The 55,791-nt window shown below is 68.7% G+C and carries 52 protein-coding genes (2 of these 52 running past the window's edge); 31 read left to right on the forward strand and 21 right to left on the reverse strand.

Annotated elements, in window-relative coordinates; translation table 11 throughout:
- A protein-coding gene (locus AC1RRR_RS25130) for a surface-adhesin E family protein (RefSeq protein WP_492817267.1) crosses the window boundary here: on the forward strand, window positions 1-49 show its 3' end. 455 nt of this gene lie to the left of the window's left edge; the window shows 49 of its 504 coding nt (coding positions 456-504); the start codon falls outside the window, past its left edge; its stop codon occupies window positions 47-49.
- Here AC1RRR_RS25130 and AC1RRR_RS25135 read toward each other — a convergent pair.
- Window positions 46-537, reverse strand: coding sequence for a hypothetical protein (locus AC1RRR_RS25135; RefSeq protein WP_492817269.1), 492 nt, complete (start codon window positions 535-537; stop codon window positions 46-48). The two genes, AC1RRR_RS25130 and AC1RRR_RS25135, sit on opposite strands and share 4 nt — an antisense overlap.
- A 34-nt stretch (window positions 538-571) precedes the next feature.
- Window positions 572-1,558, reverse strand: a complete 987-nt coding sequence (locus AC1RRR_RS25140) for a glycosyltransferase family 2 protein (RefSeq protein WP_492817271.1) — start codon at window positions 1,556-1,558, stop codon at window positions 572-574.
- 156 nt (window positions 1,559-1,714) lie between these two features.
- On the opposite strand from AC1RRR_RS25140, the gene AC1RRR_RS25145 reads away from it, so the two are divergent.
- Both AC1RRR_RS25145 and AC1RRR_RS25150 read left to right on the forward strand, forming a co-directional pair.
- Window positions 1,715-2,059 carry a helix-turn-helix domain-containing protein gene (locus AC1RRR_RS25145; protein ID WP_492817273.1) on the forward strand — a complete coding sequence of 115 codons (345 nt, stop codon included), beginning with the start codon at window positions 1,715-1,717 and terminating at the stop codon, window positions 2,057-2,059.
- A gap of 11 nt (window positions 2,060-2,070) precedes the next feature.
- Window positions 2,071-3,492 carry a calcium-binding protein gene (locus AC1RRR_RS25150; protein WP_492817275.1) on the forward strand — a complete coding sequence of 474 codons (1,422 nt, stop codon included), beginning with the start codon at window positions 2,071-2,073 and terminating at the stop codon, window positions 3,490-3,492.
- A 14-nt stretch (window positions 3,493-3,506) separates the two neighbouring features.
- Here AC1RRR_RS25150 and AC1RRR_RS25155 read toward each other — a convergent pair whose 3' ends face one another.
- From AC1RRR_RS25155 to AC1RRR_RS25165, 3 genes are all read right to left on the reverse strand, one after another.
- Window positions 3,507-4,685: a vWA domain-containing protein gene (locus AC1RRR_RS25155; protein ID WP_454715076.1), complete on the reverse strand. Its 1,179-nt coding sequence runs from the start codon at window positions 4,683-4,685 to the stop codon at window positions 3,507-3,509.
- Between the two features lie 84 nt (window positions 4,686-4,769).
- On the reverse strand, window positions 4,770-5,276 hold the full coding sequence (locus AC1RRR_RS25160; RefSeq protein WP_492817277.1) for a GNAT family N-acetyltransferase: 507 nt from the start codon (window positions 5,274-5,276) through the stop codon (window positions 4,770-4,772).
- 35 nt (window positions 5,277-5,311) lie between these two features.
- The gene (locus tag AC1RRR_RS25165) at window positions 5,312-6,319 is read right to left on the reverse strand and encodes a zinc-binding alcohol dehydrogenase family protein (protein WP_492817279.1); all 1,008 of its coding nucleotides are present in this window, start codon (window positions 6,317-6,319) and stop codon (window positions 5,312-5,314) included.
- A 120-nt stretch (window positions 6,320-6,439) separates the two neighbouring features.
- On the opposite strand from AC1RRR_RS25165, the gene AC1RRR_RS25170 reads away from it, so the two are divergent.
- From AC1RRR_RS25170 to dxs, 6 genes are all read left to right on the forward strand, one after another.
- On the forward strand, window positions 6,440-6,781 hold the full coding sequence (locus AC1RRR_RS25170) for a winged helix-turn-helix transcriptional regulator (RefSeq protein ID WP_492817281.1): 342 nt from the start codon (window positions 6,440-6,442) through the stop codon (window positions 6,779-6,781).
- A 3-nt stretch (window positions 6,782-6,784) separates the two neighbouring features.
- Window positions 6,785-7,705 carry a histone deacetylase family protein gene (locus tag AC1RRR_RS25175; RefSeq protein ID WP_492817283.1) on the forward strand — a complete coding sequence of 307 codons (921 nt, stop codon included), beginning with the start codon at window positions 6,785-6,787 and terminating at the stop codon, window positions 7,703-7,705.
- Entirely contained in the window at window positions 7,680-8,360 is a 681-nt protein-coding gene (locus AC1RRR_RS25180) for a histidine phosphatase family protein (RefSeq protein WP_492817285.1), read from the forward strand. Before AC1RRR_RS25175 ends, AC1RRR_RS25180 begins: the two co-directional genes overlap by 26 nt.
- Before the next feature lie 97 nt (window positions 8,361-8,457).
- On the forward strand, window positions 8,458-8,712 hold the full coding sequence (locus AC1RRR_RS25185) for an exodeoxyribonuclease VII small subunit (protein WP_291870285.1): 255 nt from the start codon (window positions 8,458-8,460) through the stop codon (window positions 8,710-8,712).
- Window positions 8,712-9,614 carry a polyprenyl synthetase family protein gene (locus AC1RRR_RS25190; protein WP_492817287.1) on the forward strand — a complete coding sequence of 301 codons (903 nt, stop codon included), beginning with the start codon at window positions 8,712-8,714 and terminating at the stop codon, window positions 9,612-9,614. The genes AC1RRR_RS25185 and AC1RRR_RS25190 overlap by 1 nt, the downstream gene beginning before the upstream one ends.
- A 17-nt stretch (window positions 9,615-9,631) precedes the next feature.
- On the forward strand, window positions 9,632-11,554 hold the full coding sequence (gene dxs / locus AC1RRR_RS25195) for a 1-deoxy-D-xylulose-5-phosphate synthase (protein WP_492817289.1): 1,923 nt from the start codon (window positions 9,632-9,634) through the stop codon (window positions 11,552-11,554).
- On the opposite strand, the gene AC1RRR_RS25200 is transcribed toward dxs, so the two are convergent.
- The 5 genes from AC1RRR_RS25200 to flgF all read right to left on the reverse strand — a co-directional run bounded on the left by AC1RRR_RS25200 (window position 11,551) and on the right by flgF (window position 15,209).
- A complete protein-coding gene (locus tag AC1RRR_RS25200) occupies window positions 11,551-12,018 on the reverse strand; it encodes a hypothetical protein (RefSeq protein WP_492817291.1) in 468 nt (155 codons plus the stop codon). The two genes, dxs and AC1RRR_RS25200, sit on opposite strands and share 4 nt — an antisense overlap.
- Window positions 12,019-12,133: 115 nt before the next feature.
- Entirely contained in the window at window positions 12,134-12,868 is a 735-nt protein-coding gene (flgH, locus tag AC1RRR_RS25205; RefSeq protein WP_492817293.1) for a flagellar basal body L-ring protein FlgH, read from the reverse strand.
- Window positions 12,869-12,882: 14 nt separating this feature from the next.
- Window positions 12,883-13,665, reverse strand: a complete 783-nt coding sequence (gene flgA / locus AC1RRR_RS25210) for a flagellar basal body P-ring formation chaperone FlgA (RefSeq protein WP_492817295.1) — start codon at window positions 13,663-13,665, stop codon at window positions 12,883-12,885.
- Between the two features lie 4 nt (window positions 13,666-13,669).
- Window positions 13,670-14,458 (reverse strand): flagellar basal-body rod protein FlgG, encoded by a 789-nt coding sequence (flgG, locus tag AC1RRR_RS25215; protein ID WP_492817297.1) that lies wholly within the window; start codon window positions 14,456-14,458, stop codon window positions 13,670-13,672.
- A gap of 13 nt (window positions 14,459-14,471) precedes the next feature.
- The gene (gene flgF, locus AC1RRR_RS25220) at window positions 14,472-15,209 is read right to left on the reverse strand and encodes a flagellar basal-body rod protein FlgF (protein ID WP_492817299.1); all 738 of its coding nucleotides are present in this window, start codon (window positions 15,207-15,209) and stop codon (window positions 14,472-14,474) included.
- Between the two features lie 226 nt (window positions 15,210-15,435).
- Between flgF and fliL the strand changes: the two genes are divergently transcribed.
- The 9 genes from fliL (at window position 15,436) to glk (ending at window position 26,727) form a co-directional block, all read left to right on the forward strand.
- Entirely contained in the window at window positions 15,436-16,062 is a 627-nt protein-coding gene (fliL, locus tag AC1RRR_RS25225; RefSeq protein WP_492817301.1) for a flagellar basal body-associated protein FliL, read from the forward strand.
- Between the two features lie 27 nt (window positions 16,063-16,089).
- Complete coding sequence (fliM, locus tag AC1RRR_RS25230) at window positions 16,090-17,235, forward strand: flagellar motor switch protein FliM (protein WP_492817303.1); 1,146 nt, start codon at window positions 16,090-16,092, stop codon at window positions 17,233-17,235.
- A complete protein-coding gene (locus AC1RRR_RS25235) occupies window positions 17,232-17,831 on the forward strand; it encodes a DUF6468 domain-containing protein (protein ID WP_492817305.1) in 600 nt (199 codons plus the stop codon). Before fliM ends, AC1RRR_RS25235 begins: the two co-directional genes overlap by 4 nt.
- The gene (locus tag AC1RRR_RS25240; protein ID WP_492817307.1) at window positions 17,831-18,649 is read left to right on the forward strand and encodes a MotE family protein; all 819 of its coding nucleotides are present in this window, start codon (window positions 17,831-17,833) and stop codon (window positions 18,647-18,649) included. Before AC1RRR_RS25235 ends, AC1RRR_RS25240 begins: the two co-directional genes overlap by 1 nt.
- 9 nt (window positions 18,650-18,658) lie before the next feature.
- A complete protein-coding gene (locus AC1RRR_RS25245; RefSeq protein ID WP_492817309.1) occupies window positions 18,659-21,520 on the forward strand; it encodes a tetratricopeptide repeat protein in 2,862 nt (953 codons plus the stop codon).
- Window positions 21,521-21,754: 234 nt separating this feature from the next.
- Window positions 21,755-23,218 (forward strand): glucose-6-phosphate dehydrogenase, encoded by a 1,464-nt coding sequence (zwf, locus tag AC1RRR_RS25250; protein ID WP_492817311.1) that lies wholly within the window; start codon window positions 21,755-21,757, stop codon window positions 23,216-23,218.
- 4 nt (window positions 23,219-23,222) lie between these two features.
- Window positions 23,223-23,909 (forward strand): 6-phosphogluconolactonase, encoded by a 687-nt coding sequence (gene pgl / locus AC1RRR_RS25255; RefSeq protein ID WP_492817313.1) that lies wholly within the window; start codon window positions 23,223-23,225, stop codon window positions 23,907-23,909.
- A gap of 5 nt (window positions 23,910-23,914) precedes the next feature.
- The gene (gene edd, locus AC1RRR_RS25260) at window positions 23,915-25,717 is read left to right on the forward strand and encodes a phosphogluconate dehydratase (protein ID WP_492817315.1); all 1,803 of its coding nucleotides are present in this window, start codon (window positions 23,915-23,917) and stop codon (window positions 25,715-25,717) included.
- Window positions 25,718-25,731: 14 nt separating this feature from the next.
- On the forward strand, window positions 25,732-26,727 hold the full coding sequence (gene glk / locus AC1RRR_RS25265; RefSeq protein WP_492817317.1) for a glucokinase: 996 nt from the start codon (window positions 25,732-25,734) through the stop codon (window positions 26,725-26,727).
- On the opposite strand, the gene AC1RRR_RS25270 is transcribed toward glk, so the two are convergent.
- Complete coding sequence (locus AC1RRR_RS25270; RefSeq protein WP_492817319.1) at window positions 26,724-27,500, reverse strand: hypothetical protein; 777 nt, start codon at window positions 27,498-27,500, stop codon at window positions 26,724-26,726. The two genes, glk and AC1RRR_RS25270, sit on opposite strands and share 4 nt — an antisense overlap.
- Before the next feature lie 158 nt (window positions 27,501-27,658).
- Between AC1RRR_RS25270 and AC1RRR_RS25275 the strand changes: the two genes are divergently transcribed.
- From AC1RRR_RS25275 to pyk, 3 genes are all read left to right on the forward strand, one after another.
- On the forward strand, window positions 27,659-28,675 hold the full coding sequence (locus tag AC1RRR_RS25275) for a LacI family DNA-binding transcriptional regulator (RefSeq protein ID WP_492817321.1): 1,017 nt from the start codon (window positions 27,659-27,661) through the stop codon (window positions 28,673-28,675).
- 321 nt (window positions 28,676-28,996) lie between these two features.
- Window positions 28,997-31,480 (forward strand): glycoside hydrolase family 3 protein, encoded by a 2,484-nt coding sequence (locus AC1RRR_RS25280; protein ID WP_492817323.1) that lies wholly within the window; start codon window positions 28,997-28,999, stop codon window positions 31,478-31,480.
- Window positions 31,481-31,502: 22 nt separating this feature from the next.
- Complete coding sequence (pyk, locus tag AC1RRR_RS25285) at window positions 31,503-32,933, forward strand: pyruvate kinase (protein ID WP_492817325.1); 1,431 nt, start codon at window positions 31,503-31,505, stop codon at window positions 32,931-32,933.
- Window positions 32,934-32,976: 43 nt separating this feature from the next.
- On the opposite strand, the gene AC1RRR_RS25290 is transcribed toward pyk, so the two are convergent.
- From AC1RRR_RS25290 to AC1RRR_RS25310, 5 genes are all read right to left on the reverse strand, one after another.
- Window positions 32,977-33,696: a Crp/Fnr family transcriptional regulator gene (locus tag AC1RRR_RS25290; RefSeq protein WP_492817327.1), complete on the reverse strand. Its 720-nt coding sequence runs from the start codon at window positions 33,694-33,696 to the stop codon at window positions 32,977-32,979.
- 278 nt (window positions 33,697-33,974) lie between these two features.
- Window positions 33,975-34,631, reverse strand: coding sequence for an SH3 domain-containing protein (locus AC1RRR_RS25295; RefSeq protein WP_492817329.1), 657 nt, complete (start codon window positions 34,629-34,631; stop codon window positions 33,975-33,977).
- Between the two features lie 122 nt (window positions 34,632-34,753).
- Window positions 34,754-35,881 (reverse strand): acyl-CoA dehydrogenase family protein, encoded by a 1,128-nt coding sequence (locus AC1RRR_RS25300; protein ID WP_492817331.1) that lies wholly within the window; start codon window positions 35,879-35,881, stop codon window positions 34,754-34,756.
- A complete protein-coding gene (locus AC1RRR_RS25305) occupies window positions 35,881-36,492 on the reverse strand; it encodes a 2-hydroxychromene-2-carboxylate isomerase (protein WP_492817333.1) in 612 nt (203 codons plus the stop codon). The genes AC1RRR_RS25300 and AC1RRR_RS25305 overlap by 1 nt, the downstream gene beginning before the upstream one ends.
- 4 nt (window positions 36,493-36,496) lie before the next feature.
- Window positions 36,497-37,702, reverse strand: coding sequence for an acyl-CoA dehydrogenase family protein (locus AC1RRR_RS25310; protein ID WP_492817570.1), 1,206 nt, complete (start codon window positions 37,700-37,702; stop codon window positions 36,497-36,499).
- A 176-nt stretch (window positions 37,703-37,878) separates the two neighbouring features.
- Between AC1RRR_RS25310 and AC1RRR_RS25315 the strand changes: the two genes are divergently transcribed.
- Entirely contained in the window at window positions 37,879-39,546 is a 1,668-nt protein-coding gene (locus AC1RRR_RS25315) for a phosphatidylglycerol lysyltransferase domain-containing protein (protein WP_492817335.1), read from the forward strand.
- Here AC1RRR_RS25315 and AC1RRR_RS25320 read toward each other — a convergent pair.
- Window positions 39,543-39,758: a hypothetical protein gene (locus AC1RRR_RS25320; protein WP_492817337.1), complete on the reverse strand. Its 216-nt coding sequence runs from the start codon at window positions 39,756-39,758 to the stop codon at window positions 39,543-39,545. The two genes, AC1RRR_RS25315 and AC1RRR_RS25320, sit on opposite strands and share 4 nt — an antisense overlap.
- Window positions 39,759-39,967: 209 nt before the next feature.
- Between AC1RRR_RS25320 and AC1RRR_RS25325 the strand changes: the two genes are divergently transcribed.
- The 4 genes from AC1RRR_RS25325 (at window position 39,968) to AC1RRR_RS25340 (ending at window position 45,143) form a co-directional block, all read left to right on the forward strand.
- Entirely contained in the window at window positions 39,968-42,922 is a 2,955-nt protein-coding gene (locus AC1RRR_RS25325; RefSeq protein ID WP_492817339.1) for a peptidoglycan-binding protein, read from the forward strand.
- A 74-nt stretch (window positions 42,923-42,996) separates the two neighbouring features.
- Window positions 42,997-43,920, forward strand: a complete 924-nt coding sequence (locus AC1RRR_RS25330; RefSeq protein WP_492817341.1) for a sulfite exporter TauE/SafE family protein — start codon at window positions 42,997-42,999, stop codon at window positions 43,918-43,920.
- Entirely contained in the window at window positions 43,917-44,678 is a 762-nt protein-coding gene (locus AC1RRR_RS25335) for a TIGR02186 family protein (RefSeq protein ID WP_492817343.1), read from the forward strand. The genes AC1RRR_RS25330 and AC1RRR_RS25335 overlap by 4 nt, the downstream gene beginning before the upstream one ends.
- Before the next feature lie 3 nt (window positions 44,679-44,681).
- Entirely contained in the window at window positions 44,682-45,143 is a 462-nt protein-coding gene (locus AC1RRR_RS25340) for a DUF3429 domain-containing protein (protein WP_291870349.1), read from the forward strand.
- 12 nt (window positions 45,144-45,155) lie between these two features.
- On the opposite strand, the gene pdeM is transcribed toward AC1RRR_RS25340, so the two are convergent.
- The 3 genes from pdeM to AC1RRR_RS25355 are packed head-to-tail and all read right to left on the reverse strand — an operon-like array spanning window position 45,156 to window position 49,108.
- Complete coding sequence (pdeM, locus tag AC1RRR_RS25345) at window positions 45,156-45,863, reverse strand: ligase-associated DNA damage response endonuclease PdeM (RefSeq protein ID WP_492817346.1); 708 nt, start codon at window positions 45,861-45,863, stop codon at window positions 45,156-45,158.
- Window positions 45,860-48,304, reverse strand: a complete 2,445-nt coding sequence (locus AC1RRR_RS25350) for a ligase-associated DNA damage response DEXH box helicase (protein ID WP_492817348.1) — start codon at window positions 48,302-48,304, stop codon at window positions 45,860-45,862. The genes pdeM and AC1RRR_RS25350 overlap by 4 nt, the downstream gene beginning before the upstream one ends.
- A 42-nt stretch (window positions 48,305-48,346) precedes the next feature.
- Window positions 48,347-49,108 (reverse strand): SIMPL domain-containing protein, encoded by a 762-nt coding sequence (locus AC1RRR_RS25355; protein ID WP_492817350.1) that lies wholly within the window; start codon window positions 49,106-49,108, stop codon window positions 48,347-48,349.
- 206 nt (window positions 49,109-49,314) lie between these two features.
- Between AC1RRR_RS25355 and AC1RRR_RS25360 the strand changes: the two genes are divergently transcribed.
- The 5 genes from AC1RRR_RS25360 to AC1RRR_RS25380 all read left to right on the forward strand — a co-directional run bounded on the left by AC1RRR_RS25360 (window position 49,315) and on the right by AC1RRR_RS25380 (window position 54,603).
- Entirely contained in the window at window positions 49,315-50,274 is a 960-nt protein-coding gene (locus AC1RRR_RS25360; protein ID WP_492817352.1) for an SEL1-like repeat protein, read from the forward strand.
- 52 nt (window positions 50,275-50,326) lie between these two features.
- Window positions 50,327-53,152, forward strand: coding sequence for an ATP-dependent DNA helicase (locus tag AC1RRR_RS25365; protein WP_492817354.1), 2,826 nt, complete (start codon window positions 50,327-50,329; stop codon window positions 53,150-53,152).
- A gap of 56 nt (window positions 53,153-53,208) precedes the next feature.
- Window positions 53,209-53,637, forward strand: coding sequence for a hypothetical protein (locus tag AC1RRR_RS25370; RefSeq protein WP_492817356.1), 429 nt, complete (start codon window positions 53,209-53,211; stop codon window positions 53,635-53,637).
- A gap of 80 nt (window positions 53,638-53,717) precedes the next feature.
- Window positions 53,718-53,969 carry a helix-turn-helix domain-containing protein gene (locus AC1RRR_RS25375; RefSeq protein ID WP_492817358.1) on the forward strand — a complete coding sequence of 84 codons (252 nt, stop codon included), beginning with the start codon at window positions 53,718-53,720 and terminating at the stop codon, window positions 53,967-53,969.
- 58 nt (window positions 53,970-54,027) lie between these two features.
- Window positions 54,028-54,603: an SRPBCC family protein gene (locus AC1RRR_RS25380; RefSeq protein WP_492817360.1), complete on the forward strand. Its 576-nt coding sequence runs from the start codon at window positions 54,028-54,030 to the stop codon at window positions 54,601-54,603.
- A 6-nt stretch (window positions 54,604-54,609) separates the two neighbouring features.
- Here the strand turns inward: AC1RRR_RS25380 and AC1RRR_RS25385 are convergent, their stop codons facing one another.
- On the reverse strand, window positions 54,610-55,791 hold the 3' portion of the coding sequence (locus tag AC1RRR_RS25385) for a pectate lyase (protein ID WP_492817362.1). The gene runs 459 nt beyond the window's last position; the window shows 1,182 of its 1,641 coding nt (coding positions 460-1,641); the start codon falls outside the window, past its right edge — the gene reads right to left on this strand; the stop codon is at window positions 54,610-54,612.

Raw genomic sequence — 55,791 nt, forward strand, 5'->3', positions numbered from 1 at the left:
CGATGAGAGCGTGGTCGATGCGGCCTGCATGCAGCCGCTGGCCGGCTAGCGGCGCTGGTGCTGCTGGACCTGCGGGTCCACGGCCAGGTTCCACAGATAGACCTGGCGACCCTTCGAGCCTGGCGACAGGCCCCTGAGTTCCTTGACCTGCTCCTTGGTCAGGCGGAAGCGGCGATAGCCGCGCTCGCCCAGGCACTTGGCCAGCGGTTCTCGAAGCTGGCTGGAGATCTGGCGGAAGGGGCGGCTCATGCGGCCGCTGCCCGGATCCGCCGCCTCGATCATCTGGCTGATGGAGATCGCGTCGGAGCCGGCGGGGGTCCCTGGCATGTTGTTCGGAAAGATCAGGTCGACCTCGGCATATTCGACCGGGGCCTCCTGGCCAACCTTGTAGGCGCACTCGACCGCGTCGGTGCGGTACTGCAGGTACGAGATTCCGGTCTTGCCCCAGCTCTCGTCGCCGCGCTGGCGTTGGGCGTGTGCGGTCGAGGCGACCAGCAGGCCGCAGGTCAGGGCAGCTAGGGCAAGATGTCGGCGCATGACTGGATCAACCTTCGGGTGATCCAGTGAGGCTTCAGACGGCCGGCTTCGTCAAGGGTGGCTTGGTTAGGGGCGCCAGGCGCTCGACCGGACGGCCCATGCGGCCGCGCAGCAGCTGGCGCAGCAGCGGACGGGCGACGGCGGTGCCCAGGATCAGCGGCGCCAGGACCAGGGCCAGCAGCTTGCGCTGCGGGCTGTCGGCGCGCTTGAGGAAGTAGCGCACCAGGCCCTTGCCCTTGTGCCACTCGACGACCAGCGGGTTTTCCTTGCTGGTCGAGCCGACGTGGATGATGCGGGCGTTGGGCTGGAACAGCACGCTGCCGCCCTGCTGGCGAGCGCGCCAACACAGGTCGATGTCCTCGACGTGCAGGAAGAAACCTTCGTCGAAGCCGCGCAGGACGCGGAAGTCGGACGCCGACATATAGAAGCAGGCGCCCGAGATCGTAGGGGTGTCCACCGGGTGCGAAGGGGGGGCCTCGCTCTCCCGGTGGATCTCGAAGCGGCGCAGCGGGGGCAGGGTGGCGCTAAGCTTCGAGAGGGTAAGCAGGGTCGTGACCGGCGTGATCTCGCCGCGTCGCGCGCCCCGCTGTTCTGTGCCGTCGGTGTTGAAGACCCGGGCCCCGATCACGCAGGGCGAGGGGCGGTCGCGGGCGGCGTCCACGAGGGCCGCCACCGCGCCGGGGGTCAGGAACGCGTCCGGATTGAGGAAGACGAGCGCGTCGCCCTTCGCCGCGGCCGCGCCCAGATTGGCGGCGCGCGCGAAGCCGATATTGCCCAGGCCCTGCAGCAGCTGCACGCGCGGTTCGCGGCGGGCCAGCTCGCGCAGCCACGCCGCGTCGGCCAGCGAGGAGCCGTTGTCGACGAGGATGAACTCCTCGACCAGCGGCTCGTCCAGGACATGACGCACGCTCTCCATCAGCGCCGGACCGGTCATATAAACGACCATGATCAGCGACAGACGAGGCTGGACGCTGCTCAGGGCGGCGGCGCGGGAGTGGGCGGGGTCGATCGAGACAAACATGTGTTTGTTGCGCTCAAAATAGTTGCATAAAAACTGTATGTGCGGAATTCATGTTCCGCAAGGCCTCTCGATGAGGTCGCAACAGATTGTTGCGTTTTTACGCAATGTGTAACAACTAGGGGAGCGCCCGCAGTTGGGCGCGAAAGCGGCTTAGCGATGTCCAGAACGGCGATGAACCCCGCCAAGGCGGCGTTGACGAAGACCCTCCGGCGTGAAGCGGGGCGGTGGCTTAAGGCCGCACGCGAGTCGGTCGGCTTGACTCAGGCCGAGTTGGCCGAGAAGACGGGCCTGCGTTATTATACCTTCGTGTCCCAGGTGGAGAACGGTCTGGGTCGCGTGCCGATCGAGGCCCAGGCCGTCTGGGCCGAGAGCCTGGGGCTTGAACCCGGTCAATTCGCCCGCACATTGCTGCGGTACTACGAACCTGAGCTGTATCGCCTGTTGTTCGACGGGACGGCCGAAGAGGCCGAGCCTGTCGCCGACAGAGCGGCGCAAGCCTGACGAGCCGCTTGATGGGTGAGATCCTAGCCTTCAGCCCCCGGCCTCCGGCCACCGACTGGTCCGCCAACGAGCGGGGCCTGCTGATGCTGCTCACCCAGCAGCTTGAGTCGACCTATGGCGACATCGACGTCGTGTTCGGTCAGACCGATTCCGGCGATCCCTGGTTCGTCGTCACCGACGCCAACCAGGACGTGCTGGTCCATATCGCCCGCATCGACGGCCAGTTCGTGGTCCACGACGCGGCGATCGACATGTTCCACCAGGTCGGCAGCCTGTGGGGCGCCCTGCGCCAGGTGCTGTCCTCGAACGTCGAGAGCCAGACCGGCGTCGTGGTCGCGTTCAATCCGGCCAGTCGCGAGGCTCAGTCCTTCCTGTCGCTGGTTATCGCCGTTGGTCTCTATCTGGAGCTGCGCGGCGTCGACCTGGGCGAGGCGGGCCGCCTGAACTTCGAGAACCTGCCGCGCATCGACGATCCGGCGATCGAGGGCGTGGCGTCCAAGCTGATCGCGGCGCTGAACCTCGAGGCCGACCGCGGGCACGCCCATACGCCGCCGCAGGCCGCTTCGGCCGACCAGGCCGCCGGCGCCGCGCCGGCGAAGGCCGTGACGGCGCAAGGCATTGCGATCGAGACCGCCGCCCAGGGCCACGACGGCCTGCCGCAGGTCGACGCCTCGCATCTGAACCACGCTTCGTCGTCGTCCACGTCCTCGGCGCCGCTCCCAGAGGCGGCGAGCGGCGAGCGTGAAGGTCTGTACGAGCTGTCGCTGCACAATGCCGACGTCCGTGAGCTGGCCTTCGCCGGCGCCAAGGCGGCCGTGGTTGGCACCAATGGCGACGACGTCCTGCACGGCACGGCCGAAGGCGAAGTGATCGCCGCCGGCGCGGGCAACGACTACATCGACGGCGGCGGCGCGGGCAAAGGCCAGATCGACCGCATCGACGGCGGCGCGGGCGACGACCGCATCGTCATGAATGCTCGTGTCGTGGCCTCGGGCAGCGCCGGCGCCGACACCTTCCTGGTCTCGGCCCAGCAACCGACCGACAAGACCGACGCCCTGCTGGGCGTCGTGCTGGACTACCAGGCCAACAAGGGCGACCACCTGGCCGTGATGGGCAAGGGCGAGATGACCGTGGTCACCACGGCCGCCGTCAACGACGTGCTGGCCGTGCAGGGCGCGACCCTGAACGAGGCGGTCGCCGCCCAGGTGACCGACGTGACCCGGGCCGTGTCGGGCGTTCGCGTGGGCTTCGACCTGGACGGCGACGGGCGCGAGGACGTGTTCATCCTGCTGGGCGGCGCAACGACCGCCACCTTCAAGCTGGGCACGACGATCGCCAACGATCACTTCGACGACGCGAAGGTGGGTCTGGTCGGTCAGTCGACCACCAGCGACATCGCCGGCCATCCGAGCGACTCTTCGCCGACCCGCTAAAGGGGTAGGGGCTTTTAGCCCCTGACCAGCTCCCGCATCGCCTTGTCCAGGCCTTCCAGGGTCAGCGGATACATGCGGTCCGACAGGATCTGCTTCATCACGCCGATCGACTGGGTGTAGTCCCAGTGCCGCTCGGGCGTCGGGTTCAGCCAGATGCAGCTCTGATAGATGTCGGTGACCCGCTGCATCCAGATCGCGCCGGGCTCCTCGTTCCAGTGCTCGACGCTGCCGCCCGGGTAGGTGATCTCGTACGGGCTCATGGTCGCGTCGCCGACGAAGATGATCTTGTAGTCGGCCGGGAACTTGTGGAGGACGTCGAAGGTCGGGATCTTCTCGGTGTGGCGGCGCTTGTTGTCCTTCCAGACCGTCTCGTACAGGCAGTTGTGGAAGTAGTAGAATTCCAGGTTCTTGAACTCGGTCTTGGCGGCCGAAAACAGCTCCTCGCAGAGCTTGATGTGGCCGTCCATCGAGCCGCCGATGTCGAAAAAGATCAGCACCTTGATGGCGTTGCGGCGCTCGGCGCGCATCTGGATGTCCAGATAGCCCTTCTCGGCCGTGCCCTTGATCGTGCCGTTCAAATCCAGCTCGTCGGCCGCGCCGGTGCGGGCGAACTTCCTCAGGCGGCGTAGGGCGACCTTGATGTTGCGGGTGCCCAGTTCGACGCTGTCGTCGAGGTTCTTGTACTCACGCTTGTCCCAGACCTTCACCGCGCGGCCGTGGCGGCTCTTGTCCTGGCCGATGCGCACGCCTTCGGGATTGTAGCCGTTGTTGCCGAACGGCGACGTGCCGCCCGAGCCGATCATCTTGTTGCCGCCCTCGTGGCGCTTGTTCTGCTCGCGCAGGCGCTCTTGCAGGGTTTCCATCAGCTTTTCGAAGCCGCCCAGCGCCTCGATCTGCGCCTTTTCCTCGTCGGTGAGGAACTTCTCGGTCAGGGCTTTGAGCCACTCTTCCGGGATGTCGGCGGCGAGGCCTTCGTTGACGGTCTCCAGCCCCTTGAAGACGTGGCCGAACACGCGGTCGAACTTGTCGAGGTTCTTCTCGTCCTTCACCAGGCTGGCGCGCGACAGGAAGTAGAAGTCCTCGATCCTGCGGTCGATGACGTCCTTGTCCAGGGCCTCCATCAAGAGGAGGTACTCGCGCAGGCTGACGGGAACCTTGGCCTGGCGGAGCTCGGAGAAGAAACGGAGGAACATCGGCGCGGCTTTCGAACGGATGTTCGGATTGTGGAGGTGATCGCGAGCCGGCGCAATCCAGATCCTCCCCCTAGCGGGGGAGGATCACCCCCGCCGCAAAATGAACTCCAGGTCGTTCGTCTCACCAACCTTGAAGAAATACTCCCCGACCTTCTCGAACCCCATGCGCCCATAGAGCTTCTGAGCCCCGAAGTTCTCCGACCACACCCCGATCCAGATCCGGCGCGGCCCCAACCACTCCAGCGCGGTATTCAGCAGCCGCGACCCACGCCCGCCGCCCTGGTGGCTCTTGAGCACATAGATCCGCTTCAGCTCCCCATCACCCGGCGCGGCCTCGTCGTGCGGCAGGTCGCACGGCCCGGCCAGGGCGTAGCCGATGGCCTCGCCGTCCTCGTCCTCGAGCAACCAGGTCGCCTTGTCGGGATGGGCCAGGTCGTTGCGGGTCCGCTCCAGGCCGTAGGCATAGGCCAGGAAGGTCTCCAGGTCCTCGGGCGGATAGAGGTGGGCAAAGGTTTCCGTGAAGGTCCGCGCGCCCAGGCTGGACACGGTGTCGGCGTCTTCAACGGTGGCGCGGCGGAGAGTGTCGGTCATGGCGACTTGGTAGCCGCCATGACCGGACCCTTCAATCAGAAGCCTTCCAGCGCCACCTTGCCGATGGTGCGGGCGCTCTCGACGATGCGATGGGCTTCCAAGAGGTCGGCCGCGCGGATCTTGCCGACTACCTGGGTGAGGGTGGTGCGCAACACGCCCTGGTCGACCAGGTCCGCGACCTCGGTGAGCAGCCTGTGCTGCTCGATCATGTCCGGCGTGCCTTGCGGCCGGGCGAACATATATTCCCAGTGGATCGAGGCGGCCTTCAGCTGCAGCGGCCGGATGTTGAGGTCGCCGTCGGCCTCGATGACGCCGATCTTGCCCTGCAGGGCTATGGCTTCGACGACCTGCGGGAAGTGCTCGGCGCTGTGGGTCAGTACGGCGATATAGGCCGGGGCCTCCAGGCCCAGGCGCGCCAGTTCGTCGGCCAGCGGCTTGGTGTGGTCGAACACCTGGTGCGCGCCCAAGCCCTCGACCCACTGGCGGGTCTCGTCACGCGAGGCGCTGGCCACGACGTTCAGCTTGGTCAGCTTGCGGGCCAGTTGGATCAAGGCCGAGCCGACGCCGCCGGCCCCGCCGATGATCACCAGGCTCTGGCCTTCGCCGCCGTCGCGGGCCACGCCCAGGCGGTCGAACAGCAGCTCCCAGGCGGTGATGAAGGTCAGCGGCATGGCGGCGGCCTGGGCAAAGTCCAGGGTCTTGGGCTTCTTGCCGACGATGCGCTCGTCGACCAGATGCAGTTCGGCGTTCGAGCCTGGGCGGTGGATGGCGCCGGCGTAGAACACCTCATCGCCGGGCGAAAACAGGGTGACGGCCTCGCCGACCGCCTCGACCACGCCGGCGGCGTCGTAGCCCAGGATGCGGACTTCACCGTCGGCGGGCTGGGCGCGGCTGCGGACCTTGGTGTCGACAGGGTTCACCGAGACGGCCTTCACTCGCACCAGGATGTCGTGGCCGGTCGCCACGGGATCGGGCGCTTCCAGGTCGAGCAGGGCGGTGGGATCGGTGGCGGGCTTGAGCTCGCGGAAGCCGACGATCTTCATGATGGTCTCCAGAAAGATGGGCGGTTTCGAACCGCTGCAGGGAGATCGCTCCACGATACGATCTTCGCAAGTACGGTCATTTTCTGTATGTAGTACCCGTTTGTATACCGTGAGGCGGCTATGGACGATCCCAAGGAGTGCGGCGTCGAGGCGGCGCTGGGCCTGATCGACGGCAAGTGGAAGGGCGTGATCCTGTTCCACCTGATGAGCGGCCGCATGCGCTTCAACGCCCTGGCGCGGAAGCTGGGCGCGGTGACCCAGCGCATGCTGACCAAGCAGCTACGCGAGCTGGAGGCCGACGGCCTGATCATCCGCACCGTCTATGCCGAGGTGCCGCCGCGCGTGGAGTATTCGCTGTCGACCAAGGGCAAGAGCCTGGAGCCGGTGATCTGCGCGCTGAAGGCCTGGGGCGACGCCAATGTGCTAGGCTTGGCGACCGAGCCCGAGCGAGAGGCCTGCTGACCGATGACCCTGGCGCTCTACACCCACCTCGACATGCTGGACCACCAGCCGGGCGACGGCCACGTGGAGAGCCCCCAGCGCCTGCGGGCGGTGATCGACGCCCTGAACGATGATCCGAACCTGGAGCAGGAACCGCAGGACGCGCCGCTGGTCGATGTCGAGGACCTGCTGCGGGTGCACCCCAAAGCCTTCGTCGAGGCCGTCTTCGCCGCCGCGCCCAGCAGCGGCCGCCGGGCGCTGGATCCCGACACGGTGATGTCGACCGGCAGCCTGCTGGCCGCGCGCCGGGCGGCCGGGGCCTGCGCGGCGGCCGTGCGCGCCGTGGCCACGGGCGAGACCGAGCGCGCTTTCTGCGCCGTCCGCCCGCCAGGCCACCACGCGGAACCCGGCACGGCCATGGGCTTTTGCATGTTCTCCAACGTCGCCGTGGCGGCCCGCGCGGCCCAGGCGGCCGGGTTGAAGCGAGTGGCGATCGTCGATTTCGACGTCCACCACGGCAACGGCACGCAAGCGGTGTTCGAGAACGACCCGACGGTGTTCTTCGCTTCGATCCACCAGTCGCCGCTGTATCCCGGCACCGGCGATCCGTCGGAGCGGGGCGTGGGCAACATCGCCAACGCCATCGTGGCCCCGCATGCGCCGCGCGAGACCTGGCGGTCGCGATTCGAGGGGCTGATGGACAAGGTCGACGCCTTCGCGCCCGAGTTGGTCATCGTCTCGGCCGGCTTCGACGCCCACGTCCGCGATCCGCTGTCGGCCCAGAGCCTGGAGGAGGACGATTTTGCCTGGGCGACCCGGGCGATCGTCTCGGTGGCCAACGCGCGGGCCAAGGGGCGGGTTGTGTCCTCGCTCGAGGGCGGTTACGACCTCCAGGCGCTGGGGCGATCCGCCGCCGCGCATGTGCGCGCTCTTCAGGAGGGGTGAGAAGACGGAACGGCCACTCGCCGATCGACTTCTCTACAATATGGCCGACGTGACCACCGCCGACCAAGCGTCCCTGCCCGTAAAGTCGGGGACCATCACCCTGGCCCGCCACGGCGAACCCGCCCTGTCGCGCAAGGTCAAGCTCAACGCGCCTGAATATGGTGACTGGTGGGCGCGCTACGAAGTGGGCGGCCTCAAAGAGGGCCAGACCCCGCCGGACCAGCTGATCCAGATCGCCCGCGACGCCGACGTTCTGATCGCCTCGACCCGCCGCCGCGCCATCGAGACGGCCCAGGCGGTGACCGGCGGCCGGGCCTTCGCCACCGACCCGACCTTTATCGAGGCCCCGCTGCCGCCGCCGCCCTGGCCTCTGTGGCTGAAGATGTCGCCCAAGCGCTTGGGGTTCTTCGCCCGCTTCTGGTGGTGGTTCTTCAACAACCACGGCGGCCAGGAGACTCGCGCCGAGGCCGAAGTCCGGGCCGGCAAGGCCGCCGACCTGCTGGTCGAGCTGTCGGACCAGGGCCAGGATGTGCTGGTGGTGGCCCACGGCTTCTTCAACTGGATGATCGCCGACGCGCTGAAGCAGCGCGGCCTGACGAAATTGGTCGACGAAGGCCACGCCTACTGGAGCATCAAGCGCTTCCGTCGCGCCTGATCTCAAAACCCTCTTCCCTTAACCACGCCTTGGCTCTAGGCCGTTGCTCGCATCGGCCAGGGACACTAGGCTGACGCCTGTTCACCTGAGAGTTGAAATGACCGACGCCGTTAACGCCCCCGCAGACATCTCCGCCCTGAGCTTCGAGGAAGCCCTGGCGCAGCTGGAGCGGATCGTGGCCGAACTGGAGTCGGGCCAGGCGCCGCTGGAGCGTTCGATCGACATCTACGAACGCGGCGCGGCCCTGAAGGCCCACTGCGAGAAGAAGCTGGAGGCCGCGCGCCTCAAGGTCGAGAAGATCGTCCTGGGTCAGGGCGGCGCCGTTTCGGCCGAAGCGGCTGAGTTCAACTGATGGCGGCCCCGCGTCCGGAAAACGATCTGGCCAGGCGGATCGTCCAGGCGGCCGACATCGTCACCGTGGCGCTGGACGAACTGCTGCCGCGCGCCGAAGGCCCTGAGACCCGCCTGACCGAGGCCATGCGCTACGCGGCGCTGGGGCCGGGCAAGCGCCTGCGCCCGTTCTTCGCGCTCGAGACCGGCAAGATGTTCGATCTGCCCGAGCGGCCGGTGCTGCGCGCGGCCTGCGCGCTGGAGTGCATCCACGCCTACAGCCTGGTCCACGACGACCTGCCGGCCATGGACGACGACGACGTCCGCCGCGGCCGTCCGACCGTGCACAAGCAGTATGACGAGGCCACCGCCATCCTCGCGGGCGACGCCCTGCAGACGGCGGCCTTCGAGATCATGGCCCACCCCGACACCCACGACGACGGCCATGTCCGCTCGGAGCTGGTGCGCAAGCTGGCCATCGCCTCGGGCGCGCGCGGCATGGCCGGCGGCCAGATGATCGACATTCTTGGGGTCCGCGACGACCTGGGCGCGGTGGCGCGCATGCAGCGCCTGAAGACCGGCGCTCTGATCGCCTTCGCCTTCGAGATCCCGCTGATCATCGCCCGCGCCAAGGACGCCGAGCGCGCCGCCCTGATGGCCTTCGCCCAGGATCTGGGCCTGGCCTACCAGATCGTCGACGACATCCTGGACGCCGAGGGTGATCCCGAGACCATGGGCAAGGCCACGGGCGGCAAGGACGCCGCCATGGGCAAGGCCAACTACGTCACCCTGCTGGGGCTGGACGCGGCGAAAGAGCGCGTGGCGCTTCTTGCCGACCAGACCCGTTCCCATCTCGAAATCTTTGGCGAACGAGCCGAACATCTGCGCGAAAGCGTTGATTTCGTGCTGGACCGCCGCAACTGACCGCGCTTTTGTCAAACATGTCTTCCAAAACGCCACTGCTCGACTCGATTGCTTCGCCGGCCGACACGCGCGGGCTCTCCGTACCCGAGCTGAAACAGCTCGCGGCCGAGGTCCGGGCCGAGATGATCGACGCGGTGTCGGTGACGGGCGGACACCTGGGCGCGGGCCTGGGCGTGGTCGAGATGACCGTGGCCCTGCATCACGTGTTCGAGACGCCCAAGGACATCGTCATCTGGGACGTCGGCCACCAGGCCTATCCGCACAAGATCCTCACCGGCCGCCGTGATCGCATCAAGACGCTGCGCCAGGGCGGTGGTCTGTCGGGCTTCACCAAGCGGGCCGAGAGCGAATACGACCCGTTCGGCGCGGCCCACGCCTCGACCTCGATCTCGGCCGCGCTGGGCTTCTGCGCCGCGCGCGACGCCAAGGGTGAAGACAACAGCGTCATCGCCGTGATCGGCGACGGCTCGCTGGGCGCGGGCATGGCCTATGAGGCGATGAACGCGGCCACCGACACCACCAAGCGCCTGATCGTCATCCTCAACGACAACGACATGTCGATCGCCCCGCCGGTGGGCGGCATGAGCGCCTATCTCGCCAACCTGGTCTCGGGCGGCGCCTACCGCTCGGTGCGCAAGCTGGGCAAGACCGTCGTCGAAAAGCTGCCGACCCCGATGCGCGAAGCCGCTCGCAAGGCGGAAGAATATGCCCGGGGCATGGTCACCGGCGGCACCTTCTTCGAGGAGCTGGGCTTCCACTATGTCGGCCCGATCGACGGCCACGACATGGACGCCCTGGTCAGCGTGCTCAAGAACGTCAAGGCCTTCGGCGACAAGCCGGTGCTGGTCCACTGCGTCACGCAAAAAGGGAAGGGCTACGCCCCGGCCGAGGGCGCGGCCGACAAGCTGCACGCCGTGGCCAAGTTCGACGTGGTCACCGGCCAGCAGCAGAAGGCGGCCGCCGGCCCGCCCAGCTACACCAAGGTTTTCGCCCAGGAACTGATCAAGCAGGCGGAGAAGGACGACAAGATCGTCGCCATCACCGCCGCCATGCCGTCCGGCACGGGCCTGGACCTGTTCGGCAAGGCGTTCCCGCAGCGCACCTTCGACGTCGGCATCGCCGAGCAGCATGCGGTGACCTTCGCCGCCGGCCTCGCCGCCGACGGCATGAAGCCGTTCACGGCCATCTATTCGACCTTCCTGCAGCGCGGCTATGACCAGGTGGTGCACGACGTGGCCATCCAGGGCCTGCCGGTGCGCTTCGCCATGGACCGCGCCGGTCTGGTCGGCGCCGACGGCCCGACTCACGCCGGCAGCTTCGACATCGGCTTCATGGGCGCTCTGCCCGGCATGGTGCTGATGGCCGCCGCCGACGAGGTCGAGCTGGCCCGCATGGTCGCCACCGCCGCCGCCATCGACGACCGCCCTTCGGCTTTCCGCTATCCGCGCGGCGAGGGCCTGGGCCTGGAAATGCCGGCGCAAGTCGACCCGCTGGAGATCGGCAAGGGCCGCATCGTCCGCGAGGGGACCAGCGTCGCCATCGTCTCGTTCGGCACGCGCCTGGCCGAGAGCCTGAAGGCCGCTGATCTGCTGGCCGCGCGTGGCCTCTCGGCCACGGTCTGCGACGCCCGCTTCGCCAAGCCGCTGGACATCGACCTGCTGCTGCGCCTGGCGCGCGAGCACGAGGCGCTGATCACGGTGGAAGAGGGGGCCATGGGCGGCTTCGGCGGTTTCGTGCTGCAGGCCCTGGCCGAGCACGGCGCCTTCGATCGCGGCCTGAAGGTCCGCACCCTGTGCCTGCCCGACGTCTTCCAGGACCAGGACAAGCCCGACGCCATGTACGCCCAAGCCGGCCTCGACGCCGACGGCATCCTGCGCGGCGCGTTGTCGGCCCTGGGCATGGACAATGTCAGCGCGGCGGGAGCTGGCCGCAGGGCTTAGGCCTCGCAGGCCTTGAAGAACGCCTTCACGTGACCCTGGTCGGCAGAACCTGCCGCCAGGTTGTGGCGCTCGCCTTTGGTGAGCAGGGCCAGATCGCCTGATTTCCTGAAACCCGCCAGAGCCGGGGCGCTGGCCTTGCCGCGCGCTTCCAGCAGGCCGCCGTCGCCCATGGCGTTGTCGACCTTGGCGGCGGCGAAGCGGCTTTCCGTGCGGCCGGAGGCCAGGACGATCTCGCCGCCCGACAGGCCGACGGCCGAGACGTCCACCTGGTCCTGGCCGGGCCGGCAGCTGATCATCAGCACCACGTCATCGCTGTTCGGGCGGCCATAGGCCAGGCGCGGCGCTTCCTGCTGGGCTTCCAGATAGGCCCAGCGATAACCGTTCACGGCGACCTTCTCGTGCGCGCAGCCGGCCAGGCCTGCGGTCAGCATTGCGAGAGCGGCGAGGGCGATACGGGACGCCATGGGAAGGTCCTCCTCGCTCGATCAACGCAGCGGGGACCTGAATGGCTCCTGAAACGAAATCGGGCGCGGAGGCTCAAAGCCGCCGCGCCCGTTCAGGCGTTACGCTGCGTCTCGCTTAGAAGGGCGAGAACTTCTCGACCAGCGACTGGCCGGCCGGGGTCTTCTGCACGCGGCTGATGTCGCCGCGGCCGCCGTAGCTGATGCGGGCTTCGGCGATCTGCGTGTGCTTGATGGTGTTGGCCGAGGAGATGTCCTCGGGGCGCACGATGCCGGCCACGGTCAGCTGGCGCAGCTCGGCGTTGGTGCGGACTTCCTGGGTGCCCTGGATGACCATGTTGCCGTTCGGCAGGACCTGGCTGACCACGGCGGCGATCGTCAGGCTGATCTTTTCCGAGCGCTGGACGCTGCCGGCGCCGGCATTGGTGGTGGCCGAGTTGGTGTTCAGGGCGTTGGCCGGGTCGAAGCCGCCCGGCAGCACCTTGCCCAGGCTCGATTCCAGGCCCAGCAGGTTGGGGATGCCGGCCTTCATGTTCGAGGTGCGCGAGGACGCGGTCTGGTTCTTGGTGCTGGCGCTGTCGTCGATGTCGATCATCACGGTCAGGATGTCGCCGACGCGGCTGGCGCGCTGGTCGTTGAAGAAGGCGCGGGCGCCGACGCGCCATAGCGAGTTGGCCGAGGCGGCTTGCGGCGAGGGCTCGCGGGCCGAGACATATTGCTGCTGCATCGGGGCCAGTTCGGCCGGGTAGCCGACGGGAGCCAGGTTCGGGCCCTTCACGGCTTCTTGGACGGTGGAGCAGGCAGCCAGCGGGGCCAGCAGGACGGCGGCGGCGATGATGACGGGGCGACGCATGGGTGAGCTACCTCTTAGCGAGCGGCGAAACGGACGGGTTGCGAACGGGCTTGCAAGCTCCGGGCCTGCGGACCCACGGCGGCGCTACCGGGACCGGTGGCGACAGCCTGAATGACCTTCTTGGAGAGCGTGTTCTGGACGGCGAAGACGTCGCCCGTGGCGGCGGCGGCCATCGCTTTGCCTTGAAGCGAAAGGGAAATTCCGCCTTCGTCATAGGTGATGGTGACCAGGTCGCCGCTCTTGATGACCTGGGCTGCGGCAACATCGCGCAGGGAGACCGCGGTGCCTTCACGCAGGGGGCGCTTGGCCGCCAGGCCGATGACGGCGTCGGAGTCGCGCGGGGCGTCGACCGGGGCGCCGGCCATCTTCACGTAGATCAGGTCCTGCGGCTGGACGATTTCGCCGGCCATCATGCTGCGGGCATAGGCAAGAACTTCCACATTGCCGCGCGCGGCCGAGGCCGAAGCGCCGCCAGCGCCCGCCGAGACGCCGCCGTTGTCGAGGCCTTCGCGGACGATGATGCGGCGGATGCCGTTGCTGTTGGTCCAGTCGAAGCCGGCGCGGCGGGCCGAGACCTGCACCTGGCCGGCGTCGAGCACGGCGGTGGAGCCCATGCGGGCGGCGACGACCATGTTGGCGGCCGGGCCGGACACGCCGTCGAACAGGTCGCCCAGGGTGATGCGGCCGTCGGCGTCGGTGGTGTCCATGCGCAAGGACACCGGCGTGCCGGCGAAGGCGGGGGCGCCCAGCAGGGTGATGACCAGCGTGGCGGCGGCGGCGAAGAGGAGGGTCTTCATGAGCTTACGACCGCAGCTGCGAGGTGGCTTGGAGCATCTGGTCGGCCGTGGTGATCACCTTCGAGTTCATCTCGTAGGCGCGCTGGGCCGTGATCAGCGAGGTGATTTCGGTCACCGCGTCGACGTTCGAGGCTTCGGTGTAGTGCTGCATCAGCATGCCGAAGCCCGGTTCGCCGGGGGCGGCGAGGGTGGCCGCGCCCGAGGCGGAGGTTTCCAGCAGCAGGTTGTCGCCGATCTGCTCCAGGCCGCCTTCGTTCATGAAGTTGGCGAGCTGGATCTGGCCGATGGTCTGCGGCTGGGTCTGGCCGTCCAGCTTCACCTGCACCAGGCCGGTCTTGCCGATGATGATGTCGGTGGCGTTCTGCGGGACCGTGATGCCCGGCTGGACGGTGTAGCCGTCCTCGGTGACGATCTGGCCCTGGTCGTTGGTCGAGAAGTTGCCGGCGCGGGTATAGGCCGTCTCGCCCGACGGCATCAGGATCGGCAGGTAGCCCTTGCCCTGGATGGCGATGTCCAGCGGGTTGTCGGTCAGGGTCGGGGTGCCTTGCTCGGTGATGCGATAGACCGAGCCGGCCTTGACGCCGCCGCCGACCTGCACGCCGGTCGGGACGATGTTGCCGTTGCTGGACGACTGCGAACCGGCGCGTTCCACCTGCTGATACAGCAGGTCCTGGAACTCGGCCCGTTGGCGCTTGAAGCCCACGGTGTTCATGTTCGCGATGTTGTGCGAGATGACTTCGACGTTCAGCTGTTGCGCTGACATGCCCGAAGCGGCGGTGCGGAGAGCTTGCATCGGCTAGCGTCCCTTAATTGACTTTGCCCAGCCGATCGACGGCGGTGCGGGAGAGTTCGGCGGTGTTGTCCATCATCTTGGCGACGCTCTCGTAAGCGCGCTGGATCTCGATCAGCTTGGTGATCTCGATGACTGGCTGGACGTTCGAGGATTCCAGCATGCCCTGGTGGACGCGGGCGTCAGGGGCGGCTGCCAGGGTGGTGTTGGCGGTGTTGCGGTAGAGGTTGTCGCCGTCCTTGGCCATCGAGGCCAGGTCGTCGGGGCGGACCACGGCCAGGCGGCCGACGCGGACCGCGCCTTGCGAAACCGTGCCGTCCTTGCCGATCGCGACCGGGCCCAGCGTCGGGTCGATCGTCAGCGGACCGCCGCCGTCGTCCATGACCAGGGCGCCTTCCTGGGTGACCAGCTGGCCTTCCGGGTTGGTGGTGAAGCGGCCGTCGCGGGTGTAGCGGTCGGCGCCGCCCGCCTGGACGTGGAAGAAACCGTTGCCCTCGATCGCCAGGTCCAAGTCGCCGCCCGTCTTGGTCATGGCGCCTTGTGTGAAGTCGCGGGCCACGCCGGTGTCCAGCACGAACTTGACCGTGGCCTTGCCGTCCAGGGTCTTGGCCGGCTTGCCTTGTTCGGTGGCGACCATCAGGTCTTCGGTCTTGAAGCCCGTGGTGTTGGCGTTGGCGATGTTGTTGGCCACGATGTCGAGCTGGCGGCGCAGCGTCATCTGACGCGACAGGCCGACATAAAGCGCGTTGTCCATGGCGAGTTAACTCGGGCGGCTGGCGCGACAAATGCGCCGCATCCCCAGAAGCAACCTTCGTGCCAGCTCTAAAACGCGTTATAAATCAACAAATAGGAAGGTTAACGCTGGGGTGTTGGGAGGAGTCTGCCGGGCAGATTCAGCCTGCGACAGAATGGCCGCCAAAACACATCGTTAACCATGTCCCCCGCATGTGTACGGGCATAGATTCCAAGGAACCGCGCGCGTGGCCAAGAAACCGGAAAAGGAAGCTCCCGCTCCCGAAGGGGAAGAGGGCGTCGAGGGCGAAGCCCCGGCGAAAAAGAAGCCGCCAATCCTGATCATCGCGATCGCCGCGGGCGTCCTCGTCCTGGGCGGCGGCGGCGCTGCGGCCTTCTTCCTGATGAAGCCCAAGCCGGAGGCCGCCGCTGAAGGCGAGCACGGCAAGGAAAAGAAAGAGAAGAAGGAAAAGAAGGAAGAGAAGGGCGGTCACGGCGAGAAGAAGGAAGGCGAGGGCGGCGCTGCCGCTGCTGGCGGTCCGGCGCCCGTGATCAAGGAAGGCCCCGACGGCGTGGTCTTCTACACGCTGCCCGACATCGTCGTGAACATGCAGACGGCCGACGGCAAGTCGACCTTCCTGAAGCTGAAGCTGACCTTCGAGCTGCCCGACGAGGACACGGCCGAGGCGCTGACGCCGAATCTGCCCAGGCTGCAGGACATGTTCCAGACCTTCCTGCGCGAGCTGCGCCCCGAGGACCTGAATGGTTCGCAGGGCACTTTCCAACTGCGGGTCGAACTGCTGCGCCGGGTGAACCTGGTCGCCGCGCCGGCCAAGGTGAATGCGGTCCTCATCGAGGAGATGCTGATCAACTAAGCCTTCGGGCTGGTTGGGCGAACAAACATGGCGGACGAACTGGACGATCAGGCCGCGATGGCCCAATGGGCCTCGCAGAACCCCCCCGGGGCCTTCGACGGCGGCGGCGACGCTGGCGGCGGCGGCAACGAGTTCGGCGACTTCTCCGGCGGCATGGGCGGCTGGGATGACGGCGGCGGCGAGGCTGGCTCCGAGCGCATCCTGAACCAGGACGAGATCGACAGCCTGCTGGGCTTCGATCTCTCCGGCGACGGCGGCGAAGACCGAACGGGCATCCGCGCCATCATCAACTCGGCGCTGGTCTCGTACGAGCGCCTGCCGATGCTGGAAATCGTCTTCGACCGCCTGGTGCGGTTGATGACGACGTCCCTGCGGAACTTCACGTCGGACAACGTCGAAGTCAGCCTCGACAACATCAGCTCGATCCGCTTTGGCGACTATCTGAACTCGATCCCGCTGCCGGCCATCCTGGCCGTGTTCCGGGCCGAGGAGCTGGACAACTACGGCCTGCTGACGGTCGACTCCAACCTGATCTACTCGATCGTCGACGTGCTGCTGGGCGGCCGTCGCGGTACGGCCGCGATGCGCATCGAGGGCCGTCCCTACACCACGATCGAACGCGTGCTGGTGCAGCGGATGATCGAGGTGGTGCTGCAGGACCTGAAGAGCGCCTTCGAGCCCCTGCATCCGGTCGGTTTCTCGCTGGACCGCCTGGAAACCAACCCGCGCTTCGCCGCCATCGCCCGTCCGGCCAACGCCGCGATCCTGGTGAAGCTGCGCATCGACATGGAAGACCGCGGCGGCCGCATCGAGCTCTTGCTGCCCTACGCCACGCTGGAACCCATCCGGAAGATGCTGCTGCAGCAGTTCATGGGTGAGAAGTTCGGCCGCGACAACATCTGGGAAGGCCACTTGGCCACCGAGCTGTGGACCACCCAGACCGAGGTTCGCGCCGTGCTGGACGAGCAGCAGGTGCCGCTGTCGCGCGTGCTGAACATGCAGGTCGGCGACACGCTGATGCTGAACGCCACGCCCGAGAGCCTGGTCGAGCTGCGCGCCGGGACCATCCGGCTGACGCGCGGCCGCATGGGCCGTCGCAACCACTCGATCGCCATCCGGGCCGAGGCGCCGCTGACGCCCGCCGCCAAGAAGGCCGTGCAGAAGCTGAAATGAGCCTGATCGCCTTCGCCATGAACGGGTTCCTGGCGGTGCTGCTGATCGCGGCGCTGGTCTTCGGCTGGCGTCTCGAGCGTCGCCTGAAGGCCCTGCGCGACAGCCACGAGGGCTTCGCCAAGGCGGTGACCGAGCTGGACCAGGCCGCGGCCCGCGCCGAGCAGGGCCTGGCCGACCTGCGCGCGGCCACCGACGAGGCGGCCGAGACCCTGGCGGTGCGCATCGAGCGCGCCCAGGCCCTGGCGGCCCAGCTGGAAGAGCGGACCAGCCGTCCGCTGCCGGCCTCGACGCCCGCGCGTCCGGAACGCCCCCAGCGCCTGGATGAGCGTCCGGTCAGCGAAGAGCGCTTCGAGCGTCCGGCGTTGACCCGCCGCGAGCCGGAAGCCCCCCCTCAGGCGGAACGCCGGCTGAAGGCTGAAGATTTCGAGCGCCTGCTGGACCGGGAAGACCGTCTCCCGCCGGCCACTCGCCCCAACCTGGGAGGCCCCAGCGCCTCTCGCGAAACCCCGCGTTCACGGGCGCGGATCGATGATGACCTCTTCGACGGACCGACCGATGGCTCGCGTCCCGGAAGCAACCCCAGAGCGCCCCGCTGATGAAGAACGTTCCTCGCATCCTCCCCCTGGTCGGCGTCGCCGTCGGCGGCGTCCTGGCGATCAACGCCATGGCCGGCGCCAAGTCGCTGCCCGACCTGCTGGGTGGGGCCAAGGCTTTTGCTGAAGGCGTCGCCAAGCCGGATGGCAAGAAGGACGCCGCTAAGGGCGGTGAAGAGGCCGCTTCGGCCGAGGGCGCTGGCCAGCCGGCCGCCGCCAACGCCCCGCCGCCCCGCGTCTGCGCCCCGTCGGCCGACGCCCTGGCCAAGGAAGCCGGCCTCTCGCCCGCCGAACTTCGCGTGCTGCAAAGCCTGGGCGCCCGTCGCGGTCAGCTGGACCAGCGCGAGCAGGACATCGACGTCCAGCTGCAGCTGCTGGCCGCCGCCGAGGCCAAGCTGGACGCCAAGATGAAGTCCCTGACGGGCCTGAAGGGCGACATCCAGGGCCTGCTGGGCCAGGTCGACAACCAGAAGCAGGCCGAGGTCGATCGCCTGGTCACCGTCTATCAGGGCATGAAGCCCAAGGACGCCGCCGCCCGCATCACCCTGCTGTCGGACGAGGTTCGCCTGCCGATCGCCGCCAAGATGAAGGAACGGGCTCTGTCGCAGATCCTGGCCAACATGGCGCCGGGCGAAGCCAAGATCCTGACCGAGCGCCTGGCCTCGCGCATGGCCAACCCGGCCGTCGAGAAGGGCAAGGCCGCGATCGCCGACAATGCTGCGGCCGCTCCTGGCGCTGCTGCTCCCACGCAGCAGGCCGATGCCGGCCTGGCCGGCGCCGCGGCGCCTAAGGCCAAGTCGGCGCCCAAAAAAGCCGGCTAAGGGAGGCCCATGACCCTTCGTCAGCTCCTGCGCTCCAGCGTCGCCGCCGCGGTCATCGCGGGCACGCTGGCGCCGTCCGGCTACGCCGCGCCGCCGCCCCCCGCGGCGCGCGGCTCGCTGGACGTGCGCGTGGCGCAGGCGGCTGACTTCTCGCGGGTCGAATTCCACTGGGCCAGCGGCGCGAAGATGGTCTCGCACCGCGAGGGCCAGACGCTGGTCATGCGGTTCAGCCGCGACGCCAATCCCGATCTCTCCAGCCTGAAGATCGCGCCGCCGCGCTGGGTGAAGAACTCCGAAGCCCGCCACGTCAACGGCGTGCTCGAGATCGTGCTGACCCTGACCGACGACGCCGACGCGCGTCTGGGCAACGCCGACGGGGTCGACTTCGTCAACATCTTCGCCCGTCCGGGCGCGCCGCCGGCCAGCCAGACGAGCGCCCAGGCCGCAGCGCCGATCGGCCGTCCCAACCCGATGCCCGCCGGCGGCGTGGTCAAGGTCGAGTTCGAGCGCCAGGACCAGCAGGTCACGCTCAGCTTCAACTGGGCCGCCCCGGCCGGGGCCGCCGTGTTCCGGCGCGGCGAAGCGGTCTGGATCGTGTTCGATACGCCCGCGCGCCTGGACACCTCCAAGCTGCCGTCGTCCAGCGTCGGCTATTCCAAGTTCCAGGTCTTCAAGGGCGCCGACTACAGCGCCCTGCGCATCGTCACCCAGGCCGGCAAGCCCTATGTGGCCGAAGGGCAGGGTGGTCTGTGGAAGATCAGCCTGGGCCCCGGCTCGCAGGAAAGCCCCGACATCATCAAGGTCGCGCGCGACGAGAGCGTGCACCCGGCGACCCTGTCGGCCAGCGTCTCGGGCGTGACCAAGGCGGTCTGGGTCGCCGACCCCGCCGTCGGCGACAAGATGATCGTTGCCCCCGCCCTGGCCCCGTCCAAGGGCCTGCCGTCGCGTCGCGAATATGTCGAGATGGCGCTGCTGCAATCGGTGCAGGGTCTGGCCATCGAGACCTACGCCGCCGACCTGCTGGTGCAGGCTGACGGCGACCTGCTGCGCATCGGCCGGCCCAAGGGCCTGATCCTGTCGCCGATCTCGGCCAACACCCCGCCGGAAGAGGCCGCCGCCGGCGCGCCGCAGCCGATGTCGATGCCGGCCCTGATCGACCTGGACAACTGGCCCAAGACCGGTTCGGGCGGTTTCCTGACCCGCTACAACGCCCTGCAAGGCGCCATTCCCGCCGCGCCGGAAGGCGACGGCAAGGACAGCGACACCGGCGCCCGCATGGCCCTGGCCCGCTTCCTGGTCGGCTCGCAGATGTCGTTCGAGGCCATCGGCGTGCTGAACGCCGCGGGCCGCAAGCACCAGACCCTGCTGGGTGACGCGGAGTTCCGCGGCCTGCGCGGCGTGGCCAAGGTGATGGCCGGCCGCCTGACCGAGGCCGACGCCGACTTCTCCTCGCCGGTGCTCAGCGACGATCCGTCCAGCGCCCTGTGGCGCGGCTATATCTCGACCAAGCAGGGCCAGTGGGCCGACGCGCGCGCCAAGTTCGCAGGCGGCGGCCGAGCCCTGGACCTGTTCCCGCCGATCTGGCGCGCGCGCTTCCTGCACGCCCAGGCCCAGGCGGCGCTGGGCGTCGGCGACCTGACCGGCGCGATGCAGCTGGTGACCAAGGCCCTGGCCGTGCCCAAGGTGCCGGTGCCCGACCAGCTGGACATCCGCCTGACCCAGGCCCGCATCTTCGAAGCCAAGGGCGAGAAGGTCCGCGCCCGCCGCATGTTCGAAGCCATCGCGAAGGCGCCGATCGACCGGCTGGCGACGCCGGCCATCCTGCACGCGACCCAGCTGGGCTACGCCAAGGGCCAGATCACCGCCCAGAAGACCGCCGAGACCCTGAACCAGCTGCGCTATCGCTGGCGCGGCGACGGCGTCGAACTGGAAGTCATCCGGGCGCTGGGCAAGCTCTATATCGACCAAGGCCGCTATCGCGAGGCGCTGGAAGTGCTGCGCTCGGCCGGTCGCCAGTTGCCCGACCGTCCCGAGGCGGTGGCGCTGCAGAACGACCTGTCGAACACCTTCCGGCAGCTGTTCCTGCAAGGCCTGGCCGACGGCATGCAGCCGGTGCAGGCCGTGGGCCTGTTCTATGACTTCCAGGACCTGACCCCGATCGGCGCCGACGGAGACCAGATGGTCCGCAACCTGGTGCGCCGCCTGGTCGATGTCGACCTGCTGGACGACGCCGCCAAGCTGCTCAAGTACCAGGTCGACAACCGCCTGAACGGCGTGCCCAAGGCCCAGGTCGCCACCGACCTGGCCTGGATCTACCTGATGAACAAGAAGCCGGAAGACGCGCTGGAGACCATCAACGCGACCCGGACCACCATCCTGCCGCCGGCCCTGAACGTCGAGCGTCGCCTGGCTACCGCCCGCGCCCTGATGAGCCTGGGGCGTTACGACGACGCCCTGGAGCTGATCGAGAAGGACAACAGCCGCGACGGCCAGGAAATCCGCGCCGAGATCGCCTGGAAGCAGCACGCCTGGCCGCTGGCCGGGGCGATGTACGAACGCTCGCTGGGCGACCGCTTCAAGACCACCGGACCGCTCAGCCCCGGCGACGAGGCCCGCCTGCTGCGCACGGCCGTCGCCTACAGCCTGGCCGACGACGACAAGTCCCTGGCCCGCCTGCGTCAGCGCTGGTCCGGTTTCGTCGACAGCGCCGGCAATCCCGACGGTCTGCGTGTGGCCCTGCAGGGCATGAGCGTCGAATCGCTGTCGGCCTCGGACTTCAGCCGCGTCACCGCCGACAACGAGGCCTTCAACGGCTGGATCGGCCGGATGAAGGACCGATTCCGCACCGGGAAGCCCGCCGGGGCCCGATAGGGCAGGGCGTTTCGCTCAAGCGCTAAATTCGCTGAACTTCGAGGCATGACCCGCCTCTGAGCGCGCCTGCGTCACCGAAAATTCACCCGGCAAAACCCGATTGGTCTTATGGCGGGCTCTAGACGTTTAGCCTAGTTAGAGCCCGCTCACCGTCCCATATGACGGGAGGAGCGTCGAGCGCTTGCCTTTCTGCCGCAGGCATGTCATGACAACGTTGTCATAGGGTGGACGACATTGGTTAAGAAGAAAGAAGACGGCGAGAATGGCCGCGAGGTCCTTGTGCTGCTGGGCGGCGCGGGGGATCTGGCTCTGCGAATGCTTTTGCCTTCGCTCTACTTCCTGGAACTTGATCGACTGCTGCCGCACGACTTGCGGATCATCGGCGTTGCTCGCGCGGATCATGACGCCGCCAGCTACAAGGCCTTGGTTCGTGAGCAGCTGGGCAAGCGCGCGACGGTGGAGGAGGCGGCCTGGAACCGCCTGGCCGCCCGCCTGGACTACGTGCCCGCCAACATCACCAGCGAGGACGACACTAAGAAGCTGGCCGAGCGCATCGGCGCCCACGGCGACCTGGTGATCTTCTTCTCGCTGTCGCCCAGCCTGTACGGCCCGGCCTGCCAGGCGCTGCAAGCCGCCGGCCTGACCGGTCCCAAGGCGCGCCTGATCCTGGAAAAGCCGCTGGGTCGCGACCTGGAGAGCTCCAAGGCCACGAACGCCGCCGTCGCCGCCGTGGTCGACGAAAGCCAGGTCTTCCGGATCGACCACTATCTGGGCAAGGAAACGGTCCAGAACCTGACCGCCCTGCGCTTCGCCAACGTGCTGTTCGAGCCCCTGTGGGACCGCAACACGATCGACCACGTGCAGATCACCATCGCCGAGACCGAGAAGGTCGGCGACCGCTGGCCCTATTATGACGAGTACGGCGCGCTGCGGGACATGGTGCAGAACCATATGCTGCAGCTGCTGTGCCTGGTCGCCATGGAGGCGCCGTCGGGCTTCGACCCCGACGCGGTCCGCGACGAGAAGGTCAAGGTGCTGCGGTCCTTGCGCCCCTTCACCAAGGAGAGCGTGGCCCACGACACCGTGCGCGGCCAGTACGTGGCCGGCGTGGTCGAGGGCTCGGCCCGCGCGGGTTATGTCGAGGAAGTTGGCAAGCCCACCAAGACCGAGACCTTCGTGGCCATGAAGGTGGCGATCGACAACTGGCGCTGGGACGGCGTGCCGTTCTTCCTGCGCACCGGCAAGAACCTGCCGGACCGCCGCACCCAGATCGTCGTCCAGTTCAAGCCGCTGCCGCATAACATCTTCGGCAAGGGCACCGACACCGACCTGTGCGCCAACCGCCTGGTCATCGACCTGCAGCCGGACGAGAACATCGTCCTGACGCTGATGAACAAGCGTCCGGGTCTGTCGGAAGAGGGCATGCGCCTGCAATCGCTGCCGCTGTCGCTGTCGTTCAGCCAGAGCGGCGGCCGTCGCCGGATCGCCTACGAGAAGCTGTTCCTGGACGCCTTCCGCGGCGACCGCACGCTGTTCGTGCGCCGTGACGAGGTCGAGCAGGCCTGGAAGTTCATCGACGCCGTCTCGGCCGCCTGGGCCGAAGCCGGGGTCGAGCCGGCCCACTACGCGGCCGGCACCTGGGGGCCGCAGTCGGCGCAGGGGCTGATCTCGCCCGGCGGCCGGTCCTGGAAGGCTTAAGGTCATGGCCAAGTTCGAAACCTTCGGTTCGCGCGAAGACCTCTATGACGCCGCCGCCTCGATCCTGGTCGGGGCGCTGACCACGGCGGTCGCCACCCACGGCAAGGCGGGCTTTGCCGCCACCGGCGGCACGACGCCGGCCCCTGTCTATGACCGCATGGCCGGCATGACCGCGCCCTGGGACAAGATCACGGTCACCCTGACCGACGAGCGCTTCGTCCCGCCGTCCGATCCGGGCAGCAACGAAGGCCTGGTCCGTCGTCACCTGCTGACGGGCGAGGCCGCGAAGGCTGAGTTCGCGCCGCTGTTCTTCGAGGGCGTCAGCCACGAAGAGAGTGCCCTGAAGGCGCAGGAGGGCGTCGACGCCGCCGCGCCGTTCGGCGTGGTGCTGCTGGGCGTGGGCGCTGACGGCCACTTCGCCTCGCTGTTCCCGGGCAATCCGGTGCTGGCGCGCGGGCTGGACCTGCACTCCGAGCGCTCGGTCCTGGCCGTGCCGGCCGGCGACCCGGCCCCGGACATCCAGCGCCTGAGCCTGACCCTGGCCGCCCTGACCCGCACCGATTTGATCGTGCTGCTGGTGACCGGTGCGGCCAAGAAAGCGTTGTTGGAAGGCGACGTCGATCCGGCCCTGCCGGTCGCCGCCATCCTGAAGCAGGACCGCGCCAAGGTCCGCATCCTCTGGGCGGAGTAAGCGTCATGAACCCGGTCATCGCCGAAGTCACCGCGCGCATCATCGAGCGCAGCAAGGACAGCCGCGCGGCGTACCTCGCCAACATGCAGCACGCGATCGACAGCCAGCCGGGCCGGGCCAAGCTGTCCTGCGCCAACTGGGCTCACGCCTTCGCCGCCTCGCCGGGCGTCGACAAGGTGCGCGCGCTGGACCCGAACGCGCCGAACATCGGCATCGTCTCGGCCTATAACGACATGCTGTCGGCCCACCAGCCGCTGGAAGAGTATCCGGCGCTGATCAAGGTCGCCGCGCGTGAAGTGGGCGCGACCGCCCAGTTCGCCGGCGGCGTGCCGGCCATGTGCGATGGCGTCACCCAGGGCCGTCCGGGCATGGAGCTGTCGCTGTTCTCGCGCGACGTCATCGCCATGGCCACGGCCGTCGCCCTGACCCACGACGCCTTCGACTCGGCCCTGTACCTGGGCGTCTGCGACAAGATCGTCCCGGGCCTGGTCATGGGCGCCCTGACCTTCAGCCACCTGCCGGCCCTGTTCGTGCCCGCCGGCCCGATGACCTCGGGCCTGCCCAACAGCGAGAAGGCCCGCATCCGCGCCCTCTACGCCGAGGGCAAGGTCGGCCGCGCCGAGCTGCTGGAAGCCGAGCAGGCCAGCTATCACGGCCCCGGCACCTGCACCTTCTACGGCACGGCCAACACCAACCAGATGCTGATGGAGCTGATGGGCTTCCATCTGCCCGGCTCGGCCTTCGTCCACCCCAACACGCCGCTGCGTGAAGCCCTGGTCAAGGAAGCCGCGCGCCGCGCCGCCGCCGTGACCAACAAAGGCAACGAGTTCATCCCGGTCGGCCGGATGATCGACGAGAAGTCGATCGTCAACGGCGTGGTCGGCCTGATGGCCACCGGCGGCTCGACCAACCTCGCTTTGCACATCATCGCCATGGCGCATGCGGGCGGCATCCAGCTGACGCTGGAGGACCTGGACGACATCTCCAAGGCCACGCCCTTGCTGGCCCGCGTCTATCCGAACGGCTCGGCCGACGTGAACCACTTCCAGGCCGCCGGCGGCATGGCGTTCGTGATCCGCGAGCTGCTCAAGGCCGGCCTGGTGCACGAAGACGTCCAGACCATCGCCGGTCCGGGCCTGTCGCTGTACGCCCAGGAGCCGCACCTCGAGGACGGCGTCCTGACCTGGCGCGAGGGTGCGGCAGAGAGCCTGGACACGGCCATCGTGCGTCCGGTCTCCGACCCGTTCAGCAAGGAGGGCGGCCTGCGTCTGATGGCCGGCAACCTCGGTCGTGGTGTCATGAAGATCTCGGCCGTGAAGCCCGAGCACCACGTGATCGAAGCCCCGTGCGCCGTGTTCCAGGAGCAGGAAGACTTCATCGCCGCCTTCAAGCGCGGCGAGCTGGATCGCGACGTGGTCGTCGTGGTCCGCTTCCAAGGGCCGTCGGCCAACGGCATGCCGGAACTGCACAACCTGTCGCCGTCGATCTCGGTGCTGCTGGACCGCGGCTACAAGGTCGCCCTGGTCACCGACGGCCGCATGTCGGGCGCGTCGGGCAAGACGCCCGCCGCCATCCACGTGACGCCGGAAGCCGCCAAGGGCGGGCCTCTGGCCTATGTCCAGGACGGCGACGTGATCAGCGTCAATGCCGAGACCGGCGAATTGAAGATCCTGGTGGACGAGGCCGTTCTGCGCGCTCGCACGCCGGCGAACGTCCCGGCGTCCAAGCCGGGCTTTGGTAGGGAACTGTTTGGATGGATGCGCAGCGGGGTCGGCGCGGCCGACGCCGGCGCCTCCGTCTTTGCTTGAGGAAGCGCTAGGTTATGGACGGCAATCACAGCCCGGGTCTGGGTCTCGTCGGCGATATCGGCGGCACGAACGCCCGCTTCGCCCTGGTCGAATTCGACGGTCAGGACCCGCGCCTGATCGAGCCCACGACCTATAAGGGCGAGGACTACGGCACGGCCGAGAGCGCCATCGAGGCCTATCTGCAGAAGGTCGGCGTCCGCCATCCCGACCAGGCGGTGGTGGCCGTGGCCGGTCCGATCGAGCACGGCTCGGTCCACATGACCAACCTGGACTGGCGGATTTCGGAGGACAGCCTGCGTCGCGCCGGCGGCTTCCGGAACGCCAAGCTGATCAACGACTTCACCGCCCAGGCCCTGGCCGCGCCGCGCCTGGGTCCCAAGGACCTGCGCCAGATCGGCCATCTGCCGACCTCTGGCGAAGGGGATCTCGCGATCCTCGGCCCCGGCACCGGCTTCGGCGTCGCCGGCCTGGTGCGTCGTCATGGGCAAGAGATCCCGCTGGCCACCGAGGGCGGCCACGTCGCCTTCGCGCCGCTGGACGAGGTCGAGATCGAGGTGCTGCGCGCCCTGACCAAGCAACTGGACGGCGGCCGCGTCTCGGTCGAGCGCATCCTGTCGGGTCCCGGCATGGAAGACCTGCACGTCGCGCTCGCCGCCGCTGAAGGCCGCAAGGTCGAGACCCTGACCGCCAAGCAGATCACCGAACGCGCGACCGAAGGCTGCGCCGACAGTCTGGCCACGGTGAACCGTTTCTGCGCGGTGCTGGGCTCGACGGCCGGCGACATCGCCCTGACCCTGGGCGCGCGCGGCGGCGTGTTCATCGCCGGCGGCATCGCGCCCCGCATCATCGATATCCTGGAAAAGAGCCCGTTCCGCGCGCGCTTCGAAGAGAAGGGCCGCCTGTCGGGCTTCACCCAGGCGATCCCGACCCACGTCATCCTGCACCCGCACACGGCGCTGATCGGCGCCGCGGTGGCCCTGACGCCCGAGGGCCGGGCGGCCGTCTCCTAGGTCAACGGCGCCTTCAGCAGCGCCGCCTTCCGCCGCGCCAGCAGCTGGCCGCACTGGGCGGCGCTGGGCGGCGTCGTCTTGGCGGCCTCGCGTCCCTTGGCGATCCTGGCGTCGAGCCAGGCCTGGATCGTGTCGTTGATGTCGGGCGAGAAACGGCTCGGATCCCGCAGCTCCGCCAGATAGGCGCGACCCTGGGCGCGGCTGACCCGCGCCTCACACGTGCCGACCGCCTCGGCCAAGTCGCCGCCCGCCAGCACGTACGGCGACTGCCAGCCGGCCCGGCCGTAGGGCGTGAGCTCGCTGTCGACATAGCGCAGCGACAGGGTGCTGATCGCGCCCGCCGGCGATTTCATCAGCACGCTGCCCACGGGATCGTCGACCGCGCGGCGGCAGCGGAAGGACAGTCCGTCGGCGAACTCGCGCAGGGCCCTGTCGCCGCCGGGATCCTTCAGATTGGCCTGGACGCGGTCGCGCGCGGCTTGCGTTTCGGCGGTCTCGCGCGCCTTGGACGCCGCCACCACGGCCTGCGCCTCCTGCGGGCTGGCCCCGATACGCTCGGCGATCTTGGCGATCTCGCGCGAGAAGGCCTGCCCGTCGCGATCGGTCTGGGTGTAGCCGAGGGCCTCGCAGAAGGGCGCGGCGGCGGCGAAGCGCCCCAGGACGTCCAGTCGTCCCATCGTCTGGGGCGTGATGGACGACTGGGCCGCCGCCAGGGACGGGGCCGCCAGGGAGGCTCCGACGACCACAGCCGTCATCAGGTCGCGTGGTTTCATGGGTGGCAGCCCCTCCGTCGCGCGTGATGGACGCGGCGGCGCGATAGCAGGGCGACCGTGGGGCGGTTTTAGGGCGTGTCAGAGGGGGCTCGCCATGACAGCCTTGTCATGGCTAAGTAGCCGCCATAACGCACGAATCGGGGCGGCGAGGGACGGAATTGAGCGCCAAGATCACGATCCACGACGTGGCCCGCGAGAGCGGGGTCTCGATCAAGACGGTGTCGCGGGTGCTGAACCGTGAGCCCAACGTCAAGGCCGACACCCGCGACCGGGTGCAGGCCGCCGTGGCCGCGCTGAACTATCGTCCCAACATCTCGGCTCGCAGCCTGGCGGGCTCCAAGGCCTATCTGATCGGCGTCTTCTTCGACAACCCCAGCCCCGGCTACGTCACCGACGTGCAGCTGGGCGCCATCGCGCGGTGCCGGCAGGAGGGTTTCCACCTGATCGTCGAGCCGATCGACTCGACCGGCGATGTCGAGGACCAGGTCGCCCCGATGCTGGCGACCCTGCGCATGGACGGGGTGATCCTGACCCCGCCGCTGAGCGACCACCCGGTGGTGCTGGCCGCTCTGGAGCGGGAAGGCGTGGCCTATGTCCGCATCGCGCCGGGCGGCGACATCGACCGCGCCCCGTGGGTCAGCATGGACGACCGCCTGGCCGCCTATGAGATGACCAAGCACCTGATCGAGCTGGGCCATACCGACATCGGCTTCATCATCGGCCACCCCGACCACGGGGCCTCGCACCAGCGGCACCAGGGCTTCATCGACGCCATGCGCGACGCGGGCCTGCCGATCCGCGACGACCGGGTGGAGCAGGGCTGGTTCTCGTTCCGCTCGGGCTTCGACGCGGCCGAGAAGCTGCTGGGCGGCGCCGATCGCCCGACCGCCATCTTCGCCTCGAACGACGACATGGCGCTGGGCGTCATGGCCGTGGCCAACCGCATGCGCCTGGACCTGCCGGCCCAGCTGTCGGTGGCCGGCTTCGACGACACGCCGGGCGCCAAGATCACCTGGCCGCAACTCACCACCGTCCGCCAGCCCATCCACGCCATGGCCGGCGCGGCCGCTGACATGCTGATGCACGGCGTCGAGCGGGAGGAGGGCGCGCCGCCGCCGTCGCGCCTTCTGGACTTCGAGTTGGTGGTTCGGGAATCCACGGGTCCAATCTCTTAAGAGGGGGCCGCGTCAGACGCACTTCAGGGATGTAATCGATGTTACCGCAATCATATTGTCCTTGACAGCGCTGTCCGATCGACGTGAGATCGGAGTGATCAAGACGGTCGCCCACGGTAAGGCGGCGTCAGGAGGAAACGCCATGACCTCGCCTGACCGGACCAGCGTCCGTCGCGCCATCCTGTGCGCACGATCACTCCCCTCCAAGCGGCCCTGAACCGCTTCTCTTTCGCTCGGCGCGGTTATCCCGCAAGCGCCGCGTCGAGCGCTTTTCGAGTTCACATGGTCCGCCAGGGGGGCGGGCGTATCCTGGGAAACACCATGTCCGCATACGGCCGTCTCGCCGCCGCCTCGGCGCTGACCCTGATCCTCGCCGCAGGTCTGGCGGGTGTCGCCTCGGCCCAGGCCAACACACAGGTTTCTGGCGCCGCCACGGCCCATCCGGAGATGTGGCCCAAGGCCGCCAGCCCCGCCGCGATCACTGACGCCAAGACCGAGGCCTTCATCACCAAGCTGATGGGCCAGATGACCGTCGAGGAGAAGGTCGCCCAGACCATCCAGGCCGACGGCGCCTCGATCACGCCGGAGGAGCTCAAGACATACCGCCTGGGCTCGGTGCTGGTCGGCGGCAACAGCGCCCCGGACGGCAACGACCGCGCCACGCCCCAGCGCTGGGTCGAGTGGATCCGCGCCTTCCGCGCCGCGGCGCTGGAGCCGCGCGGCGGCCACCAGGAGATCCCGATCATGTTCGGCGTCGACGCCGTGCACGGCCACAACAACGTCGTGGGCGCGACGATCTTCCCGCACAATATCGGCCTGGGCGCGGCGCGCGATCCCGACCTGATCCGCCGCATCGGCGAGGCGACGGCCGAGGAGATGGTCGCCACCGGCGCCGACTGGACCTTCGGCCCCACCGTGGCCGTGCCCCGCGACGAGCGCTGGGGCCGCGCCTACGAGGGCTATGCCGAGGATCCGGAGGTGGTGAAGAGCTATGCCGGCCCGATGACCCTGGGCCTGCAAGGGCCGCTGGTCGCCGGCAAGCCGCTAGGCGCGGCCCACGTGGCCGGCTCGGCCAAGCACTTCCTGGCCGATGGCGGCACGGAAGGCGGCAAGGACCAGGGCGACGCCCAGATCTCCGAGGCCGATCTGGTCCGCCTGCACGCGGCCGGTTATCCGCCCGCCATCGACGCCGGCATCCTGTCGGTGATGGTCTCGTTCTCCAGCTGGCACGGGGTCAAGCACACCGGCAACAAGAGCCTGGTGACCGACGTGCTGAAGGGCCGTCTGGGCTTCCAGGGCTTCGTCGTCGGCGACTGGAACGCCCACGGCCAGGTCGAGGGCTGCACCAACACCAACTGCGCCCAGGCCTATATCGCGGGCATGGACATGATCATGGCCCCCGACAGCTGGAAGGGCCTGTATGACAACACCCTGGCCCAGGTGAAATCCGGCCAGATCCCCATAGCCCGCATCGACGACGCCGTGCGCCGCATCCTGCGGGTCAAGGTCAAGTCGGGCCTGTTCGAGAACAAGCGCCCGCTGGAAGCCAAGTACGAGCTCTTGGGCTCGCCCGCTCACCGCGCCGTGGCCCGCGAGGCGGTCCGCAAGTCGCTGGTGCTGCTGAAGAACGACGGCGTGCTGCCGCTGAAGAGCTCGGCCCATGTGCTGGTGGCTGGCGACGGGGCCGACGACATCGGCAAGGCGGCCGGCGGCTGGACCCTGACCTGGCAAGGCACGGGCAACAAGAACAGCGACTTCCCGCACGGCCAGTCGATCTATGGCGGCATCGCGCAGGCGGTGAAGGCCGGCGGCGGCAGCGCCGAGCTGTCGACCTCGGGTGACTTCAAGCAGAAGCCCGACGTGGCCATCGTGGTGTTCGGCGAGAACCCCTATGCCGAGTTCCAGGGCGACGTCGCCAGCACCGAGTACCAACCGGGGGACAAGACCGATCTCGCCTTGCTCAAGAAGCTGAAGGCCGCCGGCATCCCGGTGGTGTCGGTGTTCCTGAGCGGCCGGCCGATGTGGACCAATCCCGAGATCAACGCCTCGGACGCCTTCGTGGCGGCCTGGCTGCCGGGCTCGGAAGGCGGCGGCGTGGCCGACGTGCTGGTCGGTGATGCGGCCGGCAAGGCGCGCAACGACTTCACGGGCAAGCTGTCGTTCAGCTGGCCCAAGCGCGCCGACCAGGAGCCGATCAATGTCGGCGACGTGGGCTACGATCCGCTGTTCGCCTATGGCTATGGCCTGAGCTACGCCAAGCCCGGCAAGGTGGCGGCTCTGTCGGAGAACCCGGGCGCCACCTCGGCCGCCGTCAATGCCGACCGCTACTTTGTCGCTGGCCACGTTCCCGCGCCTTGGACCTTGAACGTGGGCGGGGCCATCTCACTGAAAACAGTCGACGCGGGCGCTCAAGAAAACGCACGCCAGGCAACCTGGAGCGGCGAGGGGGATGGGACCGTTACCATCGCTGGCCCGCCTGTGGATCTGTCACGCCAGACCACCGGCGACATGGCGATTTCGATCCGCTACAGGGTGGATGCGTCCCCAGGGAAACCGGTTTCCTTAGGGATCGCCTGTGGCGAATCCTGCGGGGCGACGGTAGACGTAACGTCAACGTTGTCAGGTGCGAAACTCGGCGAATGGCGTACGGCCAAGATCAAACTTTCCTGCTTCAAGGCCAAGGGCGCGGACGTGACGCATGTTTCGTCCCCGTTCTCGCTGTCCACCGCCGGACGCATGACTCTGTCATTCACCGAAATCAGACTGGCCTCCAACGAGGGCGACGCCTTCTGTCCGCCAAGCTGACCCAAAAAGAAGGAGCGACGGCATGATCCGCGCCCGTCGCTCTCGCATCGTCGCCACGATTGGCCCCGCGTCGAGCTCGCCCGAAATGATCGTCACCCTGGCCAAGGCCGGGGCTGACGTCTTCCGCCTGAACTTCAGCCACGGGGCGCACGAGACCCACGCGGCCGTCTATGCGGCGATCCGCGAGGCCGAGAAGACCGTGGGGAGGCCGCTGGGCATCCTGGCCGACCTGCAGGGTCCCAAGCTGCGCGTCGGCAAGTTCGCCAACGGTCCGGTGATGCTGAAGCCCGGCCAGGCCTTCCGCTTCGACAACGACCCGACCCCGGGCGACGAGACGCGGGTCCACCTGCCGCACCCCGAGATCCTGACCGCCATGCGGCCGGGCGCCACGCTGCTGCTGGACGACGGCAAGCTGCGCATGGTCGTGACCGACGCCGGTCCGGGCTATGCCAACACCACCGTCTCGAACGGCGGCAAGCTGTCGGAGCGCAAGGGCGTGGCGGTGCCGGACGTCGTCATCCCGATGTCGCCCCTGACGCCGAAGGACCGCGAGGACCTGGCCTTCGCCCTGCGCCTGGGCGTCGACTGGATCGCCCTGTCGTTCGTGCAGGCGCCGGAAGACATGGCCGAGCTGCGCCGCATCGTCGAAGGCCGCGCCGCCGTGCTGGCCAAGATCGAAAAGCCCCAGGCCCTGAAGGTGCTGGGCCCGATCATGGACCTCTGCGACGGCGTCATGGTCGCCCGTGGCGACCTGGGCGTCGAAATGGCTCCGGAAGAAGTGCCGGTGGCCCAGAAGGAAATCCTGCGGGAGGCGCGCGCGCGCGGCATCCCGGTGATCGTCGCGACCCAGATGCTGGAGTCGATGATCAGCTCGCCGACCCCGACCCGCGCCGAGGCCTCGGACGTCGCCAACGCCGTCTATGAAGGCGCGGACGCGGTGATGCTGTCGGCCGAGTCCGCCGCCGGCGAATATCCCGAAGAGTCGGTGTCGATGATGAACCGCATCATCGAGCGCGTCGAACGCGACCCGCGCTGGCCCGAACTGATGCAGGCCGAGCAAAAGCACGACGACGACGACGCCGACGTGCTGGTGGTCGCCGCCGCCGGCGCCGCCAAGTCGGGCTCGACCAAGTGCCTGGTGGCCTTCACCACCACGGGCGCGACCGCCCGCCGCCTGTCGCGCGAACGCCCGCTGCAGCCGGTTCTGGCCCTGTCGCCGGACATCAACGCCGTGCGCCGCATGGCCCTGTGCTGGGGCATCGAGCCGCGCGTCAGCGCTCAGCCGGACAGCCTTGAGGTCGTCACGACGGACGCCTCGAGCAAGGCCTTGGAGCTGGGTCTCGTGGCGCCGGGCGAACGCCTGCTGGTCGTCGCGGGCACGCCGTTCGGCGCCCCGGGCGCGGCGAACCTGCTGCGGTTGGCGCATGCGCCTGCGCCGGCGCGTCGGCGATAACCAACTGAAAGCGGAGATCCCGGGCCAAGGCCCGGGATTTTCTTTATGGGGCGAACGACGCCGGCAGCAGCCGCTGGTAGCCCCGACGCACCGCGCCGTAGCACTCGCAGGTCATGGCCTCGAGGCCCACGCGGTCCAGGATGTCCACCACGCCTCGGCGATAACGGATCAGGCCCTTGGCCTGCAGCGAGCCGGCGACGGCCGTGACGGTGGTGCGCTGGACGCCCAGCATGTCGGCCAGGAACTCCTGGGTCAGGCTGATCGTGTTGCTGTCCAGGCGGTCGTGGCACGACAGCAGCCAGCGGCAGAAGCGCGCCTCGACCGCGTGCAGGGCGTTGCAGGCCACCGACTGGATGGCGTGACCGAACAGGGCCTCGTTGTGACGGTCGACCAGGTCGCGCAGGGCGGCGCTGCGACTCCAGGCCTCGTGCAGAGGACCTGAGGCGATGCGCAGAGCCGAGCCGGGGGCCTGGACGATGGCGCGGCTCAGCGACTGGCGCGGAGCCACGGCGGCCATCAGGCCCAGCGCCCCTTCGCGACCGATGGTGGCGGACTCGATGGCCGCGCCGTTCTCCATCAGCGTCATCAGCGAGATGATACAGTCGGTCGGGAAATAGACGTGATCGATCAGGTCGCCCGGATCATAGAGCAGGCGGCCCTTCTCGAGGTCGACCGTGGAAAGATGAGGCGCGAGCAGGGCCCTGTCTTCGGACGGCAATGCGGAAAGCAAGCGGTTCTTCAAGGTCGCCAACGGCCCAGTCATGACGAATCGAACGCCGTCTCACGGCAAGGGTTGCAAGCTATAGGTGGGACAGCTGGGCCGCGCCGTCGCTTAGCCGACACAATCCAGTCAGGAGCGGAGCAAAAACAAAAGAGTCCGGCGAACTCTTTGTGGGTGTCGATCATTTGACATGCTATCAGTTTGTCGGGTTCCCGACATAACTGCTCAGTCTAGGCGGTCCTCAACCTGAGATCATCTAGGATGGGCAAAGAAAAAGGCCGCCTCGCGGCGGCCCAAGTGAAGGATTCGGTTGGGGGTGACTACTTCGCCTTGGCGAAGGCCGAGGACATCCAGCCTCGGGCGCCGTTCTCGTCGTCGACCTCGATCCAGACGCCGTTGCGCTGGCCGGTCGGATAGACCGCGCCGCCGGCCTTGACCGTGCCGACGGCCGCGCCGTTGGGGGCCACCGTGCCGCGCAGGATGACGTCCTGGGTCGCAGCCAGGGTGGGCAGGGTGGCAGGGTCTGGGCTGGTGGTCGTGAGCGTGGCGGGAACGACGGCGGCGGCCGCGCCGCACTTGCCTTGATACAGGCCGGACATCACGGCCCGGCGCTGCTGGGCGACCTGGATGTTCTGGGTTTCGCGTTGGGCCTTGGCGGCCGCGGCGGCCTTGGCCTGCGCGGCGGCGGCGTTGGCGAACATGCCCAGGCCCGGGACCCGGCCCAGGGCGCCGCTGTAGAGCGCGGCATTGACGCCCAGGCTGGCGGCGGTCTCGGCCCCGCGCGCGGCGCCCTCGGCGCTGGCGATATTGCCGTTGGAGACGCCCATCACCTGGTCCATGCGGACCATCTCGGCGCTGATCTGGTCACAGCTCATCGACGCGTCGGTCGGATAGGTCAGCTGCAGCGTCTGGGCGTGGGCGGTGGTCGCGGCGAGGGCAAGGCCGGCAGCAGCGAAGGTGGCGATAAGCTTGGTCATGATGGCTCCCCTGGACGGAAGCCGTCTTTGAAACCCGCGCTCCGCGGGACCCCCGGTCCGTCAGTTCGAGAACGACGGTATCCGGGGGCTGTAGGGAGGGCCTATCCCCAGGACTGGGGGTATCAGAAGCCCATCATGCGGGCGTAGCGGTCGCGGTGGAAGCTGGCGCCGCCGAACAGGGCCTCGGTGACGCGGGCGCGCTTCATGAACAGGCCGCTGTCGTGGGCGTCGGTCATGCCGATGCCGCCGTGCATCTGGACCATCTCGTTGCTGGCCAGATGGACCAGCTCCGACGCCTTGGCCTTGGCGAGCGAGGCGAGGGCGCGGGTGTCACCGCCAGCGTCGAAGGCTTCCAGCGCCGCCTCGACGCACGAACGGGTGGTCTCGATGTCGGTGAACCACTTGGCGGCGCGGTGTTGCAGCGCCTGGAAGGTGCCGATGACCTGGCCGAACTGGGTGCGGGTCTTGATGTAGTCCAGGGTGATGTCGAAGGCCGCCGAAGCGCTGCCCAGCATCTCAGCCGCCAGGCCCGCATAGGCGCGGTCCAGCACCGGCTCCAGCACCGCCCAGCCCTTGTCGACCTCGCCCAGCACCGCGTCGGCGCCGACCTCGACGCCGTCGAAAGCGATCTGGGCCGCGCCGCGCGAGTCCAGCAGCGACAGATGGGTGCGGGTGACGCCCGGCGCGTCGCCGGGGACCAGGAACAGGGTCAGGCCCTCCGTGTCCGCGCCGCTGGTGCGGGCGACGACGATCAGCAGGTCGGCGGCCTCGCCATCCAACACGAAGGTCTTGGTCCCGTTCAGCACATAGCCAGCGCCGCCCTTGGTGGCGGTCAGGGCCGTGCGGGCCGGGTTGTGGTGCGACCCCTCGTCGATCGCCAGGGTGGCGACGGCCGCGCCGGTGGCGATCTTGCTCAGCCAAGCCGACTTCTGCGCGTCCGAACCGCCCAGGTTCAGCGCCGAGGCGGCGATCATGGCGGTGGAGAGCAGGGGCGAGGCGGCCAGGGTGCGGCCGGTCTCTTCCAGGATCAGGCCCAGGCCCAGATAGCCGAAGGCCGAGCCGTCATGCTCTTCCGGGACGATCACCCCGGCCCAGCCCATCTCGCCCATCTCGGCCCAGGCGGCCGGGTCGAAGCTCTGCTTGGACTTGCCGTCCCGCAGCTTGCGCAGGGCGCCGACGGGGGCGCTTTCGCTGGCCCAGCCCTTGGCGGCGTCGCGCAGCATGGTCTGTTCTTCGGTCAGGACGGCCATCAGGCGTGCTCCCTGGATTGGTGACGGACGGCCCAGTCGAGGGCCTGTTCCAGACGGTCGTTGCCCCAGAAGAGCTCGCCGTCGGCGGTGAGAAAGCTGGGCGCGCCGAACAGACCGCGTTCCTTGGCCTGGCGGACATGGTCCTTCAGCAGGGCCTTGATCGGATCGGACTGGGCGGCGGCCAGGACGTGCTCGGGACCCGCGCCAACCTCGGCGATCAGCGGGGCCAGAACTTCGGGACTGCCGATGTCCAGGTCGTCGACGAAGTTGGCCTGGTAGACCGCGCGGCTGAACGCCGGGGTCCAGCCGTCCTCGATCCCGACCAGCGCCACGCGGGCGGCCAGCAGGCTGTTGCGCGGAAACTGGCTGGGGTGATGCAGCGGCAGGCCTTGCTGGTCGCAGACCCGCTCCAGGTCGCGCCACATGTACTGACCCTTCACCGGTATGGCGTTGAAAGGACTGTCGTTCAGCCCCTGCTGCTCATGGAACAGCGGACCCAGGATGAACGGTCGCCAGGCCACGGCCACGCCCTTCTCGGCGGCCAGCCGCTCGATGCGCATGGCCGCCGGATAGGAGTAGGTCGAGGCGAACTCGTACCAGAACTCGATCATCGGCTTACTGGTGGTCCAGCAGGCCGAGGACGCGCTTGGCGACGACGTTCAGGTTCACCTCGCTGGTGCCGCCCTCGATCGAGTTGCCCTTGGCGCGCAGCATGGCGCGCGGGGCGGCCAGCTCCTCGGCGGCGAAGCCCTGACCTTCCCAGCCCAGGCCCTGGAGACCAAGGGCCTCGACCAGCAGCTCGGTGCGCTCCTGGTTCATCTTGGCGGCGGCGTATTTGATGATCGAGACGGCGGCGCTGGGGCCCGAGCCCTGCTTGGACTCGGTCTCAGCGCGGCGCACGGTCAGCATGAAGGCGTGGGCGTCCATCGAGTGGGCCGCCAGGCGGGCGCGGAAATCGCCATCGGCGATCCGGCCCTCGCTGTCGACGCCGATCTCCTTCTTGGCCGCCTCGACCGGCGAGAGGCCACCGCCGCCGCCGAAGCCCGAGGCGCTGATGTTCTGGCGCTCGTACTGAAGGAGCCGCTTGGCGATGTCCCAGCCGCCGTTCAGCTTGCCGACCAGCTGCTCCTTGGGGACCTTCACATTGTCGAAGAAGGTCTCGCAGAACGGCGAGGAGCCGCTGATCAGCTTGATCGGACGGGCCTCGACGCCGGGCGAGGTCATGTCGAACAGCACGAACGAGATGCCCTCGTGCTTCTTGGTCGTGTCGGTGCGCACCAGGCAGAAGATCCAGTCGGCCTGGTCGGCATAGCTGGTCCAGACCTTCTGGCCGTTGATCAGATAGTGGTCGCCCTTGTCCTCGCACTTGGTCTGGAGGGCGGCGAGGTCGGACCCGGCGCCCGGCTCGCTATAGCCCTGGCACCAACGGATCTCGCCCTTCACGATCTGGGGCAGGAAGCGCTGCTTCTGCTCCTCGGTGGCGTATTCCAGCAGCACCGGGCCCAGCATCCAGATGCCGAAGCTCATCAGGGCCGGGCGGGCCTTCAGGCGGCGCAGCTCCTGCTCCAGCACCTTGTTCTGGGCCTTGGACAGGCCGCCGCCGCCATATTCCTTGGGCCACATCGGCGCGGTCCAGCCCTTCTCGGCCATGCGGTCGAGCCAGAGCTTCGCGTCCGGGTTCTTCCAGACCATCTTGCGGCCGCCCCAGGGGGCGTCGTCCTCGCCCATCGGGGCGTTCAGGGACTTGGGATAGTTGGCCTCCAGCCAGGCGCGGGTCTCGGCGCGGAAGGCGTCGAGCTCGGTTCCCCCGAAATCGGCCATCATTCTTCTCCCTAGGCGGACGTCTGTAGTTGGCGCACACACTACGCCACGCGACGACGGCGGCAAGTCGATTCAAACGGTCGTTCGCATCTTGGCTCGCGACCATGTCATCGTTTGCGCGCTATACGGGGGATCACTGCTGAATCCCGTTGGGGATTCGTCTCTCCGGGATCTGGATGTCCTCGACAGTTTTCAGGCCCGCGGCCCTGGCGATCGCCCCGACCCTGGCGGCGATCCTGGCCGCGTCGGCGGGGGTCATGCTGCTGGCTTCGGGGGCGACGCCGTCCGAGCCGACCCGCTTCCTGCTGCTGCTGGCCTTCGCGCCGGACCTGCTGATCGAGATCAGCCACTTCTTCTCCTCCATCCTGGGCCTGGTTCTGCTGCTGCTGGCGTTCGGCCTGCGCGCGCGGCTGGGGGCGGCCTGGTGGGCGGTGCTGATCGTGCTGGCCGCCTCGGCGGTGTTGGCGATCTTCAAGGGCCTGAACTGGGAGGAGACGGCGATGCTGGCCGTCTGTTTCCTGGCCATCCTGCCGTTCCACGACGCCTTCCCGCGCAAGGCGGCCCTGACCCGCATGGAGATCACCCCCGGCTGGCTGCTGTCGGCCGCCGCGGCCGTCATCGGCGCCAGCCTGCTGGGCTGGTGGTCGTTCAACCACACCGAATTCGCCGACAAGTCCTGGATCCGCGTCCTGCAGGACCATGACGAGGCCGCCCGCGCCATCCGCTCGTCGGTGGCCGCCGCCATCGTGCTGTTGGCCGTCGGCATCTGGCGCCTGATCGCCACCGCCGCCACGCCCGGCGTGGTCGACGACACCGATCCCGAGTTCGACCGCGTCCGCGCCATCCTGGCCAAGGCCCAGGACGCCGAGCCGGCCGCCAACCTGGCTTTGCTGGGCGACAAGCGTTTCCTGTTCTCGGCCTCGGGCGAGAGTTTCCTGATGTTCGGCGTCCGTGGCCGCTCCTGGGTCGCCCTGGGCGCGCCGGTCGGCAAGGACGAGGAGCGCATGGAGCTGTTCTGGCGCTTCCGCGAGCTGGCGGACGCCCATGCCGCCCGCGCGGGCTTCTACGGCCTGGGTCCGGAAGACCTGCCCGACACCGTGGATCTGGGTCTCGCGATCCAGAAGACCGGCGAAAGCGCCGCCGTGCCGCTGGAGGCCTTCAGCCTGGTCGGCCGCCGTCGTGAAGTCCTGCGCCGCAACTGGCGCAAGGCCGGGGAGGGCGGGGCGGCCTTCGAGATCCTGCCCGTGGGCGAGCCGGTCATGGCGATCATGGACGAGCTGAAGTCGATCTCCGACGCCTGGCTCAGCCATCACGCCGGCGGCGAGAAGAGCTTCTCGATGGGCGGCTTCGACCCACGCTACGTGGCCGAGTTTCCCGTGGCGGTGGTGCGCGGCGAGGAGGGCAAGATCGTCGCCTTCGCCACCCTGTGGCTGACGGCCTGCAAGACCTCGTTCTCGATGGACCTGATGCGCTACTCCGACGAGGCGCCCAAGAACGTCATGGACTACCTGTTCGTCGAGCTGCTGCAGTGGGGCAAGGACGAGGGCTACCAGGCATTCGAGTTCGGCATGGCCCCGCTGGCCGGCCTGGAGGATCGCCCCCTGGCGCCGATCATGTCGCGCGTCGGCCGGCTGCTCTATGAGCGCGGCGAGGAGATCTACAATTTCCAGGGCGTGCGTCGGTACAAGGACAAGTACGACCCCGTCTGGCAGCCGCGCTACATTGCCGCGCCCCACAAGTGGGCCATCCCTTTCCTGCTCGCCGACATCGGTTTGCTGTCTTCGGGCGGCATGTCGGGGCTGACGAAACGGCCTAAGAAGGTCCCTGCGACTCCTGCGACCTAGTAGCGCTGCTGGTTACCGGTCTGGACGCCCAGCAGGTTGAACAGGTGCACCAGCATCAGCATCAGGGCGACCACGCAGACCATCATCAGCGGGCGCCACGGGATCATGCGCGGGCCCTTTAAAACGTTGATCGGACGCGCGCCGCGCCAGCCGCAGAACACGGCCAGGAGCAGGAACGCCGCCGAGGCGATGATCGTTAAGGTCAGGTCCATGGCCGCTTCTAGGCCTGCGACAATCGGCCTGGCAAATGGTTAACGCGCGTTAACCCTCTTGCGTTTTAACCACGCTACAGAACCCTGGGACTCCGTTCCGATTCCTCCACAATGAATCGTCTGGCCACTACATCTGGCGTTTTGGTCGCGTTTACACCCCAGGAATCGGTGACTAGCGTTTTCCTCAGATGCGAGGAGATCGATTCGCAATGACTGCGGCGTCGCCATGGAGCGTAAAGGGGATCGACCCCAAGGCACGAGAGGTCGCTAAAGACCTCGCGCGTCGCTCCGGCATGACTCTGGGCGAGTGGCTCAATCGCATGATCATCGAAGGCGATGGTCAGGGTCCGGATCTTAATTCCGGTTCTGAACCCGCGCCGAACCGCGCCTATCTGGAAATCGTCAAGGACGACGCGCCGTCGCGCATCGAGATCGCCGAACACCCGGCGGACGAGGTCGGCCGCGTGGCCGTGGCCCTGGACCGTCTGACCCAGCGCATCGAGGCCGCCGAAGGCCGCAACGCCGCCGCCATTTCCGGCATCGACCACTCGGTCCGCGACGCGCTCACGCGTTTGGGACAATCCGAGCGTGAACAGATCGCCGTCGCCGCCCGTTTCGAAGGGGCTGTGGACGAGCTTAAGACTGAGCAATCCCGCGCCACCGAGCGCGTGCGTCGCATCGAGACCGAAGCGGCTGGCCCGCGTTCGGCCGAGGCCCTCCGTGCGCTGGAAGGCGCGCTGGGTAAGGTCGCCGGTCATCTCTATGACGGCGAGGCCCGCACCCGCGAGGCGATCGCCGCCCTGGAAGCCCGCATCAACGAACAATCTGCCGCTGCTCCTCAAGACCCGTCCGCTCTGGTCGACGCCGTCGTGGCGCGCCTGTCCGAACGCCTTGAAGCCGCCGAGACCCGCACCAGCGAGGCCCTGCGCGAAATGAGCTCGTCGTTCTCGGCCCTGGACCAGCGCATGGGCGCGGTCGAAGGCGCCAACCCGGCCGCCGGCGTGCAAGAGCGCCTGGACAGCCTGGCCGCCACCCTGACCCAGAAGATGGAAGCCGCTCGCATCGAGATGGCCGCCAAGCTGCGCGACAGCGCCGACGGTCGCTTCGACCGCATGGAGCGCAAGCTGGGCGAGATGGCCGCGCACGTGCAGGCCGCCGAGCAGCGCTCGGCCCAGGCCATCGAGCGGATGGGCCGTGAAGTGGTCGGCGTCGCCGACGCCTTCAACCGCCGCGTCCAGGCTGCCGAGCAACGCAACGCCACCGCCATCGAGCAGGTCGGCGGCGAGGTGGCCCGCATCGCCGCCACCGTCGAGCACAAGCTGAACCGCAACGACAGCGTCCAGGCTCAAGCCCTGGAAAAGCTGGGCAGCGAGATCGCCCGCATCACCGAGAAGCTGGCCGAGCGCATCGGCAGCGCCGAGCGCCGCAACGCCCTGGCCATCGACGATGTCGGCGAGCAGGTCGCCCGCGTCACCGAGCGCCTGAACCAGCGTCACGAACGCTCCAGCCAGGAACTGATCGACCGCATCCGCCAGAGCGAGGAGCGCACGCTCCGCATGCTGGAGGAAGCGCGCGAGAAGATCGACACCCGCCTGCACGACACGGCCCGCAAGCTGGAGGCCGCTCCGGCCCCCGCGCCCGTCGCCGCGGCGCCGACCCCGGCTCCCGCGCCGGCCCGCGCCGCGCCGCCGCCGGTCTCGCCGTTCGAAGAGAGCTACTTCAACCAGTCGGCCTCGTTCAGCGGTCACGAGGACGTTGAAGAAGAAGACGTCTTCGCCGCCGCGCCGGCCCCGTCGCGCGCCCCGACGCCCTCCTATGCCGAAGACGTCGCCGAGTTCCCGGCTGTCGAGCCGGAAGACCGCGCCTTCGGTCACGATGACTACGCCCTGGCCGACGGCTTCGAGCCGGAAGCGCCCCGCTACGAGATCGAACCGGAAGTCTCCGACTTCGCGCCCGCCGAGCCCGCCCGTCCGATGTCGACCCGCGACATCATCGAGCAGGCCCGCGCCGCCGCCCGCGCCGCCGCCGCTGCCGACGCCAAGGGCGCTGGCAAGGCCAAGCCGGAGAAGAAGGCGAAAGCCAAGGCCGACAAGTCGGGTTCGTCGCTGTTCAGCGGCTTCGGCTTCGCCGGCAAGAAGACCAAGAACCGCCTGGGCGCCACCGTGGCGACCGTCGCGGTGGCCATCGGCTCGGCGACCGCCCTGGGCGCTGGCGTCGGCGGCCTGTTGCTGCTGAACACCGACGGCGCCGGCGCGCTGCCGCCGCGCGTGGCCAACGCCATCGCCGGTCGCAACGCCGACGTTGAGATCAACGGTCCGGAAGCCGACACCACGCCGGGCGCCCCGCGCGCCGCCGTGGCCCTGACGGCCAGCCAGGCGACTCCGGTCGCCGCCGAGGCGCCGGCCCAGCCGACCGACGAGGCCAAGGCCCTGTTCGAGGACGGCGTCCGCAAGATCGAAACCGGCGACCGCTCCGGCCTGGACGGCGTAAAGAAGGCCGCCAACGGTGGTTATCCGGCCGCTCAGTTCTACCTCTCGAAGATGTTCGAGGCCGGCAAGGGCATGAAGCAGGACATGCCGGAGGCGCGCCGCTGGAGCGAACGCGCCGCCGCCGGTGGCGACCCGCGCGCCATGCACAACCTGGCGCTCTACTACTTCAAGGGCGAGGGTGGTCCGCGCAACGTGACCACCGCCGCGACCTGGTTCCGCAAGGCCGCCGACCTGGGCCTCGTCGACAGCCAGTTCAACCTGGCCCAGCTGTACGAAGGCGGTTACGGCGTCAGCCAGAACCCGGCCGAGGCCTACAAGTGGTACGTGATCGCCGGCCGCGCCGGTGACGCCACCGCCCGCAGCCGCGCCACGGCCCTGCGCGCCCAGTTGACCGCCGAAGCTCAGCAGACCGCCGACCGCTCGGCCCTGGCCTTCCGTCCGCAGACGCAGGTCACGGCCAGCCTGTCGCCCGCCGCCGCGCCGGCCGCCAACGCCAATCTGGGCATGGCCCAGCGAGTGCTGTCGCAACTGGGCTACTACCAAGGTCCGCGCGACGGCGTCGCTTCGCCGGCCCTGCGCATGGCCATCGCCGCCTATCAACGCGACCAGGGCCTGCCGGCCTCGGGCAGCGTCGACGGCGAGACCCTGAGCAAGCTGTCGGTCTACGCGCGCTAAGCACAACGCGTTGACGCGCAAGGCGCGGCCCGGCAATCAGGGTAAACCCTGACGCCGCAAGGGCCGCGCGAGCTTTGCACTTTTACCTCCCCATCGCCGAAGTCTCGGTGAACGCGCTGCTGCTGGTAGTGCTGGGCGGGCTCGTGGGCTTCATCTCGGGGATGTTCGGGATCGGCGGCGGCTTCCTGATGACGCCGGTGCTGGTGTTCCTAGGCATCCCGCCGGTCGTGGCCGTGGCCAGCGAGGCCAACCACGTCGCCGCTTCGTCGGTCTCCAGCGTCATCGCCTACAGCAAGAAGCGCGTCGTCGACTTCAAGATGGGCGCGGTGCTGGCCAGCGGCGGGGCGATAGGCTCGTTCGCCGGGGTCGAGGTGTTCCGCTGGCTGCGCCTGATTGGCCAGGCCGACCTCGCCGTATCGGTCTCGTACCTGCTGTTCCTGGGCGTGATCGGCGCGCTGATGCTGACCGAGTCGGTGGGCGCGATCCTGCGCCGTCGCAGCGGCCAGCCGCCCAAGCCGCGCCGCGATCGCCGGCCGGCCCTGCTGTACGCCTTGCCGTTCAAGGTCCGCTTCCCGCGCTCGCGCCTGTACATCAGCGTCATCCCGCCGATCCTGCTGGGCGTCTTTGTCGGCATCCTGTCGGCGGTGATGGGCGTGGGCGGCGGCTTCATCCTCGTGCCGGCCATGATCTACCTGCTGCGCATGCCCGCGCCGGTGGTGGTGGGCACCAGCCTGTTCCAGATCGTCATCACCACCTCGCTGACCAGCGTGCTGCAGGCCGGCCGCAACCAGACGGTCGACATCGTCCTGGCGACTCTGCTGCTGATCGGCGGGGTGATCGGCGCTCAGCTGGGGGCGCGGGCCTCGGGTCGTTTCCGGGCCGAGGAGCTGCGGGCGCTGCTGGCGCTCCTGGTGCTGCTGGTCGGCCTGCGTATGGGCGCGGACCTGTTCATCAAGCCCGAGGAAGCCTTCGTCATCATGACGGGGACGGCGCGATGATCCCGCTGGTTGACGCTCCACCCGCGCCGGCTGTCTCGGCAGCCCTGACCGACACAGAGATCCGGGTCAGCTCCGGCTTCCGGGGCGCACGCATCGTGCTCTACGGCGCGGTGTTCGATCCCAAGGACCGCCCCAGCGACATCGTCGTCATCGTGCGTGGCCCCGACCAGCCGCTGCGCATCGCCCGCAAGACCCAGGTCGCCGGCCTGTGGCTGAACAGCCGTCCGGTGGTGTTCCATGGCGCGCCCGGCTTCTACCGCGTGGCCTCGACCCGCAAGCTGCAGGACATCGCCGGCTTCGCGCCGCTGCGCCACCTGGGCGCGGGGCTGGAGCACCTGGCCATCGCCGCGCCGCTGGAGCAGAGGGTCGAGACGACCTACGGCGTCCGCGACGTGGTGGTCAGCCGACTCGGGGCTGACTATCTGGACTGGCGACGCGCCGTGCTGCGTCTGAAGGAGAAGGCCGGCCTTTACGCCGCCGATCCGCAAGGGGTCCGTTTTGTGGACAAGGGCTTGTTCCGCGCCCAGCTGGATTTGCCCGCCGAGGCCCCGATCGGTCGGTATTCCGCCCGGATCGTCCTCTTCCAGGACGGAAAGCCGGTCTCGATCCGCGACCGCACCCTGGTGGTCGAGAAGGCGGGGGCCGAACGCGCCCTCTACGTCTTCGCCAAAGATCGTCCGTGGACCTATGGGCTCGTGTCGGTAATAGTCGCGCTCGGGGCAGGGTGGGCCGCTTCGGTGGCCTTCCGAAGGAGTTGAGTCATGAACGAGTCCGCGGGGGTGCGGACGCCGGTGCCGCCGGCGGTATGGGTCTTTGGTCTATCGACCCTTATTCCCTTCTTCATTGCGTCGATGCTGTTCTGCTACGGCCCCGCGCCCATCCAGAAGTCGGCCCTGCTGGGCCTGCTGGCCTATTCGGCCGCCATGGTCTCGTACTTCGGCGGCGTGCGCAGCGGGCTCGAGATCGAGAACGTCAGCCCGCGCTGGTCGGTGCTGGGCATCTCGCTGCTGTTCCCCCTGGCCGGATTCGGCCTGCTGCTGGGCGAGTTGAAGTTCGAGCCGGCCTGGCAGCTGTCGGGCTTCCTGCTGGTCTTCCTGCTGCAATGGGTCTGGGACGTCACCGACCACGACGGCCCCACCTGGCGCCCGCGCATGCGCACCCTGCTGACCGCCGGCGCGGCCATCTCGCTGGCGTTCTCGCTGGAGCAGGCGCTGCATATGTAGGGCGTTCGCGGCCTAGTCCGGCCGCAGCGACTTCATGCCCACCGCGTGAACGCGGCTAGGCCCCAGCGCGCCCGCCAGGAGGGGGCCGGCGAAGAGGTTCGAGAACGCCTCGTCCAGGATATTCAGCCCGCCCGTGAAGGCGCCGAAGGCCGGCAGCACCAGCCTTTGCCCATCGGTGACGAAGCAGCGGCGGCGGGTGGTGGCGTGACCGCTGGCGACCTTGGCGGCGGGATGCAGGTGGCCGGCGACCTCACCCAGCTGGACGCCGGGCAGGGGTTCGTGGCGCAGGGTCAGGCCGGCGATCTGGGCCTCGTCGATGATCTCGCCGGGCAGCGCCTTGGGGCCGTCGGCGTCGTGGTTGCCCACCGCCCAGACCAGTTCACGGCCCACGGCCAGGCCTTCCAGGCGCTTGTAGTCGTCGGGCGCGAGACGCGTCTCGCCGTCGCCGTCGTGGAAGCTATCGCCGAGGAAGATCAGTCGCGCCGGCGAGAGCAGGGCGATCTCGCGGTCCAGGCGGTCCAGGGTCTCGCGGGTGTCGTAGGGCGGCAGCATCTGGCCAAAGCGCGCGGCGTAGCTGCTGCCCTTCTCGAAGTGCAGGTCGGCCACGACCAGGGTGCTTTCGCGCTCCAGCCACAGGGCGCCGGACCAGCGCAGCATGACCTCGACGTTCGAGAGGCCGATCCGCAGGCCGCCGCAGGTGGAGGGGGAGAAACGCGTCACGACATGGCCTCGGCGATCAGGTCTTCCTCGGCCTCGGCCAGGATCATTTCGCCGGCGGCGTCGCCCGGCGCGCGTTCGCGGCCGATCTCCAGCATGATCGGCACGGCGAAGGGCGAGACGCGGTCCAACTGAACGTGGCGGATATGGCCGCGCACGCGGGTCAGCATGTCGCCCAGGCGCGCGATGTCCAGCATGCCGGTGGCCGCGTCATGGCGGGCGCAGCGCAGCATCAGGTGGTCGGGTTGGTGTTTTCTCAGCACGTCGTAGATCAGGTCGGTCGAGAAGGTCACCTGCCGCCCGGACTTCTCGGCGCCGGGATGGCGGCGTTCGATCAGGCCGGCGATCAGGGCGCAATGCTTGAACGCCCGCTTCATCATGAAGCTCTCGTCGAGCCAAGCCTCCAGGTCGTCGCCTAGCATGTCCTGAGCGAACAGTTCGTCGAGATCCAGACCGTCCATCGGCCGCAGCGACCAGATGTTCAGCGCGTAGTCGTTGCACACGAAGCCCAGCGGCCCGACGCCCAGGCGGTCCAGTCGCCGGGTCAGCAGCATGGCCAGGGTGGTGTGGGCCAGGCGGCCGTCGAACGGATAGCAGACCATGTGGAAGCGTTTGCCGCGCTGGAAGGTCTCCAGCAGCATCTCGCCTTCATCGGGGATGGCCGAGCGGATCTTCTGCCAGGCCAGCCATTCCTGAACGTCCGGGGGCAGGGCCTTCCACTCGTTCTCGTCGTGCATCATCTGACGCACGCGGCTGGCCAGATAGGTGGAAAGCGGGAACTTCGAGCCGCCCCAGCTGGGCATCTTCGGGTCGTCGTTCGGCGCGGGCGAAACGAAGGCGTCGGCCCCGACCAGGCTGTTGTAGCGCCAGACCTGGCCGGCGAAGATGAAGGTGTCGCCGGGCGTCAGCTGCTCGAAATAGCCTTCCTCGGCCTCGCCGATCTTGCGACCGCCCATCGGGCGTTTGCCGCCGCCGATGCGGATGTTGATCATGCCAGGCGTGACGATGACGCCGACGTTCATGCGGTGCTGCTGGCGGGCATGGCCGTCACGGGCGGTCCACAGGCCGTCCTGGGTCTGCACGATGCGCCGGAACTTGTCGTAGGTGCGCAGGGCGTAGCCGCCGGTTGAGACGAAATCGACGACGGTCTCGAAGTCTTCCCAGGAGAGCTCCGCGTAAGGCCCGGCCGAGCGGATCTCGTCATAGAGCTCGGTCAGCTTGAAGGGCTCGGAGCATGCGCAGCCCATGATGTGTTGGGCCAGGACGTCCAGGGCGCCGACGCGGGGCGGGTCGCCGTCCAGATGGTTCTCCAGGATCGCGTCGGCGGCGGCGCGGCATTCCAGCATCTCGAAACGGCTGGCGGGCACGAACAGGGCGCGGCTGGGCTCGTCCAGGCGATGGTTGGCGCGACCGATCCGCTGGACCATCCGCGAGGCCCCCTTGGGCGCGGCGAGCTGGATGACCAGGTCCACGTCGCCCCAGTCGATGCCCATGTCGAGCGTGGAGGTGCAGACCACGGCCCGCAGCTCGCCACGCGCCATGGCCGCCTCGACCTTACGGCGCTGCTCGGCCGACAGGCTGCCGTGGTGCAGGGCGATCGGCAGACCCTCGTCGTTCAGCTCCCACAGACGCTGGAAGGCGAACTCGGCCTGGAAGCGGGTGTTGACGAAGATCAGCGCCGTCTGGGACGATTTGATGATCTCATAGACCTCGGCCATGGCGTGCTCGGCCGTGTGGCCGGCCCAGGGGACGCGGCCGCCGGAGACCAGCACCTCGACCACGGGCTGGGCGCCGCCCGAGCCGAGGACGAGGTCGACCACTTCGCCAGCGCCGAGCCATTTTCGAACCAGGTCCGGATCGTCGACCGTCGCCGACAGTCCCACCCGCCGCAGGTTCGGCGCGAACTGCTGCAGCCGCGCCAGGTCCAGCGCCAGCAGGTCGCCGCGCTTGGACGGCCAGATGGCGTGGGCCTCGTCGATGATCACGCAGCGCAGGTCGGCGAAGTATTCGCGCGCCCCTTCCCAGGCGCAGAACAAGGCCAGCTGCTCGGGCGTGGTCAGCAGGATGTCCGGCGGCTTGATCCTCTGGCGCGCCTTGCGGCTCTCGCCCGTGTCGCCGGTGCGGCTCTCGGCCACGATCGGCAGGCCCATCTCGCGGATGGGGGTCAGGAGGTTGCGCTCGACGTCGACGGCCAGGGCCTTCAGCGGCGAGATGTAGAGGGTGTGGATGCCCGCCGGCGTGTTGCGTGGCGCGCGTTCGGCCAGCTCGATCAGGCTGGGCAGGAAACCCGCCAGGGTCTTGCCGCCGCCGGTGGGGGCGATCAACAGCGCCCCGCGACCGGCCCGCGCCTTCTCCAGCATGGCCAGCTGATGCGCGCGAGGGCTCCAGCCGCGGGCGGCGAACCAGTCTCGGAACTTGGGGGGAAGGGCGTCAGCCGCGAGCATTGATCGCGGTATAGCATGTTCCCCTTCTGTTTCGTCCAGCGATTACGGCTCCAGGCCGTAGGTCACCATGACGCGGGCGGTGCGCGTGATCGGCTGGGGCGCATAGTTCAGGGGCGAGGCCAGCGAAACCGCCGGGACCGGCAGGGGCGGCGGCGGTGGCGGGGGCGGCGGCGCGCCGTTGCTGGCATAGCCCATGACCACCGGGCCGGCCTGATTGTCCTGCACGCGAATGATCGGACCCAGCTTCACCCCGGAAGCGGAGGCGATCAGCTGGGCCTGGCGTTTGGCGTCGGCGATCGCGTCGCGCATGGCCGCGTCGTCCAGGGCGCTCTCGTCGGTCACGCCGCCGCCCGAAGCATTGACGTCCACGCCGCCCAGCTGCGCCACCAGCGACGCCGCATCGCCCGCTTTCGCGGCCGGGGTGACGCGAAGCTGGAAGCCCTGGGTGGCGATGCTGCCGACGATCGTACAGTCGCCGCTGGTCAGCTGGGGATAGCCCCGGTTCTCGCAGCCCTTGGCGCGGACCTCGCGAATCTGCAGGTTGAAGCTGCGCGTCTCGGTCGCCGGCTTGCCGGGTAGCTTCGGCAGGCTGGCCTCCAGCCGGGCCTGGGCCGCGGCCAGGGCCTTGACCGCCTCGGGCGAGGTCGCGCCTTCGCCGCGCAGGGTGAAGTTCAGCAGGGCGTAGTCGGCGGGCCGCTCGGCCTTGCCGCTGCCGATGACGTTGATCGTGGGCGCTGGCGCTTCGGCGGCGATCGCCGGCATGGCGACGGCGAGCAGGCTGACGGCGAGGAGGGCGTGGCGCACGGATCGGGGCTCCATTGGAGGTTGCGCGGCGAGTATTCGGTGAGGTCGAAAGGCTTGGCAATCGGGCGCCGCGATATTCGTCGCCGCCTGACGGGCGAGTCCGGTTGCGCGGGCGGCCTGTTTCCGCTGTCTGGCTTGACGCCTCGCTCGTCAGTGCGACGATCCGGGGACGGTGGGGTGCGATGCGTAAGAGACTATTGCCCGCGATGTTGGCTCTGGCGCTGTCGGTTTCCGGCGGTGCGGCCCGCGCGTGGGCGGATGTCGGGACGCCGGAAGCCAAGGCGACCTTCGAGGCGACCCTGCGCGACGCCCAGGGCGGCGACGCCACGCGCTTCGTCGACCTGGCCATGTTCTATCTGGACGGCGAGGGCGTCAGCCGCGACGTGCCCCAGGCCCTGGCCTGGCTGCGCAAGGGCGTGGCGCGCGGCGACACCGACGCCATGGTCGAGTTGGGCAATGTCTATTTCGACGGGGCCGACGGCGTGCCCAAGGACCGGAAAGCGGCCTTCAAGCTCTACAGCGAAGCCGCGCGGCGGGGCGATCCCAACGGCATGTACAATGTCGGGGTCAGTCACGAGGGCGGCGGCGGGCTGCCGGAGAACCCGCGCTTGGCGATGACTTGGTACCTCAAGGCCGCCGACGCCGGCTCGGCGCGCGGGGCCTACAGCGCTGGCGAGGCCTATCTGGCGGGCTACGGGACGCGCAAGGACAACGCCAAGGGCGTGGCCATGCTGCGCCGCGCGATCGAGATGGGCTCGGCCGACGCCATGAACGAGATGGGCCGGCTGCACTCGGACGGCACGGGTGTGAAGCAGGACCACGCCGAGGCGGTGCGGTTCTACAGCGCCGCCGCCAGCAACGACCTGGCCGCCGGCATGTCGAACCTGGGCGTTGTGCATCACAACGGCGAGGGCGTACCGGTCAACTACACCGAGGCCATGCGCTGGTTCCAGCGGGCGGCCGACCGGGGCTACCTCGAGGCCTGGTACGACCTGGGCATCATGTGCGAGCGCGGCCAGGGCATCACGGCCAATGAGGAACTGGCCCTGGTGATGTACCGCAAGGCCGCCCAGAGCGATGAGCCGGAGCTGCGCCGCAAGGCGCAGAAGGCGGTCAACCGGCTGCTGGGCCTGGACGACGAGGAAGACGACGGCGCGATCGGCTAGATACGTCGTTGTTCTTATTCTGTTTCGCGCCGGTTTTTGCTAACAGACTCGCGTGACCGCTTTCCCGCCGACTCTGGACCTGGCTCCCGCCCTGGTCGTCCTGCCCGGGCCGCGCGCCGGCATGGCCGATGGCGGCGGCGAAGGCCGGATGCTGCGTCCGCCGGACGCTCGCGACCTGTTCGAGCACGGCCCGGTGCTGGTGGCCCACGCGGCCATGACCGCCCGCCGCCTGAACCTGTCGCCGCCCTCGCGCCACGCCCGCCTGTTCGACGTGCTGGAGCTCTATACCTTCGTCCGGCCGGCGACCTTCTGCGCGCCCTCGGCCGTGGGCCTGGCCATGGCGCTTGGCCTACGCGAACCGCACGGCGCGGCCGAACAGGCTCAGAGCCTGCGCGAGAGCGCCGACGCCCTGCTGCGCGAACTGGCCCTGACGCCCGTGCCGTCGCGGGAAGAGGCCCTGGCCGTCGCCGAGACCCTGGCCAAGGCTGGCTGGTCGTGGGGACCTGCCGTGATCGGGGCGCTGCGCTCGGTTCAAGCCGGCAACCACTTCCGGGGCTCGGGCCTGGACGTCTGGGCGCGCCTCTTGGAATGGGAAGACCAGGCCCCGCCCGGCGAGGCCGGCTCGCGGCCGATTGATCCCGAGCGCGTCGAGCTGCGCCTGAACGAGCTGCTGCAACGCTCGGGGCTGGAGGAGGTGCGCGAGGCACAGGCGACTTTCGCCAGGGAGGCGTCCTACGCCTTCCAGCCGCGCGAGCGCGAGGGCGAGCCGCGCATGATGCTGGCCGAGGCCGGCACGGGCGTTGGCAAGACCCTGGGCTATCTGGCCCCGGCCTCGCTGTGGGCCGAGGCCAATGGCCCGTCGGTCTGGGTCAGCACCTACACCCGCGCCCTGCAGCGCCAGATCGAGCGAGAGAGCCGGTCGATCTATCCCGACCCCAAGGAGCGCGCCAAGAAGGCCGTCGTCCGCAAGGGCCGTGAGAACTATCTGTGCCTGCTGAACTTCCAGGAGCAGATCAACAGCGCCCAGCTGGGCAATGGCGACCTGATCGGCCTGGCTTTGACCGCCCGCTGGACCCGCGCGACGCGGGACGGCGATATGACCGGCGGCGACTTCCCGGCTTGGCTGCCGACGTTGTCGGCGGTGCCGCCGTCGGCCCAGGCCAGTCCGTCGAATCTGGTCGACCGGCGCGGGGAGTGCATCCACGCCGGCTGCCAGCACTATCGCATCTGCTACATCGAAAAGGCCGTGCGGGCGTCCAAGCGCGCCGACTTGGTGATCGCCAACCACGCCTTGGTCCTGACCCAGGCCGCCTTCGACGGCGCCCGGACGGCGCGGGGGCTGAAGAGCGACGGCGAGACGACCAGTCTCAAGCGCATCGTCTTCGACGAGGGCCACCACCTGTTCGAAGCCGCCGACAGCGCCTTCTCGGCGGCGCTCTCGGGCGCCGAAGCTGCCGAACTGCGCCGCTGGATCCGAGGTCCCGAGGGCCGTGGTCGGCGGGGCAGGGGGCTGGAAGCGCGTCTGCTCGACATCCTGGGCGATCGCGAGGGCGCGCGGGGGGCGATGAACCAGGTCATCCAGGCCGCCGCCGCCTTGCCGGGCGAGGGCTGGTCGGGCCGGGTCGCGCCGCCGGACGGCCAGATCAATCCGATCGGGCCGATCGAGAACTTCCTGGTCGCCGTGATCGAGCAACTGCGGGCCCGCACCAGCGATCGTGGCGGGGCCGACCTCGGCCTGCAATGCGACGCCCGCCCGGCTACCGACCTGGTCCGCGAGCGCGCGCCGGAGGCCGCCAAGGCCCTGGCCGCCATCGAGGCGCCGCTGCTGGCCCTGGCCCGCGCGCTGGAAGACGTGCTGGACGAGGACGCCGAGCACCTGGGCGCCTCCGAACGCGCCCGGATCGAAGGCGCGCTGCGGGGCCTCGACCGCCGCGCCCGCATGACCCTGCCGGCCTGGCGCTCGATCCTGAAGGCCATCGAGGACGACGACGTCGAGCCGACCGAGAGCGATCCCGACTTCGTCGACTGGTTCGAGGCCACCTTCCTGTACGGCCGCGTGGTCGACGCCGCCTGCCGCCGCCACTGGGTGGATCCGACCGAGCCGCTGCGCGCGGCGGTGCTGTCGCCGGCCCACGGGGTGCTGGTGACCAGCGCCACCCTGGTCGACCCGGCTCTGGAAGATCCCTTCGCCCTGGCCGAAATGCGCACGGGCGCCGCGCGCCTGCCGACCGCGCCCAAGGTGCTGCGCCTGGCCTCGCCGTTCGACTACGAGAACAACGCCAAGGCCTATGTCGTCACCGATGTGAACAAGGAAGATCCGCGCCAGGTCTCGGCCGCCATGCGCGAGCTGTTCCTGGCCGCCGGGGGCGGGGGCCTTGGCCTGTTCACCGCCATCCGCCGTCTGAAGGCGGTGCACGAGCGCATCGCCGCGCCGCTGGCCGACAACGGCCTGGCCCTCTATGCCCAACACGTCGATCCGCTGGAGGTGGGCGCGCTGGTCGACATCTTCCGGGCCGAGGAGGATGCGTGCCTCTTGGGTACCGACGCCATCCGGGATGGCGTGGACGTGCCGGGGCGCAGCTTGCGTCTGTTGGTCTTCGACCGCGTGCCTTGGCCGCGTCCGGACGTGCTGCACAAGGCCCGCCGCCTGCGCTTCGGCGGCAAGGGTTATGACGACGCCGTGGCCCGCGCTCGCATCAGCCAGGCCTTCGGCCGCCTGATCCGTCGCGCCGACGACCGGGGCGTGTTCGTCATGCTGGACGCGGCGGCGCCGACCCGCCTGTTCTCCAGTCTGCCCGAGGGCGTAACCCTGGAACGGGTAAGCCTGGTCGAGGCGATCGAGGCCACTGCCGCATTTTTGTCGAAGGATCGGTCTTAAGAACAGCCCAGCTTGTCTCGGGGTTTTTTGGATTGATCCGTTTTCTAAGTTTGATCGTGGTCGGAGCGTTTCTGACGACCAGCGCCGCGCGCGCCGACGAGTTCGTGCGCGGCGATTGCCGGGGCGTCGTCGCGCCTAGCGCCGCCCTGAAGTACGACACCGCTGAGCACGCCCGCTGGTACAAGCGCTTCTGGACCGGCGACTGCGATCACCTGACCCTGTGCCTGCCCGGCGCGCCCAACTGGAACGAGGTGGTCGGCAAGCTGCTGGTCAAGGGCGGTCCCCGCGAGCAGTCGGCCCTGCTGCCCAAGGCCTGCCGCCTGGGCCAGCTGATCGGCCTGGAGTGGTCGCGCGACAAGACGGTCAAGCACATCACCACCAGCGACCTGAAGGTCTTCAACACCATGCTGGAGGCGTCGGGCGACGCCCTGCGCGGTGTCGACCAGGTCGACGCCAAGGCTCGCGCGCTGACAAATACACGCTGACTCAAAGCCGTCGAATTTCTGCAATGGGGACGTCCTAAAAGGGCGTCAGAGGGGGAGGCAGTAAGTCCAGGAGCGTAGCCATGATGACCCGAGACCCCGCGATCGATGAAGCCGCAACGCCCGCGCGTGCGCGTTCCGCCCGCGCTCTGGTCCAGGCGGTGCGCTGGCGCACCGGGCTGTCGCAGGCCGACTTCGCCCGTGTCTTCCATATCGACCGGGCCTTGCTGGAAGACCTCGAGCACGGCGACGCCCGTCCCGACGCGGCCCTGACCGCCTATCTGCGGGTCATCGACCACGCCCCCGAGGTCGTGCGCGAAGCGCTGGATCGCTAAGTCCAGGCGTCCAGTCGCCGTTCGCCGTCGTAGCTGTTCCTGACACAGGAGCGCGCGCATGCGGCAATGGATCTTGGCGACGACGATCGTGTGGAGCCTGGGCGGGCCGGCCCAGGCCTTCGACCTGACGCCCAAGGCGCAGGCCGCCCTGGACCGGGGCGAGGCTCATGCGGAGGTGACGCCCGATCCGGACGGCGTCTCCGGCCGCGTCCGGGCGGTGATCGACATCGCCGCGCCGCCCGAGAAGGTCTGGGCAATGATGACCGATTGCGCGACGGCCGGCCGGATGATCACCAACCTGGCCAGCTGCCGCATCGTCTCTGGCGATCAACGCAAGGGCTGGGACGTGCGTGAGCATGTCACCCGGCGGACCATCATCTTCCCGGGCATGCGGATCGTGTTCCGCTCGGACTACGAGCCGGTCAGCCGGATCCGCTTTCATCTGGTGGAAGGCGACCTGAAGGTCGAGCAGGGCGAGTGGCGCCTGCAGCCGCTGAACGGCGGGCGCGGCACGCGGGTGTTCTACGACAATCGCCTGGCCGTCGACTGGCCCGTGCCCAAGGCGATGATGCGCGAGGCCCTGCGAAAGGACACGCCGAAGGTCCTGATGAACCTCCGGCGCGCCTGCGAGTAGCGGGCCTTAGGCCTGGGCGTCCACGTATTTGATCAGCGTCGCCATGTTGGCGATGAAGGCGCCGGTCGAGATGCCGATCGCCGGATGCGGATCCGGGAACGGCGAGGTGTCGTACTTGTCGCCGACCTTGGTCTCGGAGAAGTCGCCCGGCGTCGGGGTGGCGGGGCCATCGCCGATATAGGGCTGGCTGGTCGAGGTCAGGGGCGTGGGCCACCAGCCCTCGGCGTTCAGCTCGGCCGTCAGCTTGGCGACCTTGGCCGGATCGGCCTGGACGCCCTTGGTCGCCGAGCTGGACAGGTCGCCGCCGACGGTCAGGTCGTCGACCGAGAGATCCTTGACCATGAAGTACTTGGGCAGGGCGCGGGTGCCCTTCAGCGGCGAGTGCTTGCTGGCCTCTTCCGGACCCATGGCCTTCAGCTTCTCGTAGCGCGCGCGCATGCCTTTGACGTCGACATTGCGGAACGACGAGTAGTGGGTGACCGTCTTCTCGGGGTTCTCGTCGGTGTAGTAGCGGCCGTTGACGACGTTCGAGCCGGTGCGGTGCACGTACAGCGGCCGGCCGTTGCCGATCTGGATGAAGGTCGGGTAGCGGGCCTTGCCGGGCATGACGTTGTCGGGCAGGCGCACGCTGTCCAGCCAGTCCAGGGCTTCGGGCACGCGGGCGATGTACTTCGGGTCGCCGGTCAACTGGAAGAAGGTCATCAGCTGCGAGATGCAGCTGGCGCTGGCGTGGGTGGCGAAGGCCTTGGGCTCGTAGGTGCGCGCGCCGGCCGGCTTCAGATCGGCCACGGTGTGCTGCAGGCCCCAGCCCGGCTGCGGCGCCGGCTGCTGGCAGGCGACGTAGCAGTCCATGGCGCGGCGGATCGGGTCCAGGACGGTCTTATCGCCCAGGGCCTGGTAGACCATGATCAGGAACTCGATGTTCTCGCCGACCACGTCATCGTTGAAGGTGATGAAGCTGGTGTAGTCCGGGTTGCCATGGTGGTGGAACTCGTCCTTCAGCGGATAGCGCTGGGGCCAGCCGCCGACCGGATACTGGCTGTCGAGGACGAACTTCAGGGCCTTCTCGAAGGCGGCCTTGTACTTGGCGTCCTTCTTCTCGACGTACATGCGCAGCATGAACTTGCAGCACTCGGCGGTGCCTTCGTCGTCGAAGGTGCAGTTGCCGTAGTAGTGCTGGAATTCCTC

This window comes from Caulobacter sp. GW821-FHT12D05 (assembly GCF_058807295.1).

Excerpts from the sequence above, each read along its gene's own strand:
- AC1RRR_RS25135 (WP_492817269.1), bottom strand. The coding sequence starts at position 537 with ATGCGCCGACATCTTGCCCTAGCTGCCCTGACCTGCGGCCTGCTGGTC.
- AC1RRR_RS25140 (WP_492817271.1), bottom strand. The coding sequence starts at position 1,558 with ATGTTTGTCTCGATCGACCCCGCCCACTCCCGCGCCGCCGCCCTGAGC.
- AC1RRR_RS25145 (WP_492817273.1), top strand. The coding sequence starts at position 1,715 with ATGTCCAGAACGGCGATGAACCCCGCCAAGGCGGCGTTGACGAAGACC.
- AC1RRR_RS25150 (WP_492817275.1), top strand. The coding sequence starts at position 2,071 with ATGGGTGAGATCCTAGCCTTCAGCCCCCGGCCTCCGGCCACCGACTGG.
- AC1RRR_RS25155 (WP_454715076.1), bottom strand. The coding sequence starts at position 4,685 with ATGTTCCTCCGTTTCTTCTCCGAGCTCCGCCAGGCCAAGGTTCCCGTC.
- AC1RRR_RS25160 (WP_492817277.1), bottom strand. The coding sequence starts at position 5,276 with ATGACCGACACTCTCCGCCGCGCCACCGTTGAAGACGCCGACACCGTG.
- AC1RRR_RS25165 (WP_492817279.1), bottom strand. The coding sequence starts at position 6,319 with ATGAAGATCGTCGGCTTCCGCGAGCTCAAGCCCGCCACCGATCCCACC.
- AC1RRR_RS25170 (WP_492817281.1), top strand. The coding sequence starts at position 6,440 with ATGGACGATCCCAAGGAGTGCGGCGTCGAGGCGGCGCTGGGCCTGATC.
- AC1RRR_RS25175 (WP_492817283.1), top strand. The coding sequence starts at position 6,785 with ATGACCCTGGCGCTCTACACCCACCTCGACATGCTGGACCACCAGCCG.
- AC1RRR_RS25180 (WP_492817285.1), top strand. The coding sequence starts at position 7,680 with ATGTGCGCGCTCTTCAGGAGGGGTGAGAAGACGGAACGGCCACTCGCC.
- AC1RRR_RS25185 (WP_291870285.1), top strand. The coding sequence starts at position 8,458 with ATGACCGACGCCGTTAACGCCCCCGCAGACATCTCCGCCCTGAGCTTC.
- AC1RRR_RS25190 (WP_492817287.1), top strand. The coding sequence starts at position 8,712 with ATGGCGGCCCCGCGTCCGGAAAACGATCTGGCCAGGCGGATCGTCCAG.
- dxs (WP_492817289.1), top strand. The coding sequence starts at position 9,632 with ATGTCTTCCAAAACGCCACTGCTCGACTCGATTGCTTCGCCGGCCGAC.
- AC1RRR_RS25200 (WP_492817291.1), bottom strand. The coding sequence starts at position 12,018 with ATGGCGTCCCGTATCGCCCTCGCCGCTCTCGCAATGCTGACCGCAGGC.
- flgH (WP_492817293.1), bottom strand. The coding sequence starts at position 12,868 with ATGCGTCGCCCCGTCATCATCGCCGCCGCCGTCCTGCTGGCCCCGCTG.
- flgA (WP_492817295.1), bottom strand. The coding sequence starts at position 13,665 with ATGAAGACCCTCCTCTTCGCCGCCGCCGCCACGCTGGTCATCACCCTG.
- flgG (WP_492817297.1), bottom strand. The coding sequence starts at position 14,458 with ATGCAAGCTCTCCGCACCGCCGCTTCGGGCATGTCAGCGCAACAGCTG.
- flgF (WP_492817299.1), bottom strand. The coding sequence starts at position 15,209 with ATGGACAACGCGCTTTATGTCGGCCTGTCGCGTCAGATGACGCTGCGC.
- fliM (WP_492817303.1), top strand. The coding sequence starts at position 16,090 with ATGGCGGACGAACTGGACGATCAGGCCGCGATGGCCCAATGGGCCTCG.
- AC1RRR_RS25235 (WP_492817305.1), top strand. The coding sequence starts at position 17,232 with ATGAGCCTGATCGCCTTCGCCATGAACGGGTTCCTGGCGGTGCTGCTG.
- AC1RRR_RS25240 (WP_492817307.1), top strand. The coding sequence starts at position 17,831 with ATGAAGAACGTTCCTCGCATCCTCCCCCTGGTCGGCGTCGCCGTCGGC.
- AC1RRR_RS25245 (WP_492817309.1), top strand. The coding sequence starts at position 18,659 with ATGACCCTTCGTCAGCTCCTGCGCTCCAGCGTCGCCGCCGCGGTCATC.
- pgl (WP_492817313.1), top strand. The coding sequence starts at position 23,223 with ATGGCCAAGTTCGAAACCTTCGGTTCGCGCGAAGACCTCTATGACGCC.
- edd (WP_492817315.1), top strand. The coding sequence starts at position 23,915 with ATGAACCCGGTCATCGCCGAAGTCACCGCGCGCATCATCGAGCGCAGC.
- glk (WP_492817317.1), top strand. The coding sequence starts at position 25,732 with ATGGACGGCAATCACAGCCCGGGTCTGGGTCTCGTCGGCGATATCGGC.
- AC1RRR_RS25270 (WP_492817319.1), bottom strand. The coding sequence starts at position 27,500 with ATGAAACCACGCGACCTGATGACGGCTGTGGTCGTCGGAGCCTCCCTG.
- AC1RRR_RS25280 (WP_492817323.1), top strand. The coding sequence starts at position 28,997 with ATGTCCGCATACGGCCGTCTCGCCGCCGCCTCGGCGCTGACCCTGATC.
- pyk (WP_492817325.1), top strand. The coding sequence starts at position 31,503 with ATGATCCGCGCCCGTCGCTCTCGCATCGTCGCCACGATTGGCCCCGCG.
- AC1RRR_RS25290 (WP_492817327.1), bottom strand. The coding sequence starts at position 33,696 with ATGACTGGGCCGTTGGCGACCTTGAAGAACCGCTTGCTTTCCGCATTG.
- AC1RRR_RS25295 (WP_492817329.1), bottom strand. The coding sequence starts at position 34,631 with ATGACCAAGCTTATCGCCACCTTCGCTGCTGCCGGCCTTGCCCTCGCC.
- AC1RRR_RS25300 (WP_492817331.1), bottom strand. The coding sequence starts at position 35,881 with ATGGCCGTCCTGACCGAAGAACAGACCATGCTGCGCGACGCCGCCAAG.
- AC1RRR_RS25305 (WP_492817333.1), bottom strand. The coding sequence starts at position 36,492 with ATGATCGAGTTCTGGTACGAGTTCGCCTCGACCTACTCCTATCCGGCG.
- AC1RRR_RS25310 (WP_492817570.1), bottom strand. The coding sequence starts at position 37,702 with ATGGCCGATTTCGGGGGAACCGAGCTCGACGCCTTCCGCGCCGAGACC.
- AC1RRR_RS25315 (WP_492817335.1), top strand. The coding sequence starts at position 37,879 with ATGTCCTCGACAGTTTTCAGGCCCGCGGCCCTGGCGATCGCCCCGACC.
- AC1RRR_RS25320 (WP_492817337.1), bottom strand. The coding sequence starts at position 39,758 with ATGGACCTGACCTTAACGATCATCGCCTCGGCGGCGTTCCTGCTCCTG.
- AC1RRR_RS25325 (WP_492817339.1), top strand. The coding sequence starts at position 39,968 with ATGACTGCGGCGTCGCCATGGAGCGTAAAGGGGATCGACCCCAAGGCA.
- AC1RRR_RS25335 (WP_492817343.1), top strand. The coding sequence starts at position 43,917 with ATGATCCCGCTGGTTGACGCTCCACCCGCGCCGGCTGTCTCGGCAGCC.
- AC1RRR_RS25340 (WP_291870349.1), top strand. The coding sequence starts at position 44,682 with ATGAACGAGTCCGCGGGGGTGCGGACGCCGGTGCCGCCGGCGGTATGG.
- AC1RRR_RS25350 (WP_492817348.1), bottom strand. The coding sequence starts at position 48,304 with ATGCTCGCGGCTGACGCCCTTCCCCCCAAGTTCCGAGACTGGTTCGCC.
- AC1RRR_RS25360 (WP_492817352.1), top strand. The coding sequence starts at position 49,315 with ATGTTGGCTCTGGCGCTGTCGGTTTCCGGCGGTGCGGCCCGCGCGTGG.
- AC1RRR_RS25375 (WP_492817358.1), top strand. The coding sequence starts at position 53,718 with ATGATGACCCGAGACCCCGCGATCGATGAAGCCGCAACGCCCGCGCGT.
- AC1RRR_RS25380 (WP_492817360.1), top strand. The coding sequence starts at position 54,028 with ATGCGGCAATGGATCTTGGCGACGACGATCGTGTGGAGCCTGGGCGGG.